The organism is Streptomyces sp. NPDC056527 (assembly GCF_042794475.1).
Taxonomy (GTDB): domain Bacteria; phylum Actinomycetota; class Actinomycetes; order Streptomycetales; family Streptomycetaceae; genus Streptomyces.
In genome coordinates this window covers 1-43,533 of record NZ_JBHTTQ010000061.1, presented here as the reverse complement: position 1 = coordinate 43,533, position 43,533 = coordinate 1, and the positions used below count along the sequence as shown (strand labels likewise).

The 43,533-nt window shown below is 72.4% G+C and carries 35 protein-coding genes; 15 read left to right on the top strand and 20 right to left on the bottom strand.

Translation table 11 applies throughout. The features are described 5' to 3' along the window. Positions 1-51: 51 nt before the first annotated feature. The 5 genes from ACFQ7Q_RS25300 to ACFQ7Q_RS25280 are packed head-to-tail and all read right to left on the bottom strand — an operon-like array spanning position 52 to position 4,785. The gene (locus ACFQ7Q_RS25300) at positions 52-732 is read right to left on the bottom strand and encodes a potassium-transporting ATPase subunit C (protein WP_383558983.1); all 681 of its coding nucleotides are present in this window, start codon (positions 730-732) and stop codon (positions 52-54) included. A gap of 3 nt (positions 733-735) precedes the next feature. After that, on the bottom strand, positions 736-2,880 hold the full coding sequence (gene kdpB / locus ACFQ7Q_RS25295; RefSeq protein WP_383558981.1) for a potassium-transporting ATPase subunit KdpB: 2,145 nt from the start codon (positions 2,878-2,880) through the stop codon (positions 736-738). Further along, positions 2,877-4,541, bottom strand: a complete 1,665-nt coding sequence (gene kdpA, locus ACFQ7Q_RS25290) for a potassium-transporting ATPase subunit KdpA (protein WP_383558979.1) — start codon at positions 4,539-4,541, stop codon at positions 2,877-2,879. Before kdpA ends, kdpB begins: the two co-directional genes overlap by 4 nt. Positions 4,542-4,549: 8 nt before the next feature. Further along, positions 4,550-4,639 carry a K(+)-transporting ATPase subunit F gene (gene kdpF, locus ACFQ7Q_RS25285; RefSeq protein ID WP_361896819.1) on the bottom strand — a complete coding sequence of 30 codons (90 nt, stop codon included), beginning with the start codon at positions 4,637-4,639 and terminating at the stop codon, positions 4,550-4,552. After that, entirely contained in the window at positions 4,636-4,785 is a 150-nt protein-coding gene (locus ACFQ7Q_RS25280) for a hypothetical protein (protein WP_383558977.1), read from the bottom strand. Before ACFQ7Q_RS25280 ends, kdpF begins: the two co-directional genes overlap by 4 nt. A gap of 187 nt (positions 4,786-4,972) precedes the next feature. On the opposite strand from ACFQ7Q_RS25280, the gene ACFQ7Q_RS25275 reads away from it, so the two are divergent. After that, positions 4,973-5,761: an ABC transporter ATP-binding protein gene (locus ACFQ7Q_RS25275; RefSeq protein WP_383558976.1), complete on the top strand. Its 789-nt coding sequence runs from the start codon at positions 4,973-4,975 to the stop codon at positions 5,759-5,761. Positions 5,762-5,824: 63 nt separating this feature from the next. On the opposite strand, the gene ACFQ7Q_RS25270 is transcribed toward ACFQ7Q_RS25275, so the two are convergent. From ACFQ7Q_RS25270 to ACFQ7Q_RS25260, 3 genes are all read right to left on the bottom strand, one after another. Beyond that, the gene (locus tag ACFQ7Q_RS25270) at positions 5,825-8,977 is read right to left on the bottom strand and encodes a BTAD domain-containing putative transcriptional regulator (protein ID WP_383558975.1); all 3,153 of its coding nucleotides are present in this window, start codon (positions 8,975-8,977) and stop codon (positions 5,825-5,827) included. Between the two features lie 175 nt (positions 8,978-9,152). Then, positions 9,153-11,543, bottom strand: coding sequence for an ABC transporter permease (locus tag ACFQ7Q_RS25265; protein WP_383558974.1), 2,391 nt, complete (start codon positions 11,541-11,543; stop codon positions 9,153-9,155). Continuing rightward, the gene (locus ACFQ7Q_RS25260; RefSeq protein WP_383558972.1) at positions 11,540-12,229 is read right to left on the bottom strand and encodes an ABC transporter ATP-binding protein; all 690 of its coding nucleotides are present in this window, start codon (positions 12,227-12,229) and stop codon (positions 11,540-11,542) included. The genes ACFQ7Q_RS25265 and ACFQ7Q_RS25260 overlap by 4 nt, the downstream gene beginning before the upstream one ends. Positions 12,230-12,430: 201 nt before the next feature. Between ACFQ7Q_RS25260 and ACFQ7Q_RS25255 the strand changes: the two genes are divergently transcribed. Beyond that, positions 12,431-13,861: a sensor histidine kinase gene (locus ACFQ7Q_RS25255; RefSeq protein WP_383558970.1), complete on the top strand. Its 1,431-nt coding sequence runs from the start codon at positions 12,431-12,433 to the stop codon at positions 13,859-13,861. After that, a complete protein-coding gene (locus ACFQ7Q_RS25250) occupies positions 13,858-14,550 on the top strand; it encodes a response regulator (protein WP_383558968.1) in 693 nt (230 codons plus the stop codon). Before ACFQ7Q_RS25255 ends, ACFQ7Q_RS25250 begins: the two co-directional genes overlap by 4 nt. Before the next feature lie 156 nt (positions 14,551-14,706). Here ACFQ7Q_RS25250 and ACFQ7Q_RS25245 read toward each other — a convergent pair whose 3' ends face one another. After that, on the bottom strand, positions 14,707-16,152 hold the full coding sequence (locus tag ACFQ7Q_RS25245) for a glyceraldehyde-3-phosphate dehydrogenase (RefSeq protein ID WP_383558967.1): 1,446 nt from the start codon (positions 16,150-16,152) through the stop codon (positions 14,707-14,709). Positions 16,153-16,338: 186 nt separating this feature from the next. Between ACFQ7Q_RS25245 and ACFQ7Q_RS25240 the strand changes: the two genes are divergently transcribed. From ACFQ7Q_RS25240 to ACFQ7Q_RS25205, 8 genes are all read left to right on the top strand, one after another. After that, complete coding sequence (locus ACFQ7Q_RS25240) at positions 16,339-16,983, top strand: dihydrofolate reductase family protein (RefSeq protein WP_383558966.1); 645 nt, start codon at positions 16,339-16,341, stop codon at positions 16,981-16,983. 109 nt (positions 16,984-17,092) lie between these two features. Then, on the top strand, positions 17,093-17,710 hold the full coding sequence (locus ACFQ7Q_RS25235; RefSeq protein WP_383558965.1) for a dihydrofolate reductase family protein: 618 nt from the start codon (positions 17,093-17,095) through the stop codon (positions 17,708-17,710). 169 nt (positions 17,711-17,879) lie between these two features. Next, entirely contained in the window at positions 17,880-18,647 is a 768-nt protein-coding gene (locus ACFQ7Q_RS25230; protein WP_383558964.1) for a GntR family transcriptional regulator, read from the top strand. Between the two features lie 45 nt (positions 18,648-18,692). Continuing rightward, positions 18,693-18,920 (top strand): ferredoxin family protein, encoded by a 228-nt coding sequence (locus tag ACFQ7Q_RS25225; RefSeq protein ID WP_329123551.1) that lies wholly within the window; start codon positions 18,693-18,695, stop codon positions 18,918-18,920. Between the two features lie 14 nt (positions 18,921-18,934). Then, positions 18,935-20,299, top strand: coding sequence for an ABC transporter substrate-binding protein (locus tag ACFQ7Q_RS25220; RefSeq protein WP_383558962.1), 1,365 nt, complete (start codon positions 18,935-18,937; stop codon positions 20,297-20,299). Further along, positions 20,296-21,183: an ABC transporter permease gene (locus ACFQ7Q_RS25215; RefSeq protein ID WP_383558961.1), complete on the top strand. Its 888-nt coding sequence runs from the start codon at positions 20,296-20,298 to the stop codon at positions 21,181-21,183. The genes ACFQ7Q_RS25220 and ACFQ7Q_RS25215 overlap by 4 nt, the downstream gene beginning before the upstream one ends. Beyond that, positions 21,180-21,935: an ABC transporter ATP-binding protein gene (locus ACFQ7Q_RS25210; RefSeq protein ID WP_383558960.1), complete on the top strand. Its 756-nt coding sequence runs from the start codon at positions 21,180-21,182 to the stop codon at positions 21,933-21,935. The genes ACFQ7Q_RS25215 and ACFQ7Q_RS25210 overlap by 4 nt, the downstream gene beginning before the upstream one ends. 40 nt (positions 21,936-21,975) lie before the next feature. Then, positions 21,976-24,726 carry a fumarate reductase/succinate dehydrogenase flavoprotein subunit gene (locus tag ACFQ7Q_RS25205; RefSeq protein ID WP_383558984.1) on the top strand — a complete coding sequence of 917 codons (2,751 nt, stop codon included), beginning with the start codon at positions 21,976-21,978 and terminating at the stop codon, positions 24,724-24,726. Between the two features lie 33 nt (positions 24,727-24,759). On the opposite strand, the gene ACFQ7Q_RS25200 is transcribed toward ACFQ7Q_RS25205, so the two are convergent. Together ACFQ7Q_RS25200 and ACFQ7Q_RS25195 are read right to left on the bottom strand one after the other, a co-directional pair. Next, positions 24,760-25,494 carry a sortase domain-bontaining protein gene (locus ACFQ7Q_RS25200; RefSeq protein WP_383558958.1) on the bottom strand — a complete coding sequence of 245 codons (735 nt, stop codon included), beginning with the start codon at positions 25,492-25,494 and terminating at the stop codon, positions 24,760-24,762. 144 nt (positions 25,495-25,638) lie between these two features. Beyond that, positions 25,639-26,172 carry a MarR family winged helix-turn-helix transcriptional regulator gene (locus ACFQ7Q_RS25195; protein ID WP_383558957.1) on the bottom strand — a complete coding sequence of 178 codons (534 nt, stop codon included), beginning with the start codon at positions 26,170-26,172 and terminating at the stop codon, positions 25,639-25,641. Positions 26,173-26,302: 130 nt separating this feature from the next. On the opposite strand from ACFQ7Q_RS25195, the gene ACFQ7Q_RS25190 reads away from it, so the two are divergent. Continuing rightward, positions 26,303-27,526 (top strand): MFS transporter, encoded by a 1,224-nt coding sequence (locus ACFQ7Q_RS25190; RefSeq protein WP_383558955.1) that lies wholly within the window; start codon positions 26,303-26,305, stop codon positions 27,524-27,526. 91 nt (positions 27,527-27,617) lie between these two features. On the opposite strand, the gene ACFQ7Q_RS25185 is transcribed toward ACFQ7Q_RS25190, so the two are convergent. Next, positions 27,618-28,865, bottom strand: coding sequence for an SLC13 family permease (locus tag ACFQ7Q_RS25185; protein WP_383558953.1), 1,248 nt, complete (start codon positions 28,863-28,865; stop codon positions 27,618-27,620). Positions 28,866-29,212: 347 nt separating this feature from the next. Next, positions 29,213-30,145 carry a MurR/RpiR family transcriptional regulator gene (locus ACFQ7Q_RS25180; protein ID WP_383558952.1) on the bottom strand — a complete coding sequence of 311 codons (933 nt, stop codon included), beginning with the start codon at positions 30,143-30,145 and terminating at the stop codon, positions 29,213-29,215. 171 nt (positions 30,146-30,316) lie between these two features. Between ACFQ7Q_RS25180 and ACFQ7Q_RS25175 the strand changes: the two genes are divergently transcribed. Next, a complete protein-coding gene (locus ACFQ7Q_RS25175) occupies positions 30,317-31,135 on the top strand; it encodes an SDR family NAD(P)-dependent oxidoreductase (RefSeq protein WP_383558951.1) in 819 nt (272 codons plus the stop codon). Positions 31,136-31,185: 50 nt separating this feature from the next. Here ACFQ7Q_RS25175 and ACFQ7Q_RS25170 read toward each other — a convergent pair whose 3' ends face one another. The 7 genes from ACFQ7Q_RS25170 to ACFQ7Q_RS25140 form a co-directional block, all read right to left on the bottom strand. Then, positions 31,186-33,420, bottom strand: coding sequence for an FUSC family protein (locus ACFQ7Q_RS25170; protein ID WP_383558949.1), 2,235 nt, complete (start codon positions 33,418-33,420; stop codon positions 31,186-31,188). An 81-nt stretch (positions 33,421-33,501) separates the two neighbouring features. Beyond that, positions 33,502-35,568 carry an iron ABC transporter permease gene (locus tag ACFQ7Q_RS25165; RefSeq protein ID WP_383558948.1) on the bottom strand — a complete coding sequence of 689 codons (2,067 nt, stop codon included), beginning with the start codon at positions 35,566-35,568 and terminating at the stop codon, positions 33,502-33,504. A gap of 4 nt (positions 35,569-35,572) precedes the next feature. Continuing rightward, a complete protein-coding gene (locus ACFQ7Q_RS25160) occupies positions 35,573-36,547 on the bottom strand; it encodes an ABC transporter substrate-binding protein (protein WP_383558946.1) in 975 nt (324 codons plus the stop codon). Then, entirely contained in the window at positions 36,544-37,404 is an 861-nt protein-coding gene (locus tag ACFQ7Q_RS25155) for an ABC transporter ATP-binding protein (protein WP_383558945.1), read from the bottom strand. Before ACFQ7Q_RS25155 ends, ACFQ7Q_RS25160 begins: the two co-directional genes overlap by 4 nt. A 434-nt stretch (positions 37,405-37,838) precedes the next feature. Continuing rightward, positions 37,839-38,486, bottom strand: coding sequence for a TetR/AcrR family transcriptional regulator (locus tag ACFQ7Q_RS25150; protein ID WP_383558943.1), 648 nt, complete (start codon positions 38,484-38,486; stop codon positions 37,839-37,841). Between the two features lie 134 nt (positions 38,487-38,620). Continuing rightward, a complete protein-coding gene (locus ACFQ7Q_RS25145; protein WP_383558941.1) occupies positions 38,621-40,972 on the bottom strand; it encodes a SpoIIE family protein phosphatase in 2,352 nt (783 codons plus the stop codon). Between the two features lie 132 nt (positions 40,973-41,104). Next, positions 41,105-41,665, bottom strand: coding sequence for a TetR/AcrR family transcriptional regulator (locus ACFQ7Q_RS25140; RefSeq protein WP_383558939.1), 561 nt, complete (start codon positions 41,663-41,665; stop codon positions 41,105-41,107). Between the two features lie 119 nt (positions 41,666-41,784). On the opposite strand from ACFQ7Q_RS25140, the gene ACFQ7Q_RS25135 reads away from it, so the two are divergent. Next, complete coding sequence (locus tag ACFQ7Q_RS25135) at positions 41,785-42,471, top strand: SDR family oxidoreductase (RefSeq protein ID WP_383558937.1); 687 nt, start codon at positions 41,785-41,787, stop codon at positions 42,469-42,471. A 249-nt stretch (positions 42,472-42,720) separates the two neighbouring features. After that, the gene (locus ACFQ7Q_RS25130) at positions 42,721-43,257 is read left to right on the top strand and encodes a hypothetical protein (protein ID WP_383558935.1); all 537 of its coding nucleotides are present in this window, start codon (positions 42,721-42,723) and stop codon (positions 43,255-43,257) included. The last annotated feature ends 276 nt before the right edge of the window (positions 43,258-43,533 follow it).

Genomic DNA, 43,533 nt, shown 5'->3' with positions numbered 1-43,533 from the left:
GCCGGTACGTTCCACGGCCCGCCGACTCCCACTTCCACTGCGATAAGGCCATCAGCCCTTGGCCACCAGGGCCTTGAGCGCGATGTTGAGCTGGAGGACGTTGACTCGGGGCTCGCCGATGAAGCCGAGGATCCGGTCGTCGGTGTGGTCGGCGACGAGCTTCTCGACCGCCTTGACGTCCAGGTTGTTCTTCTCCGCGACCCGGTGGACCTGGAGCTCGGCGTACTCCGGGGAGATGTGCGGGTCCAGGCCGGAGCCGGAGGAGGTGACGGCGTCGGCCGGCACGTCCGAGGGCTTGACCTTGTAGGTGGTCGTGGAGTTGTCCTTGACCACGGCGGCCTTGGCGTCCTTCACCCAGGTGATCAGGTCCTCGTTGTCACCGGACCGGTTGGTCGCGCCCGACAGGATGATCGAGTACTGGGTGTTGACGCTGTTGGAGCCCAGGCCGTTGGAGGGACGCGGCTGGAACCACTTCAGGTCCGGGACCGCCGCCTCCTCGGCGTCGTCCGGGTTCTTCTTCGGCAGGTTGTATGTCTGGCCGATGAGTTCGGAGCCGACGACCTTGCCCTCGCCGGTGACCTCGGAGCCGTTGGCCTTGTCGTCGAACGCGACCTGGGCGATGCCCGTGACGGCCAGCGGGTAGAGCACACCCGTGACCACGGTCAGGACGAGGAGGGCGCGCAGACCCGCCCAGAGCAACCGCCCTGCGTTTCCTACGGAGTTGTTGGTCATGGCTCAGCCGATTCCGGGGATGAGGGAGATGAGGAGGTCGATGATCTTGATGCCGATGAACGGGGCGATCAGGCCGCCGAGACCGTAGATCCCGAGGTTCCGGCGGAGCATCCTGTCCGCGCTCGTCGGCCGGTACCGGACGCCCTTCAGGGCGAGCGGGACCAGGGCGACGATGATCAGCGCGTTGAAGACGACGGCGGAGAGGATCGCGGACTCCGGCGAGGACAGGCCCATGATGTTGAGCTTGTCCAGCGACGGGTAGGCCACCGCGAACATCGCGGGGATGATCGCGAAGTACTTGGCCACGTCGTTGGCGATCGAGAACGTGGTGAGCGCGCCCCGGGTGATGAGGAGTTGCTTGCCGATCTCGACGATCTCGATGAGCTTGGTCGGGTTGGAGTCCAGGTCCACCATGTTCCCGGCCTCCTTGGCGGCCGAGGTACCGGTGTTCATCGCCACGCCCACATCGGCCTGGGCCAGCGCGGGCGCGTCGTTCGTACCGTCGCCGGTCATCGCGACGAGCTTGCCACCGGCCTGCTCGCGCTTGATGAGGGCCATCTTGTCCTCGGGGGTGGCCTCGGCGAGGAAGTCGTCGACACCCGCCTCCTCGGCGATGGCCTTCGCGGTCAGCGGGTTGTCACCCGTGATCATGACCGTCTTGATGCCCATGCGGCGCAGCTCGTCGAACCGCTCCCGCATGCCCTCCTTGACGACGTCCTTCAGATGGATGACGCCGAGGACGCGGGCGCCCTTGTCGTCGTCGACCGCCACCAGGAGCGGCGTGCCGCCGGCCTGGGAGATCGTGTCGTTGAGCACCTGTGCGTCGGCGGTGACGGTGCCGCCGCGCTCCTGCACCCAGGCGACGACGGAGCCCGTGGCGCCCTTGCGGACCTTGCGGCCGTCGACGTCCACACCCGACATACGGGTCTGGGCGGTGAAGCCGATCCACTCGGCCTGGAACAGCTCGCCCTGGTGGCGCTCGCGCAGGCCGTACTTCTCCTTGGCGAGGACGACGATCGAGCGTCCCTCGGGCGTCTCGTCGGCCAGCGACGACAGCTGGGCGGCGTCGGCCAGTTCGGCCTCCGTCGTGCCCTTGACGGGGACGAACTCCGACGCCTGGCGGTTGCCGAGCGTGATGGTGCCCGTCTTGTCCAGGAGCAGCGTGGAGACGTCACCCGCGGCCTCGACCGCACGACCGGACATGGCGAGGACGTTGCGCTGCACGAGCCGGTCCATGCCGGCGATGCCGATCGCGGAGAGCAGCGCGCCGATCGTCGTCGGGATGAGGCAGACGAGGAGCGCGGTCAGGACGATCATCGAGGTCTGCTCGTCGGCGCCGGCGTAGATCGCGAAGGGCTTCAGCGTGACGACGGCCAGCAGGAAGACGATGGTGAGGGAGGCCAGCAGGATGTTGAGGGCGATCTCGTTCGGTGTCTTCTGCCGGGCGGCGCCCTCGACCAGGTTGATCATCCGGTCGATGAAGGTCTCGCCGGGCTTGGCCGTGATCTTGATGACGATCCGGTCCGACAGCACCTTCGTACCACCGGTCACGGCCGAGCGGTCGCCGCCGGACTCGCGGATGACCGGGGCCGATTCACCGGTGATGGCGGACTCGTCGACGCTCGCGACGCCCTCGACGACGTCACCGTCGCCGGGGATGATGTCGCCGGCCTCGCAGACCACCAGGTCCCCGATACGCAGCTCCGTACCCGGAACGCGCTCCTCGTTCGTGCCGATCACGCGGCGCGCGACCGTGTCGGTCTTGGCCTTGCGGAGGGTGTCGGCCTGCGCCTTGCCGCGGCCCTCGGCCACGGCCTCGGCCAGGTTGGCGAAGATCGTCGTGAGCCAGAGCCAGGCGGTGATCGCCCAGCCGAACCAGTCGCCCGGGTCCTTGACGGCCAGCACGGTGGTGACCACCGAGCCGACCAGCACCACGAACATCACGGGCGACTTGATCATCACGCGTGGGTCGAGCTTCCTGATCGCGTCCGGGAAGGACGTGACCAGCTGCGCGGGGTCGAACAGACCTCCGCCCACACGTCCGGCAGGCGGGTGTCCGGCGGACAGGTCGCCGTGCGGCACCTTGGCCGAATCGGTGGTAGACGTCTGCTTCACAGCGTCCTCTTGCTTCTTTACGTCGATGGTCATGCCGCGAGCCCCTCGGCGAGCGGTCCCAGCGCGAGGGCCGGGAAGTAGGTCAGACCGGTGATGATCATGATCGTGCCGACCAGGAGGCCGGTGAACAGCGGCTTCTCGGTCCGCAGCGTGCCCGCGGTCTCGGGGACGGGCTTCTGCTCGGCGAGCGAGCCGGCCAGCGCGAGGACGAACACCATGGGCAGGAACCGGCCGAGCAGCATCGCGATGCCGATCGTCGAGTTGAACCACTGCGTGTCGGCGTTCAGACCCGCGAAGGCGGAGCCGTTGTTGTTGGCGCCGGAGGTGTACGCGTAGAGGATCTCGGAGAACCCGTGCGCGCCGGAGTTCGTCATCGAGTTCGCCGGTGTGTCCAGGGCGAACGAGGCCGCCGTGAAGCACAGCACCAGCGCGGGCGTGACGAGGATGTAGCAGGCGGCGAACTTGATCTCGCGCGTGCCGATCTTCTTGCCCAGGTACTCGGGCGTGCGGCCGACCATCAGACCGGCGATGAACACCGCGATGATCGCCATGATCAACATGCCGTAGAGGCCGGAGCCCACACCGCCGGGCGCGATCTCGCCGAGCTGCATCCCCAGCATGGTGATGCCGCCGCCGAAGCCGGTGAACGAGGAGTGGAAGGAGTTGACCGCACCCGTGGAGGTGAGGGTCGTGGCCACCGCGAAGATCGAGGAGCCGCCGATTCCGAACCGGGTCTCCTTGCCCTCCATCGCACCGCCCGCGAGATCGAAGGCGGGGCCGTTGTGGGCGAACTCGGTCCACATCATCAGCGCGGTGAACCCGAGCCAGATCGTGACCATCGTGGCGAGGATCGCGTAACCCTGCTTGAGCGAGCCGACCATGCGGCCGAAGGTGCGGGTCAGCGCGAACGGAATGACGAGGATCAGCCAGATCTCGAAGAGGTTGGACAGACCGTTCGGGTTCTCGAAGGGGTGGGCCGAGTTGGCGTTGAAGTAGCCGCCGCCGTTCGTGCCCAGCTCCTTGATGACCTCCTGGGAGGCGACCGCACCGCCGTTCCACTGCTGGGTGCCGCCCATGAACTGGCCGACCTCGTGGATGCCGGCGAAGTTCTGGATCGCTCCGCAGGCGACCAGCACCAGCGCGCCCACCACCGAGATCGGCAGCAGGATGCGCACGGTGCCGCGCACCAGATCGGACCAGAAGTTGCCCAGCTCACCGGTACGGGACCGGGCGAAGCCGCGCACGAGCGCCACCGCGACGGCGATGCCCACCGCGGCCGAGACGAAGTTCTGCACCGCGAGGCCGCCGGTCTGCACGACGTGGCCCATGGCCTGCTCGCCGTAGTACGACTGCCAGTTGGTGTTGGCCACGAAGGACGCGGCCGTGTTGAACGCCTGGTCGGGGTCGATCGAGGCGAAGCCGAGCGAGCCGGGCAGCGAACCCTGCACCCGCTGGAGCAGGTAGAGGAAGAGGACGCTCATCGCCGAGAAGGCGAGGACGCCGCGCAGGTAGGCGTGCCAGCGCATCTGGGTGTTCGGGTTGGCACCGATGCCCTTGTAGATCCACTTCTCGACCCGCAGATGGCTGTCGGAGGAGTAGACACGGGCCATGTGGTCACCGAGCGGCCGATAGGCGAGGCCGAGCGCGGCGATCAGTGCGAGGAGCTGGAGGACGCCAGCGAGAACGGGACTCATATCCGTACTCAGAACCTCTCCGGCTTGACGAGGGCGAGGACGAGATAGCCCAGCAGGGCGGCGGCCACGACGAGACCGACGATGTTCTCGGCAGTCACAGCTTGGCCACCCCCTTGGCGATGAGAGCCACCAACGCGAAGACCGCGATCGTGGTGACGACGAAGGCCACGTCGGCCATCGTGAGCTCCTGAGTGAAGAACGGATTCTCGGACCACCTGAGCAAAGCGCCTTTCGGCCAGGTCACGGCTTCCGTTAACGCGTCCCTGACGAGTCGGGGCGCCCTCTTTACGCGTCCTCTACGGGATGCGGTCCGACCCTCGGTTCGAGCCTCGGTATCGGCGCTGTCATCGCGCGGTCAGCGGTCTGTCAGCGGGGCCGGACATCGTCGGGACGGTCCGTCGGGCGCGCCGAGGGGCCGAGAGGGAGGGACGATGTCGTACGCGATCCGGGCCGAGGGCCTGGTCAAGAGGTACGGGGACACGGTCGCGCTGGACGGCGTCGACCTGGAGCTACGGGTCGGAGAGGTGCGGGCGCTGCTCGGCCCGAACGGCGCGGGCAAGACCACCGCCGTACGGATCCTGGCCACCCTGGAGCAGCCGGACGCGGGCGGGGCGACGATCGGCGGCCACGATCTCGTACGGGACCGGGCACGGGTCCGCGAATTGATCGGTCCACCGCTGCCCGGCGCCGGAGGACTCGACGCACTCGACCGCCTGCCGGGCAGACCACGCGTGCTGCTCCTGGACGAGCCGGACGCCGGACTCGACCCCCGTGCCCGCGACGCCCTGCGGGACGTCGTGCGGCGGCTGGCGGCGGACGGGAGCTCGGTGCTGCTGACGACGCAGCACCCGGAGGAGGCCGACGGCCTGGCCGACCGGGTCACCGTGCTCGACCGCGGCCGGGTCGTCGCCGAGGGACGCCCCGACGAACTGAGACACCGGATCGGCGAGCCCCGGCTGTGGGTGCGCCCGACGCTGCCCGGGGACGGGGCCGCGGTGGCGCGCATCCTGACGGAGCTGGCCGGCACCGCCCCCCGGCGCGACCGGCACCGCGTCCTGTTCTCGGTCCCGGCCTCCGACCCGATGCTGCTCTCCGCCCTGGTCCGCCGCCTCGAACGTGCCGGCATCGGCACCGAGGACGTCGGCCTACGCCGACCGGGCCTGGACGAGGTACTCCTGGCGTTGACGGAGCGGGCCGGGGCGTGTCCGGCGGATCACTGAGCAGCAGGACCGAAGCTTCCCGGGGCCTCCGGGGCCGGTTCACATCCGATCCCGGTCGCAGCACTAGGACTTCGGCTCCCGAGCCGCCTCCTCGTTCAGCCGGGTCAGCGCCTGCTGTCTCGGCATCTCGGCGCCTTGACGGAACGCTTCGCGGTAGCCGTCCTCGCCGAGCTTCGCGGTCAGCTCGGCGGCGAGCGCCCGCATCTCCGGGTCGCCGTGGTCGAAGGTGCCTCGGATGGCCCGGCTCATCCCCAGAGCGGTCGCCGCGCCGGTGGGATCCTGTTCGAGGGCCAGCAGCGCGGCGAGCTGCTGTGCGATCCCGGCCAGGCCGTTGCTGTCACCACGAGCGGTGAGGCCGCGCAGCGCCTTCGGCAGCAGAGCACGGGCCTCTTCGAGTGCTCCCTCCACACGCCGGTTCCCCATCCGGCTCACCGCGATGATGTCCCGGGACGTCTCCTCCGGGTAGGGGAGCCAACGCACGAGTGTCTCCATCCGGTCCAGGGCCTCGTCGGCCCTGGTCAGATCACCCGTCGCGCGGTACGCGATGGCGAGTACCGGCAGCAGACCGGCCTCCACTCGCCGATGCCCGCGCTCCTTGGCCTGCTTCTCCGCAGCGTGGATGTCCCGCAGGGCACCCTCCAGGTCGCCGATCCGGATCCGCTCCATCGCGAGCCTGTACTTGGTCCACAGGAGGTGTTCCTCCGTGCCCAGCTCGGAGCTGATCGCCACGGCCCTCTCGAACGCGACGAGGGCCTGGTCGTGCTCGCCCCGCAGCGAGTGCGTCGCGCCCGTGGGCAGCAGGCTCATCACCAGCCCCCAGCGGTCCCCGACCTCCTCGAAGCCGCGCAGCGCCTCGCGCCGGGCGTGGGCCCCCGTCTCCCGGTCCCCCTGCTCACTGAGAACGAAGTCATGGGCCCAGTAGGCACTGGCCCGCACCCAGGGGTCCGGGTGGTTCAGGGACTGCTGGAGCCCGCGTTCGCGGTCGGCGTCGCCGACGAGCTGGGACATGCGCAGCAGCGGCAGCGCAGGGTGGAAACCGAGCACGTCCGCGGAGTCGACGGCCTCCTCCTCCGGAGGCGAGGCGGCGCCCTCGGCTCCCGGGGCGCCCGCCGCGCTGCGTACGAGACCGAAGGCCAGCCGCGCCTCGTGCGGCAGCGCGTCGCCGAACTCCATGACCTCGCCGAGGAAGGTCTCGAACTGGGTGGTCATGCCTCTGATCCCCCAGTACCAGAACATCGCCCGGACGAACCGGGAGGCCATCGACGCGTCCCGGGCGTCGACCATGGACCGCAGCGCGGCGACCATGTTGTCGTGCTCGGCGTCGAAGACCGCGATCGCCCGCAGCTGTTCGCCGGTACGGAGCAGGGGTTCGAGCTCCTCGGCCAGCGCGAGGAAGTGGTCGGCGAACCGCGCGGCGACGTCGTCCCCCGCCCGGACGAGCCGGTCGGCCGCGTAGGCACGTACCGTCTCCAGCATGCGATAGCGCGGCTCGTCCTCGTCGGATGCGGTCACCAGGGACTTCTCGACCAGGGAGCCGAGTACGTACAGCACGTCGTCGGCCGGCAGCGACTCGTCCGAGCAGACCCCTTCGAGCGCGGCGACCGTGGCACCGCCGGGGAACACCGAAAGCCGCCGGGCCAGGGCCCGTTCGGGCTCGTCGAGGAGGTCCCAGCTCCACTCGACCAGCGCGAGCAGCGTGCGCTGACGGGGCAGCGCGGTGCGGCTTCCCGAGGTGAGCAGACGGAAGCGGTCGTCGAGCCGGTGTGCGATCTGGTCGACGCTCATCGCGCGCAGTTTGGCCGCGGCCAGTTCCAGCGCGAGCGGCATCCCGTCGAGACGGCGGCAGATCTCCACCACGGCTCCCACCGTGCGGTCGTCGAGCGTGAAGCCGGGCCGGACGCCGACGGCACGGTCGACGAAGAGGCGCACCGCCGCCGAGTCGGCGGCCTCGGCGAGCTCCCGCGACTGCGCGGGAAGCTCCAGCGGGCCGAGGGGACACAGCGCCTCCCCGGTGATGGCGAGCGCTTCCCTGCTGGTGGCGAGAATCCTCAACTGCGGCAGCCGGTAGAGGAGTTCCTCGGCAAGTTCCGCGGCCTTCTCGACGAGGTGCTCGCAGTTGTCGAGGACGAGGACCGCCTCTCCGCCGTCGAAGAGTTCGGCCAGCCGCTCGACCGGCGCCTGGGCTCGTCCGGCGTCGTAGAGCCGCCCGTCCTGGGAGCCGAGCGTGCCGAGCACCGCGTCGGCGAGCCGGTCCCCGGGACCCACGCCCGCCAGCGGTACGAACCACACGCGGCCGCGCTGATAGGCGCGGTGCCGGCTCGCCGCTTCGAGCGACAGTCTGGTCTTGCCCGCGCCGCCGAAGCCGACGATGGTGACGAGCCGGGAGGCGGCCATCAGACCGGCGATCCGGTCGAGTTCGCGGTCGCGGCCGACGAAGCTGGTGAGCCGGGCCGGGAGGCGGCTGGGCGCGGTCTCGGCCCGGGCCGCCGGTGCCGTCAGCTCTCCACGGAGGAGCGCCAGATGGATCTCCTGGAGCTCGGCCGACGGGTCGACGCCCAGTTCGTCGCCGAGTCGGCCGCGCATCCGCTCGTACACGGCCAGGGCGTCGGACTGGCGTCCCGCCGCGGACAGCGCCCGCATCCGCAGACCGGCGACACGTTCGCTCAACGGGCGTTCGCCACCTGCCGATTCGAGGTCGGCGAGGACCTCGGCGTGCCGGCCGAGCCGCAGCTCCGCGTCGAAACGGTCCTCCGCGGCGGCAGCCCGCAGGTCGTCGAGGCGCACGGCCGCGGCGCGGGCGAACGGGGCGTCCAGCACGTCCGCGAGGGCCGGGCCGCGCCACAGTGCGAGCGCCTCGGCGAGCACCGAAGCCGCTTCCTCGAGGCGGCCGGCGGCCAGCTCACGCCTGCCCCGCCCGGCCAGTTCCTCGAACCGCTGGGCGTCCACGTCCTCGTCGCGCACCGACAGGCGATACCCCCCGGCCACGGACTCCACGGTGGCGGCACCCCGCAGGGCCTTGCGCAGCCGGGACGCCAGGGCCTGGAGGGCGTTGCCGGCCTCGGCAGGGGAATCGGCGCCCCACAGTCCGTCGACGAGCGCGTCGACGGACACCGGCCGGCCGCCTTCGAGCGCGAGCCGGGCCAGCAGCATCCGCAGCCGGACCCCTCCGACGTCGATCGGCATCGCGTCGTCCGTACCGGCTCCGACCGGTCCCAACAGGACAATCCTCACAGCTTCAGCCTCCCCCGGGCCCCGGACCGCCGCCACCCTCGCCGGGGGCGAATCTCCGCCGACTCGCCGATGCGCGAACGGCGTTGCCGTACGGCGAGGTCACGCCCTCGGCGACCGGCGCCATCCTAGCGATCATGCTCCGGGAGGACCCGCTCCTTTGTCACTCCGTCCGCAGCGCCCGGGCCGTCGGTGTCCGCGCCGCCCAGAGCGCCGGGGCCAGCGCGCCCGTGACGGCGATCGCGACTCCCGCCAGGGCGAGCGTGGCGAGCAGCGGCGTGCCGTACACGTCTATGTGGGCGCCGGGGATCGTGGTGCCGACCGCGCGGCCCATCGACGGCATCACCGTGCGGTGCAGCGCCACGCCGAGCGGGACCCCGACCGCCCCCGCCACCAGACCGATCGCGCCCACCGAGGTGAGGACCTGGACGACCGTCTGACGGGGGGTCATTCCCAGGGCCTTGAACACGCCCAGGTCCCGGACCCGGTCCCGGGTGTCGAGCACCACCGTGTTGAGCACGCCCAGGCAGGCCACGGCGACCAGCATCAGCGTGAGCATCGCGATCAGTGCCTGCATCGCCAGGATCACGCTGGACTTGCCGGCCTCCGTGACCGCCGCCCACGCGCCGAGCGGTGTCAGGGCGGCGTTCAGCTCCTCGACGTAACGGGCCTGGTCCGCACCGGCCGTGAGCTCGACACTGAAGTCGGCCGGCATGAAGCGCGTCCCCAGCGCGGCGACCGACGAGGCGTCGGTGCGCAGGGCCATCCCCTTGTCGCCGAGGTCGAAGACCTCGCCGACGATCCGCAGCCGAACGGTGCGCCCCCGGTCCGACACGGCGACCGTCTCTCCCACCCGCACCCCCGCGGCCTGCAGGAAACGCGCGGCCGCGACCGCCTCGCCGGGGCCGCTGAACCAGCGCCCCGACACCATCGTCACGCCCGCACCCGCACCCGCGGTGTCGCCGTCGTAGGCGACGAGGGGCACGCCGCCCTTGAGACCGGCCACGCCCAGCTCCGACTTGGCGGTCCGGTGGAAGGACGCGGTGTCCGGGCGGGCCTCGATCGCCGCGGCGACCTTCGCCGGGTCGGCCGGCGCCGGGGGTCCCGTGTCACCGGGCCCGGGACGGGCCACCGTGTGGACCGTGACGGTGCCGCCGCGGTCCGGGTCCCCGCCCGTCTTGACCGCGACCAGCGTGCTGCCGAGCCCCACCGCGAACGTCACCGCCAGGGCCCCGAAGGCGACCGCGGCGGCCGTCGTCGCAGACCGTGCCGGCCGGGCGAACGGGCTCCCGAGCCCCATGACGACCGGTCGCGGCAGCCTCAGACGCCCCAGCAGACGGCGGACGCGCCGCCCCCTCCGACTGCCCCCGGTCCGGCCGGCGCCGAGCACCAGGACGGTAGGCAGCCGCGCCGCCCGCAGCGCCGGGCCGAACGCGGTCGCGGCGACCACCACCAGGGCACCCGCCGGAACCACGAGGTCCACCCACAGGGGAATGAGCACCGCCCCCGTCCCGTACGCCTCCGCCACCTCGGCCATCAGCGGCACGGCGATCACGTTGCCCAGGACCGCGCCCAGCACGGCCCCCACCGAGGCCGGGATCAGCGCCTGGCCGACGTACGCCCGCCCCACCTGGAGCGGTGTGAAGCCGAGGGACTTCAGGATGCCGATCCGCCGGGTCGCGGCGCCCACCGCGCCGCTGACGACGATCCCGATCACCAGGACGGACATGGCGAGGCCGAGCAGCGCGAAGGCGGTGATGAAGGGGACGAAGGCGGCGGTGTTCGCCTGTGCGGTCTGCCGGACGTCGAGGTACGACTGTGCACCCGCGACCGCCCGCGGCGGCACGGCTGCGGCGATCGCCGCCCGGCCGGCCTCGATGTCGGCGCGGGTCGCGGAGTCGGTGAGCCGGTAGAGCATCTGCAGTCCGGGCGTGGCCCCCGGCCCCGATCCGGACGATGTGCCGGTCAGCCGGGGCAGCTGCGCGGGTACGACCCAGGCGTCGGCGCTCTCCCCCGCCGACTCGGCGATCCCGACCACCGTCAGTTCGGTGTCACCGGCCCGGAAGCGGGTCCCGAGCCCGGTGCCGCGCTCCGTCGCGCCCCGCTCCATCACGATCTCTCCGGGGGCACCCGCCCAGCGCCCCTCTACCAGCTCCACGCGGTCCACGGGGGCCTCGGGCGAGCCGCGCCCCACGACCGTCAGGGCCGGCGGCTCGAAGCCCGGCGGCGCGCCCTGGGTGTCGTACAGCCGGACGGATGCGACGGTGAACGGGCCCGCGGCCGCGTCCACGCCGGTGGCGTCCTCGGTCGCCTTGAGACGTCCGCCGGTGGTCGCGGAGCCGTCGAACTGCACGGTCAGGTGGGCCCCTCGCTGCTGGGCGAAGGCCCGGTCGAACGGCCCTCGGGAGGCCACGAGCAGCCCGACGGCGAGGACCGCGGCCGCCACCGACAGCAGCGTCGTCAGCGCCATCACCGCGGTCTGCACGCGGCGCCGCCCGACCCCGCCGCGGACCACCCGGCCCAGGGCGCCGCGCCGTGCCACGGGGCGGCTCATCGGGCCACCGCCCGGACGTCGCGGGCGATCCGGCCGTCGACCAGCTCGATCGTCCGTGTCGCGCAGGACTCGGCGAGCGTCAGGTCGTGGGTGACGAGGACGATGGTCTGCCCGGCGGCGTTGAGTTCGCGGAGCAGGTCGCGTACGTCCGCGCCGGAGGCGGTGTCCAGCGCGCCGGTGGGCTCGTCGGCGAGCAGCAGCGGCGGGCGGTTCATCAGGGCCCGGGCGACCGCGACGCGCTGGCGCTCGCCGCCGGACAGCCGGCCGGGATAGGCGTGGGCGTGCCGGTCGATGCCGAGCTGTGCGAGGAGTTCGGCGGCGCGGGCCGCCGCCTTCGCGGGCGCCGTACCGGACAACTGTGCGGGAAGCAGCACGTTGTCGGTCACGGTGAGGTCGTCGAGGAGGTTGAAGAACTGGAAGACCATGCCGATGCGCGAGCGCCGGTACTTCGCCGAGGCCGTCTCGTTCAGGGTGTCGACGCGCAGCCCGTCGACGCTGACGCTGCCCGTGGTGGGACGGTCGAGGCCGGCGATCATGTTGAGCAGTGTCGACTTGCCGCTGCCGGAGGGGCCGAGCACGGCGAGCGCCTCACCGGGACGCACCTGGAGCGTCAGCCCGTCCAGTGCGGGTGGGCCCTCGTCGTACGCCTTGCGCACCTCGCGTACGTCGATGAGCGGGTCGGTCATGGGTCCTCCACAGCTGGTCCGGTCGGGCGGCATCGACGCTAGGAGGGAGGGGGGCGTGCGCACGTCGGCCGCGGTGCGGAAGATCCGTACCGCGCGTGGTGGACGTCGTGGCCGTGTCATCCCCGCGATGTACGCCCGTGGAGCACGGGGCTGCGCCTCACGATTGATTCGGCCCCACGTGCCCCTTGGCACACTGACCCGGTGAACAGGGAAGAGGAGTCGGTCGTCCGTCGGTTGCGCGCGCTGTGGTCCGTCGGCGCGCCGCCGTCGTTGTCGCTCCGGTCCTGGGTGGCCGATGCGATGCTCGCGCTGGCCGTCGCGGTGTGGACCGTGGTGGGCGATCTGAACCGTTCGTATGTGGAGCTGCTCCATGGGGAGCCCGACGGGCCCTCGGCTCCGCCGGTGCCGACGGTGCCGCCTGCGCCGACGGTGCCACCTGTGCCGACGGTGCCACCTGTGCCGACGCCTGGGGCCGAACACGTCGTGCCGGTGCCGCCGGTGCCGCCGGTGCCGCCCGTTTCGCCGGCCCCGCCGGCCCCGCCGGCCTCGCCCGGGGCCGAACAGGTCGTGTCGACCGTGGAGCACACGCTGCCGCCGGTGGAACTCTGGGAGCTGACGGCGGCGGTTCTGACCGCGTTGCCGCTGCTGCTGCGCCGCCGCTTCCCGCTGACCGCGTACTGGGCGGTGGTGGGGGCCACGGCCCTGCTGTACCAGGGCGATGTCTCCCAGGACGCGATCACGGTCACCTTCGCGTCCGGCCTGATCGCGGCGTACAGCGCGGCGATGTACAGCCCGCACCGCATGGCGACGGCGGCCTCGCTGCTCGTGGGTGTGGTGCTGTACGGGGCGACACCCCTGGTCCCCGAGGTGGACGGGGGTCTGGTCCCGGTCCTCGTCCTGCTCCCGGTCGCTGTGGCCGCGCACGGCATCCACACCTGGCGGCAGCGGGCGCAGGCACTGCGGGAGGAGCAGCAGGCCGCGCTGCGGCGGGCCGTGGAGCAGGAACGCGCCAGGATCGCCCGCGAGTTGCACGATGTGGTCACCCACAACGTGAGCATGATGACGATTCAGGCGGGCGCCGCACGCAAGGTGCTGGACAAGTCGCCCGAGCAGGCCAGAGAGGCCATGCTGGCGGTGGAGGCGGCAGGCCGCACGGCGATGTCCGAGCTGCGCCATGTGATGGGGCTGCTCACGATGGCCGCCGACGGCCCCGATCCCGCGACCGTGGACCTGGCCCCGCAGCCGGGCCTCGACCGGCTCGAGGAGCTGGCCGGCCGGGTGCGGGACACCGGCGTGCGGGTGGAGCTGACGGTGCGCGGCACCCCGGCGGCCGAACTGCCGGCCGGCGTCGAACTGGCCGTGTACCGGGTGGTGCAGGAGGCACTGACGAACGCGGTGAAGCACGCGGCGGGGGCGAGCGTGGAGGTCACCGTGGAGTACGCGGCGGGCGAGATACGGGTGGAGGTGGCCGACACCGGTGGCACGGCGCGCCCTCCGGCCGGCCCCGGCGGCGGTCGTGGGCTCCTGGGCTTGCGCGAACGCCTGTCGGTCTACGGCGGTACGCTGCACGCGGGCGGGAGACCAGGCGGGGGCTACGGGGTCCGGGCCGTGATTCCGGTGGAGGCTCCGTGACCGAGGCACCCCGAGTGGTGATCGTCGACGACCAGGCCCTGGTGCGGACCGGCTTCCGGATGATCCTGGCCGCCGACGGCATCGACGTTGTCGGGGAGGCCGCCGACGGGGACGAGGCGGTCGCCGTGGTCCGCCGGACGCGGCCCGACGTGGTCCTGATGGACATCCGGATGCCGGGCACCGACGGTCTGGAGGCCACGCGCCGCATCCTCCGGGACGAGGTGACGTCGTCGCCCCGCGTCGTCATCCTGACCACGTACGACCTCGACCAGTACGTCTACGCCGCCCTGAGCGCGGGGGCGAGCGGCTTCCTGCTGAAGGACGTCACCCCCGAGCACCTGGCTGCCGCGGTCCGTCTGGTCCGCTCCGGGGACGCCCTGCTGGCCCCGGCCATCACGCGCCGCCTGGTCGAGCGTTTCGCCGTGTCACGGGAGCGCACGGCATCGCTGCACCGCGATCTGTCCGCGCTCACACCGCGGGAGCTGGAGGTGTTCGAGGCGCTGGCGAGGGGCGACAGCAACGCCGAACTGGCGGCCCGCTTCCGGTTGAGCGAAGCCACGGTCAAGACGCATGTCGCCCGTATCCTCTCCAAGCTCCGGCTCCGCGACCGCGCGCAGGCGGTGATCGCCGCCTACGAGACGGGCCTCGTCACACCGGGCTCCGACGGCGGCCCGCGCCGGGGGCTCTGACCCCGTACGTCACGCACGTGAGCTCGACCGGCCGCCGCGAGCCACCGGAACGCCGACGGGGCGGCGGTGGGAGGGTGAGCGAGCCCTTTCGGGCTCTGCCGCACCGCTCCACCGCCGCCCCGATCACCGGGACCCGGACATGCCGGACCGCCGAGGTCAGACCACGGGCACCGGGTACGTCGGGTACTCGACGCCGGACACGTGCTGGACGACGCGGATGACCTGGCACGAGTAGCCGAACTCGTTGTCGTACCAGAGGTAGAGGATCGCGTTGTCGCCGTCGACCTTGGTGGCGCCGGCGTCGACGATCGAGGCGTGACGCGAGCCGACGAAGTCCATGGAGACGGCGTCGGGAGCGGTCGTGAAGTCGATCTGGCGCTTCAGCGGCGAGTGCAGCGAGACGTCACGGAGGTAGTCGAGGACCTCTTCGCGGGTGGTCTCGCGGCCCAGGCGCAGGCTCAGGATGGCGATCGAGACGTCCGGGACGGGGACGCGGATCGAGCTGCCGGTGATCGGCGCCTTGAGGTCCGGGAGCGCCTTGGCCACGGCGGAGGCGGCACCGGTCTCGGTGATGACCATGTTCAGCGGCGCGGAGCGGCCACGACGGTCGGCCTTGTGGTAGTTGTCCAGCAGGTTCTGGTCGTTGGTGAACGAGTGGACGGTCTCCACGTGACCGCGCAGGACGCCGTACTCGTCGTCCATGGCCTTCAGCGGCGGGACGATCGCGTTGGTGGTGCAGGAGGCGCAGGAGAGGATGCGCTCGTCCGGCTTCACCGTGTCGTGGTTGACGCCGTGCACGATGTTCGGGACGTCGCCCTTGCCCGGGGCGGTCAGGACGACCTTGTCGATGCCGGGACGCAGGTGCTTCGAGAGCCCCTCGCGGTCGCGCCACTTGCCCGTGTTGTCGATGAGGATGGCGTCCTTGATGCCGTACGCCGTGTAGTCGACCTCGGAGGGGTCGTTGGCGTAGATCACCTTGATCGCGTTGCCGTTGGCGACGATCGTGCTGTTCGCCTCGTCCACGGTGATGGTGCCCTGGAACTGGCCGTGGATGGAGTCGCGGCGCAGCAGCGAGGCGCGCTTGACCAGGTCCTGGTCGCCGCCCCCGCGGACGACGATCGCGCGCAGGCGCAGACCGTTGCCGGAGCCGGCCTTCTCGATGAGCAGGCGGGCGACGAGGCGGCCGATGCGACCGAAGCCGTAGAGGACGACGTCGCGCCCCTCGCGGCACTCGATCTTGTTGGCACCCGTGGCGCCGGCGACGGCCTCGGCGGTGAACTGCTCGACCGAGAGACCGCGGTCGTCCGTCTTGAAGTCCGCGGCCAGCATGCCGATGTCGATCTGGGAAGGACCGAGATCCAGCGCGGTGAGCGCCTGCAGGAACGGCAGCGTCTCGGTGACCGACAGCTCCTCACCGTCGATCTGCCGGGCGAACCGGTGGGTCTTCAGGATGCTGACCACCGACTTGTTCACCAGGGAGCGGCTGTGGAGAAGGACGGTGACGTCCCGCTCCCGGTGCAGCTTCCCGATGATCGGGATCATCGACTCCGCGATCTCCTCGCGGATCTTCCAGTTGGTGAACGAGTCGTCATTGACAGTCACAGGTTTATCTTTCGAGCTAGGCGGCGCTCATATGCTAACCCGGCCCTCCTTTGATCGTTCAAGGGGGACCTTAGGCAGACCCAAGAAGGAGCTGGGAGCGGGGGAGAAAATCCCTTTCGTGTACTTACGCCCCTGTATTCATCGGCGCCCTATCCTCGTCGTTGTCGTCGACGCAGGAGGAAGCGCGTGGAGCAGCTGCTGAGGGTCCAGAACTTCGTCGTCTCGCGTGACGGGTTCGGCGCGGGTGAGGGCCAGACTCTCGAGAGACCGTTCGGCCATGCCGATCCGGGGAGCATGTTCGCCTGGGCCGGCGCCACGGCGAGCTGGCCGAACCGGACCGACCCCGGGGGGACCCGCGGCCTCGACGACTACTTCACGCGGGACTTCGCACGCAACATCGGCGCCGAGATCATGGGCCGCAACAAGTTCGGACCCCAGCGCGGGCCCTGGCAGGACCACGAGTGGCGCGGCTGGTGGGGCGACGAGCCCCCCTTCCACACACCGGTCTTCGTCATGACCCACCACGAGCGCCCGTCGTTCACGCTCTCCGACACCACGTTCCACTTCGTCGACGGCTCCCCCGCCACGGTCCTCGCCCGGGCGAAGGACGCGGCGCGGGGCAAGGACGTCCGCCTCGGCGGCGGCGCGACCACCATCCGGGAGTTCCTGGACGCCGACCTAGTCGACACCCTGCACGTGGCGGTCTCGCCGGTGGAGCTGGGCTCCGGCGTACGGCTCTGGGAGTCACCCGACGAGCTGCTCGACCGCTTCCACCTCGAGGCCGTGCCCAGCCCGAGCGGAGTGACGCACCACCTGTTCTGGCGGAGGTGAGGGGAGGCGACAAGGCCCGGCGCGCCCCCGCGCCACCGATGAGTTCCGGGATCTCGTGGCGTCTACCGTCGGTAGGCAGCCATCGTCGGACACCCCCATGGAGCGTCACATGAGGAAGATCGTCTCCCAGCTGTTCATCTCGCTCGACGGAGTCGTCGAGGACCCGCACATCTGGCACTTCCCGTACTTCGACGACGAGATGGGCGTCGCGGTCGACGCCGTCATCGGCCGGGCGGACACGCTCCTCCTGGGGCGTCGGACATACGACAGCTTCGCGGGGGCGTGGCCCGAGCGGGAGGCGGCCGGCGGTGAGGACGCTCCCTTCGCCAAGGTCATCGGCGACGCCCGCAAGATCGTCGTCTCGCGCCGGCCGCTCACCTTCACCTGGCGGAACTCCGAGCAGCACCAGGGCGATCTCCTCGACGCCGTCAGGGCGCTGAAGAACGAGCCGGACGGCAGCCGGATCGCGATCAGCGGCTCGGTGTCCCTGGTGCGGCAGCTCCTCGCCGCCGGACTGCTGGACGAGCTGAACCTGCTGGTGCACCCCATCGCCGTACGCAAGGGGATGCGGCTGTTCGACGAGGCCGAGACGCCGACGCCGCTGAAGCTGCTCTCCTCCGCGACCTTCGCCACCGGCGTCCTCGACCTGGTGTACGCCCCCGCCGGCGAGGCCGGTGAGGGCGGCTACGAGGAGGCCAAGGCGCACCTGCCCCACTCCGACCGGTAGGCCGCGGGGCGGGGCGGTCGGCCTGCCGTGTCCACCTGGTGAACAGGTGAGTGGCGGATCTTGTCGCTCCGTCCGGAAAGCCGCAGGTCACAGCGGTGTCTTCGGAGCGTCAGGTGGCGCAATACTGCGGCAACACCATCCCGGCCACCCCGCCGGTACGTTCCCAGACATGTCAGCCGAACCCACCCCCGCCTCCCTCCCGGTCGCCGCCGCGCGCCGTCGGCGGCTGCGCGCGGACCGGGCCCGGCAGCTCGCCGACCTGCTGCGTCACCAGATCCTGACGGGCGGCTTCCCCGGGGGCGTCCTCCCCCTGGAGGACGCCATCGCCGCCGACTACCGGGCCAGCCGCAACACCGTCCGGCAGGCCATGGACCTGCTGCGCGGCGAGCAGCTCGTCGCCCGGCAGCCGGGAGTCGGCACCGTCGTGGTGTGCGAGAAGTACCCCCACGGCCTGGACCGGCTCCAAGGGCTTGCGGAGACGCTGCACGAGCACGGCCGGGTCACCAACGAGGTACGTACGGTCGGGCCGGTCGCCGCCTCCGGACCCGTCGCCCACCGCCTGGGTCTGCCCGAGCACACCGACGTGCTCTGCATCGAGCGGCTGCGCCGCCTGAACGGGCTTCCGCTCTCACTCGACCTGTCCTATCTGCCGATGGACATCGGCGGTGAACTCCTCGGCTGCGACCTGGAGAACACGGACGTCTTCCGGCTCCTCGAAACGCTGACCGGCGGCCCGCTGGGGCACGCCGAGATCACCCTCGAAGCGGTCAACGCCGACGCGCACTCCGCCGCCGTCCTCCAGGCCCCGCGCGGGGCCGCCGTACTGATGCTGGAACGGCTGACCTGTCTGCCCGACGGACGACCGGTGGACCTGGAGTTCATCCGGTTCCGCGGCGACCGCATCACCATGAGCGGCGTACTGCGCCGCTCCCTCTGAGCCCCGCCCCACCACTTCCCCTTCCGCCCCTCCCCGGAGACAGCCATGCCTCTCGTGCCGCAGCGCGCCGACGTGCCCGTGACCATCGACGAGTCGAAGTGCATCGACGGCTGCACCCTCTGCGTCGACATGTGTCCGCTCGACTCGCTCGCGATCCGCGAGGACAACGGCAAGGCGTACATGCACGTGGACGAGTGCTGGTACTGCGGCCCGTGCGCGGCCCGCTGCCCCACCGACGCGGTCACCGTCAACATGCCCTATCTGCTCCGGTGAAAGGCCCGATTCCCATGCCCGACAAGAAGATCCCATCGCGTCGCCCGCTCGTCCCGTTCCTCTCCTTCGCCCTGCTGCTCCCGCTGGCCACCGCCTGTGGCGGAGCCGCGGGCGCCGACGACTCGGCCGGCGCACGGACGGTCACGGTGACCGTCGGCTACCAGTCGAAGACCATCAACACCGTCACGGCCGGCACCCTGCTGCGCTCCCTCGGCTACTTCGAGGAGGAGCTCGCCGCCCGCGGGAAGAAGGACGGCATCACCTACAAGGTCGCGTGGCAGGACTACGCGACCGGCGCCCCGATCACGGCCCAGATGACCGCCGGGAAGATCGACATCGGTTCCATGGGCGACTTCCCCCTGCTCATCAACGCGGCGCGCGGCAAGCAGCTCAAGCAGCCCACCCGGCTGGTCGCGGTGACCGGCTACAACCTGCGCGGTGGCCTCAACACCGTGGTCACCGCTCCCGGTTCGAGTGTGGGCTCGCTGGCCGACCTGCGCGGGAAGAAGGTGTCCACCAGCGTCGGCTCGGCCGCCGACGGCACCCTCGTGCGGGCCCTCCAGCGCGCCGGCCTCGACCCGGAAAAGGACATCCGCAAGCTCAACCAGCAGCCCAGCGTCGGCGCGTCCGCCCTGACCGCCGGCAGCGCCGACGCGCTCTCCCAGTTCGTCGCCTGGCCGGGACTGCTGGCCTACGAGGGCCGGGCCAAGGCGCTGTACGACGGTGCCGAGCTGAACTTGCCGACCTTCCACGGGGTCACCGTCCGGGAGAAGTTCGCCAAGGAGCGGGCGGGGATCCTCGACGACTTCCTCACGGCGCAGCGGCGGGCCACCGATCACCTCCGCACCCAGCCGGTCGCGGCGGCCGAGTCGGTCGCCAAGGAGACCGGGCTGCCGGCCGAGGTGGTCTACCTCTACAACGGCGCCAACGGCATCTCCACCTTCGACCCGGAGCTCCGCCCGGAGCTCATCGCCGCGCTGAAGGAGGACGTACCGCTGCTGAAGGCGGCCAAGCTGGTGGGCGACGTCGACGTGGACGCGTTCGTCGACCCCGCGCCGCTGAAGCGGGCCGCGCAGGCCCCCGCGTACCCGAAGGCGACCGCCGCGAAGCCCGAGCTGTGGCTGAAGGGCCAGAGCACCACCCGGACGTTCACCAGCCCCAAGGAGCTGCTGAAGGCCGCCAAGGGCGCCGATGTGCGCGCCGCGTACGTCCCCGACGCGGTCACGGGCACGCTGTGGTTCGCCGACAAGGCGGTGTGGGTCGTCGACGGCGCCGAGCTGCGCGCCTTCGTCACCCCGTCCGGCGCGAAGGCGTACGCCGCCGCGCACCCCGGGTCCCGGATCGTCGACTACGCGGCCGCCGTCGGCCTGGCGTCATGACCGCGGGCCGCTGGCTGCTCCGCGTGGTCTCGCTCGGGGCGGCCCTCGGGCTGTGGCAGCTGCTGACCTCACTGGACGTCAACCTGTGGCTGCGGTTCGAGCAGTTCCCGACCGTCGACGAAGTGGCCTCCGCCTTCGCCGACCGGGTCGGCACCGCTCCGTACTGGCAGGACCTGGGACACAGCGTGCGCCGGATCGTGGTCGGCTTCCTGCTGGCCGCGGTGCTCGGAGTGGCGGTGGGCACCGCCGTCGCCCGGTCCCGGTGGGCTGCCGACCTGCTGGGCCCGCTCCTCGAGGTCGTACGGCCGGTGCCGGCCATCGCCCTCGTACCGGTCGCGATCCTGCTGCTGCCCACCAACGAGCAGGGCATCGTCTTCATCACCTTCACCGCCGCCTTCTTCCCCGTGCTCGTGTCGACCCGGCACGCGGTGCGCGCACTCTCCCCCGTGTGGGAGGAGGCCGTGCTCACCATGGGCGGCGGCCGGCTGCGAGTGCTGTTCTCGGTGGTGCTGCCGGGCGCGCTGCCGGGCATCTTCGGCGGTCTGTCCGTGGGCATCGGCGTCTCGTGGATCTGTGTGATCTCCGCGGAGATGATCTCGGGTGAGTACGGCGTGGGCTACCGCACCTGGCAGGAGTACACGGTCGTCGACTATCCGGGCGTCTTCGTCGGCATGGCCACCATCGGAGCCCTGGGCTGGCTCACCTCCACCGCGGTGGAGCTACTGGGCCGCCGTGTCACCTCCTGGCTGCCCAGGCCCGCCGCACGACCGGCCGGCCGCGTCCCCCGTGCGGTGCTCCGCCGCCGGGCGGCGTCCCGTGCCCCCCTCGTACCCGCCCCTGCCTCTGCCCCTGCCTCCGCCCTGGAGAAGGAGTCCGTCTCATGAGCAGCGCGCCCCCGCGCCCCGCACCCGCGCCGACCGGCGCGGAGCTCGCCCTGGACGATGCACGGCTCGGTCACGCGGACGGTACGACGGTGCTCACCGCCGCCGGGCTGCGGATCGCGCCGGGAGAACTGCTGGCCGTGGTCGGCCCGTCCGGCTGCGGGAAGTCCACGCTGCTGCGCACCCTCGCCGGACTGCTTCCCGCGCTCGACGGACGGGTGACCCAGGACGGGGAGCCCATCGGCGGGCCCGGCGCGGACCGGGCGCTGGTCTTCCAGCACGACGCCCTGCTGCCCTGGCGGACCGTCCGCGCCAACGTGGAACTGCCGTTGGCGATCCGCCGGGTCCCTCGTCCCGAACGGCGGCGGTCCGCCGCCGACTGGCTGGACCGGGTCGGCCTCGCCGAGCACGCCCACAAGCTGCCGCACCAGCTGTCCGGCGGACAGCGCCAGCGCGTCCAACTGGCCCGTGCCCTGGCCGGCCGGCCCCGTGCGGTGCTGATGGACGAGCCCTTCGGCGCGCTCGACGCGCACACCCGCGCCGAGATGCAGGACCTGCTCGTGGACATCCTGCGCGGCACGGGGGCGACCGTCGTCTTCGTCACCCACGACGTGGACGAGGCCCTCCATCTCGGAGACCGTGTCGCTCTCCTTCCCTCCGGCCGGGTGCTCGACGTCCCGCACCCGCGGCAGCGGGACGCGCGCCGGGCGCCCGCCACCGCCGAGCTGCGCCGGCGCATCCTCGCATCCCTCTGAAAGGCATTCCGTGGACACCCCACCGGCCCCGGCCGCCCCCTTGGCCGTCCCCTCCCTCGCCGACGCCACCGAACTGTCCTGCGACGTCCTCGTCATCGGCGGCGGCACCGCCGGCACCATGGCCGCGCTGACGGCCGCCGGGCTCGGCGCGAACGTGCTGCTCCTGGAGAAGGCGCACGTCCGGCACTCCGGCGCCCTCGCCATGGGGATGGACGGGGTCAACAACGCCGTCGTACCGGGCCGGGCCGAACCCGACGACTACGTCGCCGAGATCACCCGCGCCAACGACGGCATCGTCGACCAGTCGACCGTCCGGCAGACCGCGACCCGCGGCTTCGCGATGGTCCAGCGACTGGAGTCGTACGGGGTGAAGTTCGAGAAGGACGAGCACGGCGAGTACGCGGTCCGCCAGGTGCACCGGTCCGGCTCGTACGTGCTGCCGATGCCGGAGGGCAAGGACGTCAAGAAGGTCCTCTACCGGCAGCTGCGGCGCCGGGAGATGCGGGAGCGGATCCGTATCGAGAACCGGGTCATGCCGGTGCGGGTGCTCACCCACCCCGACGACGGACGGGCCGTCGGCGCGGCCGGATTCAACACCCGGACCGGCGAGTTCGTCATCGTCCGGGCCGGCGCCGTGATCCTCGCCACGGGAGCATGCGGCCGGCTCGGGCTGCCCGCCTCCGGCTATCTGTACGGGACGTACGAGAACCCGACCAACGCCGGTGACGGCTACGCCATGGCGTACCACGCGGGGGCGGCCCTGACCGGAATCGAGTGCTTCCAGGTCAATCCGCTGATCAAGGACTACAACGGCCCCGCCTGCGCGTACGTGGCGAACCCGTTCGGCGGGTACCAGGTGAACCGGCACGGCGAGCGGTTCGTGGAGTCGGACTACTGGTCCGGGCAGATGATGGCCGAGTTCGCGGCCGAACTCGCCTCCGACCGGGGCCCGGTGTACCTGAAGCTCAGCCATCTGCCCGAGGAGACCATCGGCGCCGTCGAGTCGATCCTGCACACGACGGAGCGCCCCACCCGCGGAACCTTCCACGAGGGCCGGGGGCACGACTACCGCACCCACGACATCGAGATGCACATCTCGGAGATCGGTCTGTGCGGCGGACACTCCGCCTCGGGGGTACGGGTGGACGCCCACGCCCGCACCACGGTGCCCCGGCTGTACGCGGCCGGGGACCTGGCCTGCGTACCCCACAACTACATGATCGGGGCCTTCGTCTACGGAGACCTGGCGGGCGAGGACGCGGCCCGGTACCGGGCGTACGAGGGCGAGTTGCCGCAGGATCAGCTGGCCGCCGCCCATGAACTCGCCTACCGGCCGCTGCTCGACCCCGACGGGCCGCCGCAGCCGCAGGTGGAGTACAAGCTGCGACGGTTCGTGAACGACTACGTGGCGCCGCCGAAGACCGGGGCGAAGCTGTCGCTGGCGGTGGAGGCGTTCGACCGGATGTCGACGGAGATAGCGGGCATGGGCGCGCGCACCGCGCACGAGCTGATGCGGTGCGCCGAGGTGTCGTTCATCCGTGACTGCGCGGAGATGGCCGCGCGGGCCTCGCTGGCCCGCACCGAGTCCCGCTGGGGGCTGTACCACGAGCGCCTCGACCACCCGGAGCGGGACGACACGGGCTGGATGCACCACCTCGACCTGCGCAAGTCGGCTTCCGGCGCGATGGAGTTCACGGCCCGACCGGTCGAGCCCTATGTCGTCCCGGTCCCCGAGTTCGCGCCGGAGCAGGGGCCGGAGCGTTGGCTGGGCGAGGTGCGGCTGGTGCCGACGGCGACGGCGGGCCGCCGCGACGCGGCTCCGGCGGCGCGGCGGGCGACAGGAGTCGGGGCCGCGGACCCGGCGTCGGCCACGGCTCCGGCGGAGGAGCCGACTGTCGCGGGCACGGCCGGCGGGCCGAGTCCCGCCCTGCTGAGGCTGCTCGCCCTCGCCGAGGAGTCGCCCGATCTGGAAGCGCTCCGCCCCTACCTCACCGACGACGACCCCGCCGTCCGCTCGGCCGCCGTCGCGGCTCTCGCGGAGACGGTGCCGGCCGGGGCCGGCCCGGCGCTAGCCGAACGGCTGCGGGACACCGCGCCCCAGGTCCGGCATGCCTCCGCGGCCGCCCTGCGCGAACTGGTCGAAGTGCTGCCCGCCGAAGCCGAGTTGGGGACCGGACTGCGCGCGGCGCTCCTCGTGGCCGATCCGGCCGTCCGGTCCGCCGCACTGGAGGTCCTGCGTGCGCTGCGTCTCGCCGACGCCGCGGTGTACTCCGGCGCGCTCGCCGACACCGACATCGACGTCCGTATCCACGCCGTGAGGGCGTTGGTCTCGGTGGACGCCGTCCCGGAGCTGACGCCGGCCGCCGCCGACCCCGCCCGCGAGGTCCGGGTCGCCGTGGCCCGAGGTCTGGCGGCCGTACGCGCCCCGGAGCCCGCGCCGCTGCTGCCCCTGCTCGACGACCCCGATCCCTTGGTGAAGGGGGCCGCCCTCGCCTCGCTGGCGACGACCGGCTGCCCGCCCGAGTACGCCGAGACGGCCACGGCGGCGCTCGCCGAACCCGCCTGGCAGGTCAGGGCGGGTGCCGCGACCGCCCTCCGGTCAGCGCGGACCGCCCAGGCCGTCCCCGCGCTGGCCAAGGCCCTGGCCGACCCGAACGCGGACGTCCGCAAGGCCGCCGTCCTCGCCCTGCTCTCCCACCGGGACGACCCGGAGGCCCGCGTCGCGCTCGCCTCCGTCACCGCCGACCCCGACGCCGACGTCCGCGCCCATGCCGCCCGCGCGCTCTCCTGAGGCAGGCACGGTCTTGTACCGCACGACGACGCGCTAGGCGGTCCGGGTCGCCGACAGGACGCCTATCTTGTCGATGCGGTGCTCGGGGTTGCCCTGGGCATCCCGCCAGAAGTTGCCCGCCGCGTTGTCCTCCGGCGTGGCGCAGGTGGAGAGGGTGATCATGGCGCGGGTGGGCTTCACGCCGGGCTCGCCGGGAACCGCGGCCCGCTGCTCGGCGAGGGAGGCGGCGGAGCGGAAGGAGGTCGTCCGCGTCTCGGTGATCGTGTACTCGTAGACGGTGTTCCCGAAGGCGACGAGGACCTTGTCGCCCACGTCGACCGCGGGCAGGTCGTGCAGGGGGCCGCCGGCGGAGAGCCGGTGGGCGGTCACGAGATAGTTGCCGATCTCGCCCGGGCCGACACCGCCCCGCTCGCCGTACGGACTGGCGGCCACGCCACGGTCCTGTATCCGGGTCCCGGCCGGGTCGTCGGTCGTGCCCTCGTACGGCACGACGGTCAGCTCCCGGACCCCGATCGACGGTATGGCCATCTCGGCGTTCCGGGACTTCTTGCCGGGGTCGGGCTCGGGCGCCTGCGACGAGGGCGTCACGGTCGCCGCGGGCGAGGTGGGTACGGAGACCACCGGTGTCGTGCCGGGGGCGGGTTCGGACGTGACGGACGCACCGGCCGCGCCACCGCCGCCCCCGGCTGACGAGCAGCCGACGAGTGCGGCGAGCACGGCGACGACGGTCGCGGCTATGGCGCGGCGGGTTCCTCGGGGTCTGTCCATGGCCTTCCGAAGGGTCGCTCGACCCGCTCGGCCATCGGCGTCGCGGCATCGACAAAGGTCGTGTCAGCTGCGAAAACGACATGAATCGAGCGTGTATTCCCCTGACCGGCCACGGTCAGGGCCGCCATGGACCCACTCCGGCCGTCACCCGATCGACGTGTCCCCGAGAGCGAGCAGCAGGCGCTTCAGCTTCCCCGCCAGCTCGTCGCACTCCTCCCGGCCGAAGAGCTCCAGCATGCGGGCCTCGTTGAGGAGGTGGTCCTCCATGTAGGCGCGGGTGACCTCGTGGCCACGCTCGGTGAGGCGGATCTTCACCGAGCGGCGGTCCTCGGTGTCCCGGATCCGCTCGACGAGCCCCTTCGCCTCCATGCGGTCGATGCGGTTGGTGATCGCCCCGGAGGTGACCATGGACGCCTTGCGGAAGGCTCCGGCGGTCAGTTCGTACGGCGGACCCGACCGCTGCAGGGTGCTGAGGACGTCGAACTCGCCCAGTTCCAGGTTGCGTTCGGCGGCGAAGGCGCGGAACTCCTTCTCCAGCACCACACCGAGACGCTGGAGCCGGCCGAGCACCTCCACGGGCCAGAGCGCATCGGCCAGGTCGGGGCGCTCCTCGATCCACTGCCCGATGATGCCGTCCACGGCGTCGGCGTCCGGTCCGCCCCGCTCCACATCGCCCATGAAGTGCCCTCCTCGGTGGTTCCTTCTTCGCCACAAGAATATCTCAACGTTGACTAACTTGACGTTGACCGAGCGTCGATGTTTTTATCTCAACGTTGAAATTGTCGACGCTGAACGGATGGAGCCCGTCATGTCCGCCGCCGTATCCGCACCGCGTCTCGCCACCGGGACGCCGCCCGGCCAGGTCCCGGCCCTCTGGCTGGCGCTCCTCGCCGCGCCCATCGCCACGGGAGCCAACGCGCCCGTCCTCATCCTTCCCGACATCGGCAACGCGCTGGCGGTCTCCACCACGCAGGCGACATGGATGGTCACCGCGTTCGCCTGGGCCATGACGGTCGGAACACCCCTGGCCGCGGCCCTCGTCCGGCACCGGGGCCTGCGGGTGGCCCTCGCCGCCGGCGCCGTCACCGCCCTGGCCGGCACCGTCGTCGTCGCCGCCGCGCCCTGGTTCCCGCTGGCACTGCTCGGCCGGGCCGCGCAGGCCGCGGGCGGTGCCGCACTGGTGGCCGTGGCGATGAACCTCGCCGGTTCCACCCGGCGCATGGGGGCGATCACCGCCGGATTCGGGATCCTCGGCGCCGTGGGACCGCTCCTCGGCTCCGTCCTCGCGGACGCGGCAGGCTGGCGGACCTCGCTCGCCCTCTCCGCCCTCGCCCTCCTGGCGGCACCGGCGATCTGGCGCCACACCGCGAGCTCCTCACCCGCGCGCCCGCCGCACGCCGTGCCGTTCGACGCCGTCGGGGCCGGGCTGGTCGTGGCGGTCGTGTCCGGACTCGTCCTGATCCCCACCGCTCCCCTCGCGGGCGGCCTCACCGCCGCCGCCGCGCTCGTCCCGCTCGGGCTCCACATACGGCGCCGTCCTGACGGGTTCGTGCCCGCCGCCGTGCTGCGCTCGCGTACGTTCCTCGGCTCGGCCCTGCTCGCCTTCGCGTTCTCCACCTCCTACTTCATCCTCCTGTTCGCCCTCCCCCGGCTCGCGCAGCGGCGAACGGGCTGGAGCGTCGAAGCCGTCGGCACGGGCCAGTTGCTCGCGCTCCTCACCGGCTCCGCCGTCTCCTGGCTGCTCGCCTCCGCGGCGGTGCGCCTCGGCCACCGCAAGGTGCTGGCCCTCCTCGTCACCGTCGGCGCGGCCGCACCCCTCATCGCCGCCTTCGCCTCCTGGGGACCGGCACTGCTGGTGGCCGCCGCGGGCGCCGTGTTCGTCGCCACCGGCAGCAACGCCGTCCTGTCGGTACGCGCCTCCCAGCCCGCCCCGGCGGCCCAGCGACCGGCCGCCATCGGCCTGTTCGTCCTCTTCTACCAACTCGGCGGTGCGATCGGCCCGGCCCTCGCCGCACTCCTCGTCGCGGCCTGACCGCCGCGTCACGCGGACCCCCGCGCACGAAGGCCCCGGCTCGGTGAGCCGGGGCCCTTCTCATGACCTCGCCGGGGCCTTCCTCATGGCCTCAGGCCCCGATGACCTGGAGAGAGGCCCACAGAGCGGCGGTCGCGGCGACCAGGGCGGCCGGTGTGCTCAGAAGACCGAGGCGGGTGAACTCGCCCAAGGACGCCCGGTCGTCGTGCTCCTGGAGGGTGCGCCGCCACAGCAGGGTGGCGAGCGAGCCGACGTAGGTGAGGTTGGGGCCGATGTTCACACCGATCAGCACCGCCAGAACCGGGCCCGGTCCGACGGGCGCGACGAGCGGGAGCAGGGCGAGCGTCGCGGGCAGGTTGTTGATCAGGTTCGCGAGGAGCGCGGCGACCGCCGCGATCGCGAGCAGCGGCAGGAGTCCGTCGCCGTCCGGCAGGGCGTGGGCGAGCGCGTCGCCGAGGCCGTGGTCGACGACCGCCCGGACCACGATGCCCAGGGCCAGCACGAAGAGGCAGAACCCGGGTGCCGCGGACGCGCCGAGCCTGCGCGGGGTCGTCGTGCGCCGGCGCAGGGCCCGTACGCCGAGGACCAGCGTTCCGGCGAGGGCGGCCCAGGCCGGGCTCGCCCCGGCGAAGGAGGTCACGGCGAACCCGGCGAGGGTCAGGCCGAGGACCCACAGGGTGAACCGGGGCACCGGGGCCGCCCGCTCGGCCTCGACCGGGGGGTCCACGGTCTTGGCCAGCTCGGTGCGGAAGAAGTGGCGGAAGGCCGCGTACTCGACGGCGATCGCGGCCAGCCACGGCAGCGCCATCAGCGCGGCGAACCGGGTGAAGGAGAGCCCGCTCGCGGTGAACGCCAGCAGGTTGGTGAGGTTGGAGACCGGCAGGAGCAGGGAGGCCGAGTTCGCCAGGTGGGCCGTCGCGTGGACGTGCGGTCGCGCTCCGGTACCGAGCCGGGCGGCGGTGGCGAAGACCACCGGCGTCAGCAGCACCACCGTCGCGTCGAGACTCAGGCCGGCCGTGATCACCGCCGCCACCGCGAACACGCCGCGCAGCAGGGATCGCGGACTGCGCCCGCACCGCCGGGCCACCGCGTCACCGGCCGCCCGGAACAGCCCGTCGTCGGCGCAGAGCTGCGCGAGCACCAGGATGACGGCGAGGAAGCCCACCACGGGCAGCAGGTCCCGCATCTGCTCCCACGCGACCTGGGGCGAGACCAGACCGCACCCCACGACCAGGGCGGCGGCGGGGACCGCGGCAACGGCCTCCGGCAGCGCCCGAGGCCGTACGACGGCGAAGGCCAGCACTCCGAGCAGCAGGGCGAGGGACAGCGACTCGGCCACGACGGTACTCAGCGCGCACTCCCGGCAACGGAAACCAACCCGGCCGGACAGCGGCCACGAACGCGCACCAGGATCTCAGACGGTGGGGGCCCACTCCGCCCGGCGGCTTCTGCGCGGCGGCTCCGGCCCAGGGGTAGACCGGAGCCGCCACAGATGCACCCGCGCTCTGCGCGGCGCGCTGCCGTCGAAACACCAGGTCGTCTGAGGAGGAGGGGGCGACGCCGAGGTGTTCTGTTCGGGCCCGTGAGGACACCCGTAGTAAACATATATACCGTCGAGTACGCAAGGGAATGAAAAAATTCATACGACCCGATGGCGGAAAGTCGCCCATTCAACTTGAGCGGGGCTCAGTCGTCCAGGAAGAAATGGTGCTGGTCAGCCGCCTGCTCATACTTCTCGAGACGGGTCTGGGTGCGCTCCGGGTCCGCGTCCGCCATGGCTTGAAGGATGGCTGCGGACACCACCCCGGGAGCCGCGTACGAGTCGAAAACGAGACGAGACCCGGTGCCGGCGGTGAACACCACGTCGGCCTCGTCGACGAGCGGCCCGAGCGCCAGGTCGGTGATCAAGGCGACGCGCAGCCCGACGCCCCGAGCCGCCCGGACGACGGCGAGCGTCTCGTTGGCGTGCCGGGGCATCGCGAAGGCCATCACCCACGTCCCGCCCGCCTCGCGCGCCTGGAGCAGTCCGTCGTAGGCGACCGTGCCGCCCCGTGTCACCACCCGTACGTCGGGGTGGATGCGCCGCGCCGCGTAGGCGAAGTACTCGGCGAGGGAGACCGAGATCCTGAGGCCGAGGACCGTCAGCGGGACGGATCGGGCCAGCTCACGGCCGATCTCGAGGATCTGGTCCGGGTCCGCGAGCACCCGCCGCAGAGCGGTCAGGTTCTCGATCTCGGCGTCGACCGCCGACTGGAGTTCGTTGCTGAGGCTCGCCTGCCCCTCGCCCGGCGCGCCGGCGACGGCGCTGAGCGCGATGGGCTGGAGGGCCTCCCGCAGCGCGGGATACCCGCTGAACCCCAGCGACGAGGCGAAGCGGGTCACGGACGGCTGGCTGACGCCCACCCGCTCCGCGAGCTCGGTGATCGAAAGGAACGCTGCCTCGGTGAGGTGGTCGATCAGGAACTGGGCGATGCGGCGCTGCGCGGGAGAGAGCCGGTGGCTGCCGAACAGCGACCGCACCCGCTCGGCGGGCGAGGCAGCCTCGGCCGCCGCCTCCGACGAGCGCCTGCCCGGTGTGATCGCGGCTGCCTGTGCGCGCGCCTGCTGCCCAGATGGCACGGGATGCCTCCCTCTCGTCTCTCTGCAGCCCAAGATAGTTCACACCGGCTGCCGTTCATCGGGCCGCGACACCAGCCGCCGGCGCCCCGCCCGGCGGCGGGGGCCCTCGGTCCGACCGCTTCCGTACGTATGATCACGACGGCGGACGGACGACGACGGAGGCTCGACGGCATGGCGAACCAGCGCGTGTACCTCGTGACCGGTGGCGGGACGGGCATCGGGGCCGCGACCGCCCGGCTGCTGCGCTCCGCGGGTCACCATGTGGTGATCTCCGGGCGCCGGCCCGAACCCCTGCACCTGGTCGCTGAGGAGACCGGGGCCCTGGCCGTCCCCTCCGACATCGGCGACCCGGACGCGGTACAGGCACTCGTCGACACGGCCTTCGCCGCGCACGGCCGCCTCGACGGAGTCGTCCTCAACGCCGGCATCGGGCGCGGCGGGGGCGTGGGCGAGGTGACGCTCGAGGACTGGGACGCGGTCATGCGGACCAACCTCACCGGCCCGTTCCATCTGCTGCGCGCCGCCCTCCCGCATCTGCTCGACGCCCAGGGCGCCGTGGTCGCGGTGGCCTCGGTGTCCGCGCTGCGCAACGGCGTGGGCAATGCCGCCTACGCCACGTCCAAGGCGGCGCTGCTCCAGCTCTGCCGCTCGCTCGCGGTCGACTACGGGGCCGCGGGGCTGCGCGCCAACACCGTGTGCCCGAGCTGGGTGCGCACCGACATGGCGGACCGCCGGATGAACCGGTTCGCCGAGGAGGCGGGGCTGGAGGACGGCGGCATCGAGGCGGCGTACGAGGAGGTCACCCGCGTACTGCCTGTCGGGCGTCCGGGCGAGCCGCGCGAGGTCGCCGAGGCCGTCGCCTGGCTCCTGTCGCCCGCGTCCTCGTTCGTCAACGGAGCGGTGCTCACCGTCGACGGCGGCGTGACCGCCCTCGACCCCGGCACGCTCGCCTTCGACTTCCGCATCGAACCGCGGACGCCGCCCGCCTGACGTCTCGCCAGGTGAGCGGATCCGCTCCTCCCCCGCCGGCTGACGTCGCGTCATGGGGTGTGCGAGGACCGGTCGATCCGTTCCAGGTCCTGGAGCAACGCCTCGAGCCAGGACTCCACCGCGTAGAAGCCGCCCGGTGCCTCGGCAGGTGCGGTCTCCGACGCGTCGGCCGCCCTGGACGGCAGGTCGGGCACCGCGGGCGGTGGGGCGTCCCCGGTCGGGTCCAGAAGGGCGGACAGCAGCAGCATCCGGCCTGCCACCCGATCCCCCAGCCGGGTCACGACGGCCGCCACCGCGGGCTCCAGCGGCGCCACGTCGACGGGCCCCGGCGCCTTCTCCGCCGGGACGGGCGGCGGAGCCGCCAGCAGTCGCTCCGCACCCCACAGCGCGTGGTGCCCGGTCAGGAGTACCGCCTGGTTGTCGACCGTCCGCCGCCCCTTTCCCGGCGGCCCACCGGATCCTGGCGCCCCCGTCGCCGGGCCCCGCGGTTCGCTCTGGAACTGCGCGTAGGCCGTCTCGGCCAGGACGAGCGCGTGCCGGAGCGAGCCGCTCACGGGTGGTGGCGCGTCCGGATCCCGTACCCCTCCGGCCGCGATGGTGGAGGCGGTGGCGACCACGGTCTCGGCGGCGGTGCGCAGCAGCACCGTGTTCGAGCGCCGCACCTCGGTCTGCGCGCCGCGCGGCCAGGCCAGCAGGCCGAAGACGGCGCCGATCGCACTCCCGATCAGCACGTCGAGGATCCGGACCTCGGCCAGCCGCCAGGTGGTCGCCGTCAGCTGGGCGAACACCAGGGAGACCACCAGCGCGAAGAACGCCTGCGCCCAGCCGACGCCCTTCACCGGCCCCACCGTGAAGGTGATCAGCAGCAGGGGGAGCAGCATGGCCGCGTACACCGTGGTGTCCGCCCCGATGAGGGCGAGCAGCCCCGCCGTGCACAGGGCTCCGATCAGGGTCCCGGCGACCGCCTGGCGGATGCTGCCCCAGGTCGCTCCCAGGGTCGTGCGGGTCAGTGTCAGGGTCGCGAGGAGCGCCCAGAAGCCGTGCGGCAGCGTGTCCAGGCCGGCGATGGCCCGGGCGGCCCCCAGGGCGAGACTGATCCGCACCGCGTTCTGGAAGAAGACCGACCGGCTCCCGGCGTTTCCCACCAGCCGTCGCCACCACAGCTGCGGCGCCCGCATCCTCGCGTACCAGAACCGGCCGACGGCCGGTTCGGCCCCGTCGACGAGCCGCCCCCGTACCGCCAGTCCGGCGGCCGTGGACAGTGCCAGCGCGGCGTCGGCCACTTCGAGCAGGGACGCGCGGCGGCGCAGCGTCGCGGGGTCCGCCGACCGGGTCGGTACGGCGGCCAGCAGCGCCCGCTCCCGGGCGGGTCCCGGGTCCTCGCCTGCTCCTGGGGCGCCGCGCAGCAGGGCGGCGCTGTCCGCCGCGGAGCGCCCGACGGCCCGCAGCAGGTCCAGGCCCGCGTCCTCCGGAGCGCTGTCGGCCGGTACGGCGGGGAGCCGTGTCAGTCGGTGGAGAAGCGTCCGTGCCGAGAGCCCGGTGTGGGTCAGGCCCCGGGAGCGGACCCCCGCTCCGGCCGGCCGCTCCGCCTCCGGGACCTGCGAGGGCCGCAGCGCCTCGTCCGCCACGCCGGCGGCCTCCACGGTCGCCGGAGGCAGCGCGAACGGCGCGCGGGCCAGTTCCCCGGCGCAGCGCTCGGCGGTGACCGCGGCGCGGGCGGCCAGTTCCCGGTACGGCACGGTCGGCGGCTCGGGGAAGACGAAGGTCTCGGCGAGGATCAGCAGCAGGATCCCGACGGTGGTCCCCGCCATCCGCTCGTCGATGGTCTCGGGGGCGTACGGCGGGAAGGAGGGCAGGATGTACAGCAGCTGGAGCCCCGGCGCCGCGCCCGCCGGGCGTGGCCCGCCGACGGCGACGAAGGCCAGCGCGAAGCCGATGACCAGCATCCCGGCCACCGCGCTCCAGTTCCGCACTGCCAGGAAGGTGCCCACCGCGACCAGCGCCCAGGCGGCCGGGAGCAGCTTCACCAGGACGACGGCCCGCTGCCGCCCGGTCCCCGGGATGTGCGAGAGGCCGGCCAGCGACACGGCGGCGAAAAGCGCGTACGTGGCCGCGACAGGTTGGTCGAACCCGTACAGGAACAGGTAGAATCCGGCCCCCGCGGCCAGCGTGACGCGCAGCGAGCGGCGGGCCGCGCCCACGTAGGCGTCGGGCAGCCGGAGCAGCCCCCTGGACCGGCCCGCCCCTCTGGCGCCCGGGCCACCGTCGGCACCGTTGGCACCCATGCCACCAGGATCGGACACCTGCCGCGCCCCGGCACCCCGCGGCGCGGTGCGCGAGGTGACGGGGGCGGTGACGGCCCGGGTCTATCGACGGCTGCGGATGAGCAGATGGAGGAAGTACGGCGTACCGATCACGGCCGTCATGAGTCCGGCACCGAGCTGGGCCGGTGCGATCACGGTCCGGCCCACCAGGTCCGCGGTGCAGACGAGGATCGCGCCGAGGAGGACCGCGACCGGAACCACGCGCGCGTGCTGCCGTCCCACGAGGGCACGGGCCGCATGCGGCGCCACGAGCCCCACGAAGCCGATGGTGCCCGCGGCGGCCACGGCGGTGGCGCTGAGCAGGACGCTGAGGACGAGGAAGCCGAGGCGTCCCCGTCCCAGGCTCAGCCCGAGCAGCCTCGGAGTGTCCTCGTCGAGCGACACGAGGTCGAGTTCGGTGCGCCGCATGGCCGCGACGGCCACGCCCACGACGAGGACGGCCATGAGGGGCAGCACGTCGGTCAGGGACCGCCCGTAGGTGGAGCCCGAGAGCCAGGTGAGGGCCTTCGTCGCGTTGAACGGGTCGGTGAGGATGATGAGAAGGCTGATCAGGGCCGAGGCCCCGATGGCGACGCCGAAGCCGACGAGGACGAGGCGGTTCTGCTGGAATCCGCCCCGGGCAGCCAGTCCGAAGACGACGACGGAGCTGATCGCGGCGCCCGCGAAGGCCGCCGCGGACAGGCCCCACCCTCCGGCCAGGGGCACGGTCGTCACCAGGAGGACGGCGCCGAGCGCGGCGCCGCCGGAGATGCCCAGGACGGCCGGTTCGGCGAGGGGGTTACGGGTCACGGCCTGGACGAGCGTGCCGGCCAGGGCGAGCGCGGCGCCCGCGAAGAGGGCGGCGAGGACGCGTGGAACGCGGGTGTCGAGGACGAAGGTGACGGTCCGTCCGGCCCGCCCCTGCGCCCAGTTCAGCACGTCGCCCAGGAGCAGCTTGCTGTCCCCGAGGAGCACGGAGGCGATGGTCACGCCGACCAGGACGACCACGAGGACGGAGGTGGTGGTGAGGAAGACGGTCCTGCTTTTGATGCGCAGCCGCTCGGACGCGGCGGCTTCGGCCGTGTCCCGGGCCCGCGTGGCCATGACGATCAGGAAGACGGCGCCGACGAGGCTGGTGACGACACCGGTCGGCACGCCGACCGCCACGTCCGCCGCGACGACGGCGCGGAGCAGCACGTCGGAGCCGAGCACCAGGGCCACACCGGTGAGCCCGGCGGCCGGCAGGCTCAGCCGCGTACGGGTGAACCCGCGGAACCTGCGGGCGAAGGGACGGACGATGGCGGGGGCGCACAGGCCGACGAAGCCGACGGGGCCGGCGAGGGTGACGGCGGCCGCGGAGAGCAGGGCGGCGAGCACGACGGCGGTGACGCGGGTGGCGCGGACCGGGACGCCGAGGCCGCGCGCGGCGTCGTCACCGAGCGCCAGGGCGTCGATCCGGCGGGCCATCAGCAGCAGCCCGACGACGCCGACGAAGGCGACCGGTGCCATCTGCAGGACGCCGTCGAAGCCGTTCTGGGCGATGCTGCCCTGGTTCCACTGGTAGAGCCCCTCCGTCTGACGGGGGAACAGCAGGAGCAGGCCTTCGGTGACGGCGGTGAGGCCCAGGGTGAGGGCGCTGCCCGCGAGGACCAGCCGGACGGTGCCGGTGCCCAGGCCGGAGAGGCCGAGGACCACGGCCGCGGCGGCGAGGCCGCCGACGAACGCGATGCCGGAGGAGGCGAAGAGCGGCAGCGAGAGGCCTGTGACGGCGGTGAGGCCGAGGGCGAAGTAGGAGCCGGCGTTGACGGCGAGGGTGTCGGGCGAGGCGAGGACGTTGCGGCTGACGGCCTGGAGGGCGGCGCCCGCGATTCCGAGTGCGGCACCGACGAGCAGGCCCGCGGCCATCCTCGGCAGTCGGGAGGCGATGACGACGGAGGCGTCGGCCGGTTCGGCCCGGCCCGTGAGCGCCTTCCATATCTCGGAGGCGCCCACGGCGGCCGTGCCCTGGGTGATGTCCACGACCGCGAGGGCCGCGACGAGGAGGATCAGGGCGGCCGTCACCGCGGCCGCGCCCGTCCGGGACGTGGCCGCCGACGGACGGGTGGCGGGGGTTGTTGCGGTGACGGCCATGGTGTTACTTCGTCAGCGCGGCGACGACGGCGTCGATGTACTTGTTCATCGACTCGGGGCCGCCGAACATCCAGATGCCGTCGGGCAGGCGGTGGACGTCGCCCTTCTTGACGAACGGCAGCGACGTCCAGACCTTGTCCTTGGCGAGGACACCCGCGAACGGCGTGCTGGCCTTGTCGCCCTCGCTGCCGATGTACGCGAACTGCACGTCGCCCAGCTTGGTGAGGCCCTCGACGTCGGTGGCGGCGAGGCCGTAGCTCTCGTCGCCCTTGACGGTCCAGGCGTTCTTCAGACCGAGCTTCTCGTTGACGCCGCCGATGAGCGAGCCGCTGGTGTAGGGCCGGATCGAGACCTGGTTGGAGACGACGTACCCGTCGGCGAAGGCGTACTTCGTCCCGGCGAGACCGGCGTCGGCGAGGGCCTTGGCGCCCTCGGCGAGCTTCGCCTCGAACTGCTTCTTGAGCTTGTCGGCCTGCTGCGTGGTGCCGGTGGCCTTGGCGATGAGGTCGAGGTTCTCGGTCATCTGGCCGATCGGGTCTGCCGCGTCCGCGGGGCGGAGCGTGAGGACCGGCGCGACCTTGCGAAGCTGCTTAACGGCGGCCTCGGGCAGGTCGGTGGTCGCCACGATGAGGTCGGGCTTCAGCGACGCGACGGTGTCCATGCTCGGCTCGCCGCGCGTGCCGATGTCCTTGGGCTCGTTCTTCAGCGGGACGGCGGTGTCCCAGGTCTTGTAGCCCTTGACGTCGGCGACGCCGACGGGGTCGACACCGAGCGAGACGAGGCTCTCGACGGCGTTCCACTCGGTCCCGATGACCTTGGCGGCGGGGCCGTCGAGCTCGACCTTCGTGCCCGTGGCGTCGGTGAGGGTGATGGGCTCGGCGGTCTTCTTCGCGTCGTCGGCGGCGGGCTCGGTGGTACCGCAGGCGGACAGGGTGATGGCCGCGACGGTGGCGGCCGCGGTGAGGAGGAGGCGTCTCATGAGGTGGTGCTGAGCCTTTCGCTTCGCGAGTGGTGTCGGCCGATCGCACGAGTGCGCAGCCGACCGGTGAGGGGATCGGTGTCGACCTCGATGCGGATGCCGTACGTGTCGGTCAACCGCTCCGGTGTCAGTACGTCGGCGGGGTCGCCGTCGGCGACGACCCGCCCCTTGTCGAGCAGAACGATTCGGTCGGCCACGGCCGAGGCCTGGTCGAGGTCGTGCAGGACGGCGCCGACGGCGATGCCGTGGTCGTCCGCCAGATCGCGCATGAGGTCGAGGAGTTCGACCTGGTAGCGCAGGTCGAGGTAGGTCGTGGGCTCGTCGAGCAGGAGCACGCCCGTCTGTTGGGCGAGGCAGCCGGCCAGCCAGACGCGCTGGAGCTGTCCGCCGGAGAGGTGCTCGGCACCGCGTTCGGCGAGTTCCTCGACACCGGTCATGGCGAGTGCGCGGTCCACGGCTGCCCGGCCGTCCGGGTCGGCCTTGCCCCAGCGTCCCCGGTAGGGGTACCGCCCGAACTCGACGACGTCGCGCACGGTCAGCCCGCTGGGTGTGGGGCGTCCCTGCGTGAGGAGTGCGACCCGTCGCGAGAACTCACGCGGGCTCAGCGCGAGGCCGTCGGTGTCGCCGTCGATGACGAGGGTGGCGGTCCTGGGCCGCTGGAGTCGCGCGATCGTACGCAGAAGCGTCGACTTGCCACTGCCGTTCGGCCCGACCAGGACCGTCACTTCACCCGGCCGCAGCGTCATGGAGGCGTCGTGTACGACATCGACGCCTTCGTAGGCCACGGTGACTCCCGTGGCCGAAAGTTCATGGCCGTGGGGACGTGAGGTCGCGACGGTCTCTTCACCTGCTTGCACGGAGGAGAGGTTAGCCTATCCTTACCCGCGATCGATAGACCCCCTGAGAACGACGACAAGGGGCAATCCGGCCAAGGTTGAAACTCGGCCAGGGCCCGGAGCAGACGTACGTACGGGGACGGCGGGGCGCCGGAACGGCGGCCGGCCCGTCGCGCGCGTGGACGGCGACCCGCATCGCCACGAGGTGCCGCAGCACGGCGCGTTCCGCGTCGACGGGCGCGGCGGCGTACGTGTGAAAGCCGCGCGGCCGCCCTGCGGACGCACGCACGGACCGGATCGACCGGAGGCAGAACGCCGCCTCCGGTCCGGCCTCACTCCCGCCCCCGCCCGGCCTCGCTCCCGCCCTCGCCGTCGCCCTCGCCGGACAAGCCGTGCGGCTCTCCGTCACCGAACGAGCAGGTGTTCCGCCGGTGGAGCCGCCGTGCGGCGAAGCCTCAGCCGTCGGCCGTGGGCCCCGCGGCCGCCGTCGAGGCGACCGCGTCGACGACGGCGCGTGCCCGGCTCTCCGGCACTCCGGCCGCGACAAGGGTGGAGACGGCCGCGCGGGTTCCGTCGTCCTCCAGCTCCCCGGAGGTGACCTCCTCCAGCAGAGCGACCGTCATCGCCTCGAGTCCGGCGCTCAGTACTGCGGGCGGCAGCAGCGTATGGAACACGCCGTCCCGCTGCCCTCGTTCCAGGATGGCGGTCGCCTCGTTGCGCGCCGGTGCCAGGACCTCGGCCACGCGGTCCGACCCGAGGTCCCTCCGGGCCAGCGACAGGAGGAATCGGTAACGGTCCCCCAGGGACCACATCGAGAGCACGAAATGCGCGAGCGCCTGCTCGGCGGGCTCCTCGGGCCGCACGGCGGTCTCCAGAGCGGCGTTCAGCGCCTCGGAGGCTTCGTCGGCGAGCGCCTCCAGGAGGGCCGTACGTCCCGGGAAGTGGCCGTACAAGGTGCGGCGCACGACGCCGGAGGCTCGCGCGAGCTCCTCCAGGGTGAGATCCGGGTTCCGTCCCAGCTCCTGACGGGCCGTGGCCAGGATGCGTGCCCGGTTGGACCGCGCATTGCTGCGCTGGGGAACGCGGGCCACGGGCTTGGTCACGGCAACCTCGGTGCGTCAGTGCGGTGAACGACGGGGAACGGCGGCGAAGCCGACGAACGGCGCGTCCATTCTGACACGCAGGACATCCACCCGGTCCGAGCTCCGGGGCCTCGCGCATGGGCGCCACATGAGCGTTACTCCGCGTCCCACGCCGGGAATCCGGCGGACTCGGAGAGCTCGGCCCACACCGTCTTGCCCTGTCGGGCGTGGCGTGTCCCCCAGCGCTCGGCGAGTTGGGCGACCAGGAACAGTCCGCGACCGCCCTCGTCGGAGACGCCGGCCCGGCGCAGGTGCGGGGTGGTGCTGCTGGTGTCGGAGACCTCGCACATGACCGCGCGGTCGTGGATGAGGCGCAGCCGGATAGGGGGGCGGCCGTAGCGGATGGCGTTCGTGACGAGTTCGCTGACCACCAGTTCGGCGGTGAAGGCGAGGTCTTCCAGTCCCCAACTGCTCAGTTGCTGCGTGACGTTCGACCGGGCCTTGGAGACGGCGCTGGGGGCGGCTTCCACGTCCCAGTCGGCGACCTGGCGGGCACCGAGGGTGCGGGTGCGCGCCAGGAGCAGTGCGACGTCGTCGTCCGGGCGGGGTGGCAGCAGGGCTTCGAGCACGCTGTCGCAGGTGTGCTCCAGGGTGGGAGCGGGCTGCGCGAGCGCGTGACGGAGGAGGGCGAGGCCCGCCTCGGCGTCACGGTCGGGGGCTTCGATCAGGCCGTCGGTGTAGAGGGCGAGGAGGCTGCCCTCGGGCACGTCGAACTCGGCGGCCTCGAAGGGCAGGCCCCCCAGGCCCAGCGGAGGGCCCGGCGGCAGGTCGAGGATGTCCACGGTGCCGTCCGGGGTCACCAGGGCGGGCGGCGGGTGCCCCGCGCGGGCCAGGGAGCACTGACGGGTGACGGGGTCGTAGACGGCGTAGAGGCAGGTCGCTCCGATACCGCCGGCGGATTCGCTGTCGGCGGCATCGTCAGAGCCTTCGTCGGCGCCTGTGCGGGTGCCGGTGCCGGTATCGCTGCCGGTACCGGTGCCGGTATCGCTGCCGGTACCGGTGCCGGTATCGCTGCCGGTACCGGTGCCGGTGCCCCCGTCGGCACCTCGGCCGGTGCCTTGGTCGAAGTCGGACTCCGCACCGAGATCGGCGTCCACGACGTCCGCGTCGGGCGCGGCTTCGGTCGACAGTCGCAGGACGACGTCGTCGAGGTGGGTGAGGAGTTCGTCCGGCGGCAGGTCGACGTCGGCGAGGGTGCGTACGGCGGTTCGCAGCCGCCCCATGGTGGCCGCGGCGTGGATGCCATGGCCGACGACGTCGCCCACCACGAGGGCGACCCGCGCTCCGGACAGCGGGATGACGTCGTACCAGTCGCCGCCCACGCCCGCCTGGGCGCCGGCCGGCAGATAGCGGAAGGCCACCTCCACGGCCGACTGCTCCGCGGTGTCGTGCGGGAGCAGGCTGCGCTGCAGGGTGAGGGCGGCGGCCCGCGCATGCGTGTACCGCCGTGCGTTGTCGACGGCCACCGCCGCCCTGGCGGCGATCTCCTGGGCGAGGAGCAGGTCCTCGTCGTCGTAGAAGCCGCTGTCGCGGTGGCGGACGAACTGCGCGACGCCCAGCGTGGAGTCCCGGGCCCGCAACGGCACCACGAGCGTCGAGCGGCTTCCGTCGTCGGCACCGCGGCCGGGATCAGAGGGCTCCGGCGAACCGTTCTCGTGGTCGTGACGCGAGGGCTGACCCGTGATCAGGGCGCGGGCCGACGGCGTACCGTCCGCGCAGATGAAGACGTGCCGGGGCCGGATCGCCATGTCCGGGTCGCCCGCGACCACCGAGCGCTCGGCGACCCGGCGGAGCGCGAGAGACGGCTCCACCGGGGTGTCGAGTCCGCGGAGCACGGAGTCGAGCAGGTCGACGGTGACGACGTCGGCGAAGTGCGCGATGGCGAAGTCCGCCAGTTCCTGGGTGGTGCGGGCGATGTCCAACGTGGTGCCGATGCGCATACTCGCCTCGTTCACCATCGACAGCCGCCATTGCAGTCGCCGGTCCCGCTCCTCCTGAAAGGCGGCCACGCCGTACTCCGACGCGCGGTCGACGTACGCGGTCACCGTGGCGACCAGCTTGCGCGACGCCGCGCTGAGCAGCTCGGCGTCGCCGGTCAATCGGGGCAGCTCCCCCATCATCCTGTCGAGGAGGACCCCCTGCCCCAGCCGGAAGGCCCGCAGCAGCACGCTGACGGGCGTGCCGTGCCGGGCGAGCCGGCGGGCGCGTTCCAGGTCGGAGGAGGGTGTGTCGACGCGGTTCGGCTCGATGCCGTGCTCGATGCCGACCAGGGCCGCGAGTACGTGATCGGCGACGGTCTCCGCCGCATCGGCGGCCAGGTTCGCCTCCGCCCACACCTCGGGAACGTCACGCCGCAGGGCCCGCTCCACGTCTTGGATCAGCTGATCCGATCGCAGGCTGAGCTGCTGAGCGGCGCGGGACAGGAGACTGTCCGCAGTGAACTCCACAAGGACGACGTTACGCCGCACCGGCCCACGGGCGCCGACGTACTCCACCGGGGGTGGCGTCGTGTCACCACCGGAACGCGCGGCGTCGCCCCGCACTCGGCGGACGACGGCGGCGTCGATCGGGAGCAGCCGCTAGTCGGCTTCCGTCAGGGCAGCGCGGGCGGCGGACAGGATCTCCTCGGAGAGGGGGGAGCCCTTGGTGGCGCGGGACAGGACGAGTGCGCCGACCATGGTGCACAGGCGCGTGAGGCCGTCCTCGTCCTCGGTGGAGAGCGAGTCCGCGAAGTCGGCCACCCCCTCGCTGTACACCCGGCCCGCCTCCTGGGCGCTCAGCCCGCGCGCCATGTCGGTGGCGAGCGCGGCGGCGGGGCAGCCGTCCGCCAGGTCGTCGCGGTGCTCGACGGAGAGGTACGCCTCGATCAGCGCCCGCCGGGCGCTCCCGCGCTGCCCGGCGTGCCGCTCCAGTCCCGTCGTACGGCGCCGGGTGAGTTCGGCGAACGCATGGGCGGTGGCCTCGTCGATCAGCGCCTCCTTGGAGGCGAACTGCTTGTAGAAGCCGCCGTGGGTCAGACCCGCCTCCTTCATGAGGTCGGCGACGCTGACGTGCGTCCCCTGCTCCCGGAAGAGGCGCGAGGCGGTTTCGACGACCCGCCTGCGGTTCTCCTGTGCTTGCGCCTGCGATACGCGGCCCATCGGGCACCTCCACATTTGGATGTCGCTTGGCATCTATTCTAGTGTACGGTTTAGATTACCTTCGTAATCTATTTGGCTGCCACCCTCGAGAGGGCAGCCCCGTAACGCTGGGAGCGGACATGGAACTGACGAACGCGGTCGCGGTGGTCACCGGGGCGAACCGGGGTCTGGGGCGTCATCTGGCCGAGCATCTGGTACGGCGCGGGGCGAAGGTCTACGCGGCGGCGCGGCGGCCCGAGACCGTGGATCTGGCGGGCGTCGTCCCGCTGCGCCTGGACGTGACCGACGAGGAGTCGATCCGGGCGGCGGCCCTCATCGCGTCGGACGCGACGCTGCTGGTCAACAACGCCGGGATCTCCACCGGCGCCAAGCTGCTCACGGGCGAGCTCGAGGCGGTGCGGCAGGAGATGGAGACGAACTTCTTCGGGCCGCTCGCCGTGACACGGACCTTCGCTCCGGTCATCGAGGACAACGGCGGCGGCGCCGTTCTGAACGTCCTGTCCGTCCTGTCCTGGTTCCATCCGGCCGGCCTCGGCTCGTACGCGGCGGCCAAGGCGGCCGCATGGGCGCAGACGAACGCGGCCCGCGAGGAGCTCGCGCCCCGAGGCATCGCCGTCTCGGCGCTGCACGTCGCGTACATGGACACCGACATGGCGGCCCGCGTTCCCGCCGAGCAGAAGGTCGACCCCGCCGAGGTCGCGGCCCAGGCCCTGGACGGCATCGAGAAGGGCCTTCCGGAGATCCTCGCCGACGAGGTCACCCGGCAGGTCAAGCAGGGACTGTCCGCGGCGCCGACCCCGGCGTGACGCCCGACCGTGGCGGCCGGTCCGCCACCGCGAGGCAGCCGGGAGCCATCGCGAGGGGAGGGCGTCGGCGACGGGCTGCCGTGCCCTCGTGCCACGACCGCCGCTTCACGTCCGCATCCGCCCGTCCGCTCCCTGACCGGGGCCGCCGGTGGCCCGTCCGTCAGCGTCACGTCAACGCTCCGCGCCGCCGCGCAGAGGGTCCGTAAAGGCACTGGGCCGGACCGCCCGCTCCCCCCTAGCGTCCCCTTCATGGAACTCCCTTTCGTGCCACCGGAGTACCCCTCGGCCGGCTCCGTCCACGACACGGGATGGCCCTCGGAAGCACGCGCCGCCGCCGGTTTCGCCATGGTGCTGCTCGCCGTGTCCCTCACCGTCGAGGCGGGGAACGGCACGCTGAGCCTGCTGCGGGCCCTGCCGTGGTCCGGTCTTGCCGCCCTGATGTTCGCGATACTCCTCCCGCCGCGGGTCGAGGCGTCGCCGGGGCGGCTCACCGTCCGCGGCCTGACGGCCCGGAGAACCGTCCACACCGACCGACTTGCCTCCGTGCGCTGGTCCGACGGCGTCGCGCAGAGACTGATCATGTACGACACCACGGGCGCGCGGGCCGAGGTCGACCCGCGCGTCTTCGTCGCCAACCCGCCCCTGTGGCACCTGCTGAAGGAGGACGCCCGGGTCTCGCTGGCCCGAGGCACCCTGCGCCACGGCGGCGCGGAACTGGAGCGGTTGGCCCGATGCGTCGACCGGGAGACGGCCCAAACGGTCTTCCGGATCTCCGGGCTTGAGTAGCCGCGAGCCCGCACGGGCGGGTGCGAATCGGCGGCTTCAGGACGGCTGCGGAACGGACCGTTCCAGGGCCGGAGGCACGGCGCCGCGGGGAGCGGGACGCGGCGGGTTCCTGACGCGAATCCCCTACCGGAACGGACCGGCCACCGCAGTGGGGTCCGGCGGCCGTCAGTGGCGTGTACGGACTCGGCCGATCGCCGTCAAGGTGCCGTCAAAGCGCCGCCGTGGACGCGGGGCGGCGGGGATAGCTTCGATGACGCGCCCCGGCCCGCCCTCGGC

What these genes read in the sequence shown, in the direction of transcription:
- ACFQ7Q_RS25230 (WP_383558964.1), top strand. Translation starts at nt 17,880, where the DNA reads ATGTCAGCCGAACCCACCCCCGCCTCCCTCCCGGTCGCCGCCGCGCGC.
- ACFQ7Q_RS25225 (WP_329123551.1), top strand. Translation starts at nt 18,693, where the DNA reads ATGCCTCTCGTGCCGCAGCGCGCCGACGTGCCCGTGACCATCGACGAG.
- ACFQ7Q_RS25300 (WP_383558983.1), bottom strand. Translation starts at nt 732, where the DNA reads ATGACCAACAACTCCGTAGGAAACGCAGGGCGGTTGCTCTGGGCGGGT.
- ACFQ7Q_RS25160 (WP_383558946.1), bottom strand. Translation starts at nt 36,547, where the DNA reads ATGAGACGCCTCCTCCTCACCGCGGCCGCCACCGTCGCGGCCATCACC.
- ACFQ7Q_RS25170 (WP_383558949.1), bottom strand. Translation starts at nt 33,420, where the DNA reads ATGGGTGCCAACGGTGCCGACGGTGGCCCGGGCGCCAGAGGGGCGGGC.
- ACFQ7Q_RS25140 (WP_383558939.1), bottom strand. Translation starts at nt 41,665, where the DNA reads ATGGGCCGCGTATCGCAGGCGCAAGCACAGGAGAACCGCAGGCGGGTC.
- ACFQ7Q_RS25220 (WP_383558962.1), top strand. Translation starts at nt 18,935, where the DNA reads ATGCCCGACAAGAAGATCCCATCGCGTCGCCCGCTCGTCCCGTTCCTC.
- ACFQ7Q_RS25195 (WP_383558957.1), bottom strand. Translation starts at nt 26,172, where the DNA reads ATGGGCGATGTGGAGCGGGGCGGACCGGACGCCGACGCCGTGGACGGC.
- ACFQ7Q_RS25165 (WP_383558948.1), bottom strand. Translation starts at nt 35,568, where the DNA reads ATGGCCGTCACCGCAACAACCCCCGCCACCCGTCCGTCGGCGGCCACG.
- ACFQ7Q_RS25260 (WP_383558972.1), bottom strand. Translation starts at nt 12,229, where the DNA reads ATGACCGACCCGCTCATCGACGTACGCGAGGTGCGCAAGGCGTACGAC.
- ACFQ7Q_RS25135 (WP_383558937.1), top strand. Translation starts at nt 41,785, where the DNA reads ATGGAACTGACGAACGCGGTCGCGGTGGTCACCGGGGCGAACCGGGGT.
- ACFQ7Q_RS25210 (WP_383558960.1), top strand. Translation starts at nt 21,180, where the DNA reads ATGAGCAGCGCGCCCCCGCGCCCCGCACCCGCGCCGACCGGCGCGGAG.
- ACFQ7Q_RS25200 (WP_383558958.1), bottom strand. Translation starts at nt 25,494, where the DNA reads ATGGACAGACCCCGAGGAACCCGCCGCGCCATAGCCGCGACCGTCGTC.
- kdpB (WP_383558981.1), bottom strand. Translation starts at nt 2,880, where the DNA reads ATGACCATCGACGTAAAGAAGCAAGAGGACGCTGTGAAGCAGACGTCT.
- ACFQ7Q_RS25130 (WP_383558935.1), top strand. Translation starts at nt 42,721, where the DNA reads ATGGAACTCCCTTTCGTGCCACCGGAGTACCCCTCGGCCGGCTCCGTC.
- ACFQ7Q_RS25190 (WP_383558955.1), top strand. Translation starts at nt 26,303, where the DNA reads ATGTCCGCCGCCGTATCCGCACCGCGTCTCGCCACCGGGACGCCGCCC.
- kdpA (WP_383558979.1), bottom strand. Translation starts at nt 4,541, where the DNA reads ATGAGTCCCGTTCTCGCTGGCGTCCTCCAGCTCCTCGCACTGATCGCC.
- ACFQ7Q_RS25275 (WP_383558976.1), top strand. Translation starts at nt 4,973, where the DNA reads ATGTCGTACGCGATCCGGGCCGAGGGCCTGGTCAAGAGGTACGGGGAC.
- ACFQ7Q_RS25265 (WP_383558974.1), bottom strand. Translation starts at nt 11,543, where the DNA reads ATGAGCCGCCCCGTGGCACGGCGCGGCGCCCTGGGCCGGGTGGTCCGC.
- ACFQ7Q_RS25215 (WP_383558961.1), top strand. Translation starts at nt 20,296, where the DNA reads ATGACCGCGGGCCGCTGGCTGCTCCGCGTGGTCTCGCTCGGGGCGGCC.
- ACFQ7Q_RS25235 (WP_383558965.1), top strand. Translation starts at nt 17,093, where the DNA reads ATGAGGAAGATCGTCTCCCAGCTGTTCATCTCGCTCGACGGAGTCGTC.
- ACFQ7Q_RS25175 (WP_383558951.1), top strand. Translation starts at nt 30,317, where the DNA reads ATGGCGAACCAGCGCGTGTACCTCGTGACCGGTGGCGGGACGGGCATC.